The organism is Pseudonocardia sp. ICBG601, assembly GCF_020496245.1.
The window spans coordinates 1-42,488 of the sequence record NZ_JAHLJA010000226.1 but is presented as its reverse complement, the minus strand read 5'-3'; the positions used below and the strand labels follow the sequence as shown (position 1 = coordinate 42,488).

General features: G+C 73.7%; 32 protein-coding genes and 6 pseudogenes. 26 read left to right on the top strand and 12 right to left on the bottom strand.

Annotated elements, in window-relative coordinates; genetic code table 11:
* From KPL57_RS62445 to KPL57_RS71445, 5 genes are all read left to right on the top strand, one after another.
* A partial coding sequence (locus KPL57_RS62445; protein ID WP_226359132.1) for a cytochrome c biogenesis protein CcdA occupies nt 1-280 on the top strand: 280 nt, incomplete at its 5' end.
* The gene (locus KPL57_RS62440) at nt 280-1,926 is read left to right on the top strand and encodes a cytochrome c biogenesis protein ResB (RefSeq protein WP_226359131.1); all 1,647 of its coding nucleotides are present in this window, start codon (nt 280-282) and stop codon (nt 1,924-1,926) included. The genes KPL57_RS62445 and KPL57_RS62440, both read left to right, overlap by 1 nt.
* A gap of 6 nt (nt 1,927-1,932) precedes the next feature.
* Nucleotides 1,933-2,889, top strand: coding sequence for a c-type cytochrome biogenesis protein CcsB (gene ccsB, locus KPL57_RS62435; protein WP_020625495.1), 957 nt, complete (start codon nt 1,933-1,935; stop codon nt 2,887-2,889).
* Nucleotides 2,890-2,932: 43 nt separating this feature from the next.
* Nucleotides 2,933-4,144, top strand: a complete 1,212-nt coding sequence (locus tag KPL57_RS73565) for a hypothetical protein (protein WP_264200041.1) — start codon at nt 2,933-2,935, stop codon at nt 4,142-4,144.
* Nucleotides 4,145-4,173: 29 nt separating this feature from the next.
* Nucleotides 4,174-5,175 (top strand): MinD/ParA family protein, encoded by a 1,002-nt coding sequence (locus tag KPL57_RS71445; RefSeq protein WP_374203977.1) that lies wholly within the window; start codon nt 4,174-4,176, stop codon nt 5,173-5,175.
* Between the two features lie 129 nt (nt 5,176-5,304).
* Here KPL57_RS71445 and KPL57_RS62420 read toward each other — a convergent pair whose 3' ends face one another.
* Together KPL57_RS62420 and KPL57_RS62415 are read right to left on the bottom strand one after the other, a co-directional pair.
* Nucleotides 5,305-5,538, bottom strand: a complete 234-nt coding sequence (locus KPL57_RS62420; RefSeq protein WP_020622554.1) for a hypothetical protein — start codon at nt 5,536-5,538, stop codon at nt 5,305-5,307.
* Between the two features lie 85 nt (nt 5,539-5,623).
* Nucleotides 5,624-5,836 carry a BldC family transcriptional regulator gene (locus KPL57_RS62415; RefSeq protein WP_043276768.1) on the bottom strand — a complete coding sequence of 71 codons (213 nt, stop codon included), beginning with the start codon at nt 5,834-5,836 and terminating at the stop codon, nt 5,624-5,626.
* A 300-nt stretch (nt 5,837-6,136) separates the two neighbouring features.
* Between KPL57_RS62415 and KPL57_RS62410 the strand changes: the two genes are divergently transcribed.
* Nucleotides 6,137-6,673 (top strand): DUF4229 domain-containing protein, encoded by a 537-nt coding sequence (locus KPL57_RS62410; protein WP_226359129.1) that lies wholly within the window; start codon nt 6,137-6,139, stop codon nt 6,671-6,673.
* A 167-nt stretch (nt 6,674-6,840) separates the two neighbouring features.
* On the opposite strand, the gene KPL57_RS62405 is transcribed toward KPL57_RS62410, so the two are convergent.
* The 3 genes from KPL57_RS62405 to menE all read right to left on the bottom strand — a co-directional run bounded on the left by KPL57_RS62405 (nt 6,841) and on the right by menE (nt 11,095).
* The gene (locus KPL57_RS62405) at nt 6,841-7,713 is read right to left on the bottom strand and encodes a 1,4-dihydroxy-2-naphthoate polyprenyltransferase (protein WP_226359128.1); all 873 of its coding nucleotides are present in this window, start codon (nt 7,711-7,713) and stop codon (nt 6,841-6,843) included.
* Nucleotides 7,714-7,848: 135 nt separating this feature from the next.
* Entirely contained in the window at nt 7,849-9,585 is a 1,737-nt protein-coding gene (locus tag KPL57_RS62400) for a hypothetical protein (RefSeq protein WP_226359127.1), read from the bottom strand.
* Between the two features lie 226 nt (nt 9,586-9,811).
* Complete coding sequence (menE, locus tag KPL57_RS62395; protein WP_226359126.1) at nt 9,812-11,095, bottom strand: o-succinylbenzoate--CoA ligase; 1,284 nt, start codon at nt 11,093-11,095, stop codon at nt 9,812-9,814.
* A 176-nt stretch (nt 11,096-11,271) separates the two neighbouring features.
* Here menE and KPL57_RS62390 point away from each other — a divergent pair, with 176 nt between their 5' ends.
* On the top strand, nt 11,272-11,571 hold the full coding sequence (locus tag KPL57_RS62390; RefSeq protein ID WP_226359125.1) for a hypothetical protein: 300 nt from the start codon (nt 11,272-11,274) through the stop codon (nt 11,569-11,571).
* 4 nt (nt 11,572-11,575) lie between these two features.
* Here the strand turns inward: KPL57_RS62390 and KPL57_RS62385 are convergent, their stop codons facing one another.
* Entirely contained in the window at nt 11,576-12,478 is a 903-nt protein-coding gene (locus KPL57_RS62385) for a 1,4-dihydroxy-2-naphthoyl-CoA synthase (RefSeq protein WP_226359124.1), read from the bottom strand.
* Nucleotides 12,479-12,512: 34 nt separating this feature from the next.
* Here KPL57_RS62385 and KPL57_RS62380 point away from each other — a divergent pair.
* Nucleotides 12,513-13,422: pseudogene (locus KPL57_RS62380) on the top strand (IS5 family transposase); the annotation flags it as partial.
* Nucleotide 13,423: 1 nt separating this feature from the next.
* On the opposite strand, the gene KPL57_RS62375 reads toward KPL57_RS62380, so the two are convergent.
* A complete protein-coding gene (locus tag KPL57_RS62375; protein ID WP_226359122.1) occupies nt 13,424-14,317 on the bottom strand; it encodes an aminoglycoside phosphotransferase family protein in 894 nt (297 codons plus the stop codon).
* Between the two features lie 137 nt (nt 14,318-14,454).
* Between KPL57_RS62375 and KPL57_RS62370 the strand changes: the two genes are divergently transcribed.
* From KPL57_RS62370 to KPL57_RS62355, 4 genes are all read left to right on the top strand, one after another.
* Nucleotides 14,455-17,385, top strand: a complete 2,931-nt coding sequence (locus KPL57_RS62370; protein ID WP_226359121.1) for an FAD-binding and (Fe-S)-binding domain-containing protein — start codon at nt 14,455-14,457, stop codon at nt 17,383-17,385.
* Nucleotides 17,386-17,471: 86 nt separating this feature from the next.
* On the top strand, nt 17,472-18,383 hold the full coding sequence (locus KPL57_RS62365; RefSeq protein WP_226359120.1) for a patatin-like phospholipase family protein: 912 nt from the start codon (nt 17,472-17,474) through the stop codon (nt 18,381-18,383).
* A gap of 9 nt (nt 18,384-18,392) precedes the next feature.
* Nucleotides 18,393-19,217: an aldo/keto reductase gene (locus KPL57_RS62360; protein WP_226359119.1), complete on the top strand. Its 825-nt coding sequence runs from the start codon at nt 18,393-18,395 to the stop codon at nt 19,215-19,217.
* Nucleotides 19,218-19,403: 186 nt separating this feature from the next.
* Nucleotides 19,404-19,721: an adhesin gene (locus KPL57_RS62355; RefSeq protein WP_164514832.1), complete on the top strand. Its 318-nt coding sequence runs from the start codon at nt 19,404-19,406 to the stop codon at nt 19,719-19,721.
* Between the two features lie 66 nt (nt 19,722-19,787).
* Here KPL57_RS62355 and KPL57_RS62350 read toward each other — a convergent pair.
* Nucleotides 19,788-21,433: pseudogene (locus KPL57_RS62350) on the bottom strand (ABC-F family ATP-binding cassette domain-containing protein).
* A gap of 45 nt (nt 21,434-21,478) precedes the next feature.
* A pseudogene (locus tag KPL57_RS62345) lies at nt 21,479-22,189 on the bottom strand (dienelactone hydrolase family protein); the annotation flags it as partial.
* 311 nt (nt 22,190-22,500) lie between these two features.
* Here KPL57_RS62345 and menD point away from each other — a divergent pair.
* Nucleotides 22,501-24,190, top strand: a pseudogene (menD, locus tag KPL57_RS62335) (2-succinyl-5-enolpyruvyl-6-hydroxy-3-cyclohexene-1-carboxylic-acid synthase).
* A gap of 32 nt (nt 24,191-24,222) precedes the next feature.
* Here menD and KPL57_RS62330 read toward each other — a convergent pair.
* Nucleotides 24,223-25,479, bottom strand: coding sequence for an isochorismate synthase MenF (locus tag KPL57_RS62330; protein ID WP_226359118.1), 1,257 nt, complete (start codon nt 25,477-25,479; stop codon nt 24,223-24,225).
* Between the two features lie 96 nt (nt 25,480-25,575).
* On the opposite strand from KPL57_RS62330, the gene KPL57_RS62325 reads away from it, so the two are divergent.
* Entirely contained in the window at nt 25,576-26,070 is a 495-nt protein-coding gene (locus KPL57_RS62325) for a DUF3592 domain-containing protein (RefSeq protein WP_139318916.1), read from the top strand.
* Nucleotides 26,071-26,134: 64 nt separating this feature from the next.
* Here the strand turns inward: KPL57_RS62325 and KPL57_RS62320 are convergent, their stop codons facing one another.
* Complete coding sequence (locus KPL57_RS62320) at nt 26,135-26,914, bottom strand: inositol monophosphatase family protein (protein WP_226359117.1); 780 nt, start codon at nt 26,912-26,914, stop codon at nt 26,135-26,137.
* A 111-nt stretch (nt 26,915-27,025) separates the two neighbouring features.
* Here KPL57_RS62320 and KPL57_RS62315 point away from each other — a divergent pair, with 111 nt between their 5' ends.
* The 5 genes from KPL57_RS62315 to KPL57_RS62295 all read left to right on the top strand — a co-directional run bounded on the left by KPL57_RS62315 (nt 27,026) and on the right by KPL57_RS62295 (nt 33,672).
* On the top strand, nt 27,026-29,995 hold the full coding sequence (locus tag KPL57_RS62315; protein ID WP_226351132.1) for a Tn3 family transposase: 2,970 nt from the start codon (nt 27,026-27,028) through the stop codon (nt 29,993-29,995).
* 246 nt (nt 29,996-30,241) lie between these two features.
* Entirely contained in the window at nt 30,242-30,826 is a 585-nt protein-coding gene (locus KPL57_RS62310; protein WP_226351775.1) for a recombinase family protein, read from the top strand.
* 272 nt (nt 30,827-31,098) lie between these two features.
* Entirely contained in the window at nt 31,099-32,259 is a 1,161-nt protein-coding gene (locus tag KPL57_RS62305; RefSeq protein WP_226359116.1) for a glycosyltransferase family 1 protein, read from the top strand.
* A 115-nt stretch (nt 32,260-32,374) separates the two neighbouring features.
* Nucleotides 32,375-32,950: a hypothetical protein gene (locus tag KPL57_RS62300; protein ID WP_226359115.1), complete on the top strand. Its 576-nt coding sequence runs from the start codon at nt 32,375-32,377 to the stop codon at nt 32,948-32,950.
* A gap of 29 nt (nt 32,951-32,979) precedes the next feature.
* Nucleotides 32,980-33,672, top strand: a complete 693-nt coding sequence (locus tag KPL57_RS62295) for a demethylmenaquinone methyltransferase (RefSeq protein ID WP_043276411.1) — start codon at nt 32,980-32,982, stop codon at nt 33,670-33,672.
* 229 nt (nt 33,673-33,901) lie between these two features.
* Here the strand turns inward: KPL57_RS62295 and KPL57_RS62290 are convergent, their stop codons facing one another.
* Entirely contained in the window at nt 33,902-34,699 is a 798-nt protein-coding gene (locus tag KPL57_RS62290; RefSeq protein WP_226350737.1) for a transposase family protein, read from the bottom strand.
* Between the two features lie 892 nt (nt 34,700-35,591).
* Here KPL57_RS62290 and KPL57_RS62285 point away from each other — a divergent pair.
* The 7 genes and pseudogenes from KPL57_RS62285 to KPL57_RS62255 all read left to right on the top strand — a co-directional run.
* Nucleotides 35,592-35,957 carry an NADH-quinone oxidoreductase subunit A gene (locus KPL57_RS62285; protein WP_020622119.1) on the top strand — a complete coding sequence of 122 codons (366 nt, stop codon included), beginning with the start codon at nt 35,592-35,594 and terminating at the stop codon, nt 35,955-35,957.
* Between the two features lie 7 nt (nt 35,958-35,964).
* Nucleotides 35,965-36,672: an NADH-quinone oxidoreductase subunit B family protein gene (locus KPL57_RS71435; RefSeq protein WP_308187929.1), complete on the top strand. Its 708-nt coding sequence runs from the start codon at nt 35,965-35,967 to the stop codon at nt 36,670-36,672.
* A 122-nt stretch (nt 36,673-36,794) separates the two neighbouring features.
* Nucleotides 36,795-37,541 carry an NADH-quinone oxidoreductase subunit C gene (locus KPL57_RS62275; RefSeq protein ID WP_226359133.1) on the top strand — a complete coding sequence of 249 codons (747 nt, stop codon included), beginning with the start codon at nt 36,795-36,797 and terminating at the stop codon, nt 37,539-37,541.
* A 29-nt stretch (nt 37,542-37,570) separates the two neighbouring features.
* Entirely contained in the window at nt 37,571-38,917 is a 1,347-nt protein-coding gene (locus KPL57_RS62270; protein WP_075312765.1) for an NADH-quinone oxidoreductase subunit D, read from the top strand.
* A complete protein-coding gene (gene nuoE / locus KPL57_RS62265) occupies nt 38,914-39,681 on the top strand; it encodes an NADH-quinone oxidoreductase subunit NuoE (RefSeq protein ID WP_226359114.1) in 768 nt (255 codons plus the stop codon). The genes KPL57_RS62270 and nuoE overlap by 4 nt, the downstream gene beginning before the upstream one ends.
* A gap of 4 nt (nt 39,682-39,685) precedes the next feature.
* A pseudogene (gene nuoF / locus KPL57_RS62260) lies at nt 39,686-41,065 on the top strand (NADH-quinone oxidoreductase subunit NuoF).
* A pseudogene (locus tag KPL57_RS62255) lies at nt 41,062-42,488 on the top strand (NADH-quinone oxidoreductase subunit G); the annotation flags it as partial. The pseudogenes nuoF and KPL57_RS62255, both read left to right, overlap by 4 nt.

The following is a 42,488-nucleotide window of genomic DNA, read 5'->3' as shown; positions in this document are numbered from 1 at the left end:
GGTCGTCGCCGTCGCCGCGGGCACCGGGGGCGGCTCGGTGCGCGGGATCGTGCTGATCCTGGCCTACTGCGCCGGGCTCGGGATCCCGTTCGTGCTGATCGCGCTGGGCGCGACCCGGGCGGTGCGCGCGCTGGGCTGGCTGCGCCGTCACACCCGGGCGGTGCAGATCGCCGGGGGAGCGCTGCTGGTCGCGGTCGGGGCGCTGCTGGTGTCCGGTCTGTGGTCCCAGTGGCTGGTCGCGCTGCAGGTCTCGATCGCCGGATTCACCCCGCCGATCTGATGAGCTCCCCGCCGCAGGCCCCACCGCAGCCGTCCGTGTCGACACCGGACGGCGGACCGCCGCCGTCGCAGCGGCCCGGGCCGCTGGTCCGCGCGCTGGCGTTCCTGCGCAACACCTGGCGCGGGCTGACCAGCATGCGCACCGCGCTGGTGCTCCTGTTCCTGCTCGCGCTGGCGGCGATGCCGGGGGCCCTGCTGCCGCAGCGCTCGCTGAACGCGTTCCTCGTGGACGACTTCTACCGCGACAACCCGACCATCGCGCCGGTGATCGACGCGGTCGGTGGGTTCGAGGTGTTCGCGAGCCCGTGGTTCGCCGCCATCTACCTGCTGCTGATGATCTCGCTGGTCGGCTGCGTGTTCCCGCGCACCGGCGAGTACCTGCGCTCGGTCCGCCAGCCCCCGGTGATGACCCCGCGCAACCTGGCGCGGCTGCCGCACCACGCCGAGGGCGACACCACCGCCGGCGTCGACGACGAGCTGGCCAGGGCCCGGCGGCTGCTGCGTGGCTGGCGCACCGTGGAGCGCACCGAGGACGACGGCTCCCGCACGATCTCGGCGGAGAAGGGGTTCCTGCGCGAGACCGGCAACCTCGTGTTCCACCTCAGCCTGATCGGCATCCTGCTCGGCCTGGCCGGCGGGAAGATGTACGGCTACGAGGGCGACGTCATCGTGCGCGCCGACGGCAGCGAGTTCTGCAACAGCTCGATCCTCGGCTACGACAGCTTCCGCGCCGGGCTGCGCGTCGACGGCACCGACCTCAACGACTTCTGCGTGAAGGTCGACCGGTTCGACGGCACCTGGCTGCCGAACGGCCAGCCGTCGACCTTCGGTGCCTCGGTCGGGTACCAGACCGGGCAGGACGTCCGTGACGGCGTCAGCACCTGGCGTCCCGACGAGATCGCGGTCAACCACCCGCTGCGCACCGACGGCGACCGCGTCTACCTGACCGGATACGGCTACGCCCCGGAGTTCACGGTGACCTGGCCGGACGGGCAGAGCCGCACCGGCGAGGTCCAGTGGCGTCCGGTCGACCAGTCCGGCACCCAGCTGTCGGAGGGGGCGACGAAGTTCGAGCGCCCCGGCATCACCGACCCGGAGCAGCGGCGCACCACGCAGCTCGCCGTCACCGGGACGTTCGCGCCGACCGGCGCGGTCGACCCCGAGGGCAGGCTGGTGTCGGTGCACCCGGACCTGCGGTCGCCGACCGCCGACGTCGATGTGCTCCTCGGCGACCTCGGCATCGACGACGGCCGCGGCCAGTCGATCTTCAGCGTCGACCAGAGCAAGATCGACGACGGCGAGCTGCGCTCCGTCGCCACCGCGCGGCTCGGGATCGGCGACACCACCCGGCTGCCGGACGGCACGGTCGTCCGGTTCGACGGCGTCACCCCGTGGGTGAACCTGCAGGTGGGCCACGACCCCGGCCAGTCCTGGGTGCTGGCCGCGGCGGTGCTGATGGTCGGCGGCCTCGCGCTGTCGCTGTCGGTCACGCGTCGCCGGTTCTGGGTGCGGGTGACCACGCGCGACGGTGGGGGCGCGCGCATCACCCTCGGTGGTCTGGCCCGGACCGACCGGGCAGGCTACGGCGAGGAGTTCGACCGGCTCGCGACCGAGCTGCTCGACCCGACGGACAAGAAGGACGGTTAACCGGAGATGCTCGTCGACCCGATCACCGCGATGTGGAGCGACCGCCTGTTCCAGGCGACGCTCGTCGTGCTGCTGCTGGCGCTGGTGTTCGCGTCGCTGGAGTACGCGGCCCGCCGTGTCGCCAGGGCCTCCGCCCGGCAGTCGGAGCCCGCCCCGGTCGGGGCGGGGTCCACGGCGGTCGCCGCGCCCGAGGAGCCCCCGTCCGACGACGGCCGCCGCTCCCGCGCCGACCGCTACGGCCGGATCGGCATCTCGCTGATGGTGCTGGCGTTCCTGACCCACCTCGGGTCGATCGTGCTGCGCGGCTTCGCCGCCTACCGGTGGCCGCTGGGCAACATGTACGAGTTCACCTCGGCGCTGTGCCTGATGGCCGTCGGGGCGTGGCTGGTGCTCGTGCGCCGGCACCCGGGGCTGCGGCCGGCCGGGGTGTTCGTGCTGACGCCGGTCGTGCTGCTGATGTTCGTCACCGGCACCGTGCTCTACCTCGACGCGGCGCCGGTCGTCCCGGCCCTGCAGTCGTACTGGATCATCATCCACGTCACGACGATCACGCTGGCCTCCGGTCTGCTGCTCGTCCCCGGTGTGGCGAGCCTGCTGTTCCTGGTCAAGCGGAACGGGAAGCCGGCGTCGTGGGCCGCGAAGCTGCCGTCGGCGGAGTCGCTCGACCGGCTGGCGTACCGCGTGACGGTGCTCGCGTTCCCGCTCTACACCTTCGGGATCATCACCGGCGCGGTGTGGGCCGAGGCGGCCTGGGGCCGGTTCTGGGGCTGGGACCCGAAGGAGACCGTCGCCTTCGTCGCCTGGGTGCTCTACGCCGCCTACCTGCACGCCCGGGCCACCGCGGGGTGGAAGAACTCCGGCGCCGCGGCGTGGATCAACACGGCGGGCTTCGCCACGATCGTGTTCAACCTGTTCTTCATCAACATGGTGGTCGCCGGGTTGCACTCGTACGCGGGGGTGTGAGGCGCCTCGACCACCGGGTTCCGCCCGGCTACCGTCGTTTCCCGTGAGTGAGAACGGTTCCGGCGAGCAGCCCGACGGGTCGGTGGGCCGCTACGTGCGGGAGCGCTGGGCCACGACGGAGTCCCCCGGCCGGTCGTTCGGACGGCGCAGGCGGACCGGCGGTGACGACGCTGCGGAGCCGGCCGCCGAGCCCGGTGACACGCCGCCGCGGACCCCGACGGCCGCCGAGCGCGCCGCGTCGGCGCCCGCCCCGGGCCGCGCGGCCATCGGCACGCAGACCCCGCCGGCGGGCTCGGCGTGGGGCAGCGAGCTGCCCGAGATCGACGACGACCTGGTCGACGAGATCGACCCGTCCACCCCGCCGCACGGGATGGACCTGTCCGCCCTGCGCGAGACCCCGCGCCCGACCACCCCCGCCGGCACCGCGGCGGCCGCGGACGCCGAGGAGGAGGAGCCCGCCCAGGCCTCCGCGGGCGACCCCCGGCACCGGCGCGACGACGCCTCCCCGGACCCGGGCGTGCACGACCACGGCCCCGACGACACCGGCCTCTACCGGGCCGGGGGCACCGACTCCGAGCCGTGGTGGGCGGTGCCCGCCTCCGCGGTGCCCGACGACGATCCCGACGCGGACCTCATCTGGCGTGCCGACCGGTCCGGGGGCGCACGGCCGCCGGCGCCGGCGACCGCGCCCCGACGTCCGGGGACGACTCCCCGGCGGCCGCGCCCGACTCCCCGGTCCGCTCCTCGGCGGCCGACCCGGACTCCCCGGACCGCTCCTCGGCTGCTGCAGCCGACTCCCGGGACCGCTCCTCGGTCGCTGCATACGACTCCTCGGACCGCTCCGCGCCCGCCGGGTACGACGGACCGGTCGTGCCCGCCGCCGTGGCGCACCCGGATCCCACGGGTCGGTCCCACCCTGGTGCGGCGGGTCCGGCGCCCACGGATCCCGCGGGTCCGGGGCCCGCGGACCCCGCGGAGAGCCGTGGCCGCGCGGCGCGGGGCGGGTATCAGCCGTACGCCGAGCCGGCCGCACCCGGACGTGGTGCCGCGGCTCCCACCGAGGGGACACGGGAGCCCGCCGGAGCCGCCCCGACGCCCCCCGCCCGGCCCGGGACCCCACGGACGGATCGTTCCCGTGACGACCGGTCCCGTGACGACCGGTCCCGCGACGACCGCCGCCCCCGTCAGACGGACCGTCCCTGGCGCGCGGCGTGGGACGACGAGTCCGCGGAGACCGGACCCCAGCGCACCCTGACCCCGCCGCGCGGCCGCCCGCAGACGGGGGTGAAGCGGCCCCGCTGGACGGCCCCCGAGGCGATCGAGGCCCGGGCCGCGCAGCACCGCCGCAGCGACGAGCCGCACGGCGGGCTGGACCTCGCGCCGTCGCGCATGGGGCACGGTGGCGCGGGGCGTCCGCCGACGAGCGGATGGCGGCGCTGGGTCTACGTGCTCACCGGCGGCCTGGTGAACCCGGGGGAGAGCCCCGCGGAGCTGCACCGGCGCGACCTCGTGGCCCGCGCGAACCGCCCGCTGATCAGCTCGCACAAGATCGCGATGCTGAGCCTCAAGGGCGGGGTCGGGAAGACGACGGTCACCGCGACCCTCGGGGCGACGTTCGCGTCGCACCGCGGCGACCGGGTGGTGGCCGTCGACGCCAACCCCGACCGCGGGACGCTGAGCCAGAAGATCCCGTTGGAGACCACCGCGACCGTCCGCCACCTGCTGCGCGACGCCGACCGGGTCCGCCGCTACAGCGACGTCCGGGCCTACACCTCACAGGGTGTGTCCCGGCTCGAGGTGCTCGCCAGCGAGCAGGACCCGGCGGTGTCGGAGGCGTTCAGCGAGGACGACTACCGGCGCGCGGTCGACCTGCTGGAGCACTTCTACAACCTCGTCCTGACCGACTGCGGCACCGGCCTGATGCACTCCGCGATGTACGGCGTGCTGGGGATGGCCGACCAGATCGTCGTCGTGTCGTCGGGCTCGATCGACGGGGCCCGCAGCGCCTCGGCGACCCTGGACTGGCTCGACGCGCACGGCTACGGGGCGCTGGTGCGCAACGCCGTCGTCGTCATCAACACCGTCTACCGGCGGGGGACCGGTGGCGGGGTGGACCTCGACCGCGTCGCCGAGCACTTCTCCGGACGGTGCCGGGCCGTGGTCAAGGTGCCGTTCGACCCGCACCTGGAGGAGGGCGCGGAGATCGACCTGGACCGCCTGGAGGAGGCGACCCGCACGGCGTTGCTGGAGCTGGCGGCGGCCGTCGCCGACGGCTTCCCGGTCTGATCCCGGGCCACGGACGGGCCTGGCGACGCCCGATATGTGAGCGGAGACACCGAAGGGCGGTCCGCCCGGTCGGGGGGACCGCCCTTCGGTAAAGGCGTCTTGGTGGAGGTGCCGGCCGTGCGAACCCGCTCAGGGACGCTCGGGCGGGTCCTCCTGGTTGCGGACCTTCTCGTCGAGTTCACGCAGGAAGTCGGGGTCGTCGTCGGGGCCGGTCGCCCGTGGCTTCTCGGGCCGCTGGCCCGATGACCAGGGGAACTCCGCGCGCGGGATGCGGTCGGAGACCACCTGTTCGGACCGCAGGGTCCGCACGAGCAGCACCGCGACCACGGCCGCGCCGACGAGAAGGATCAGGAAGAACAACATCAGGCCACCTCCGCTGTCCAGCCTAGCGAAGGTGGCCTGACGTACGGGTGAAGTCGAGACCCTCACCCCATGTGCGTGGTCCGGATCAGCGCAGGCCGCTGTTCGCCTCGCTGGTGAGGTCGGCCAGCAGGCCACGGACCTCGGACTCGCGGAACCGGCGGTGTCCGCCCGGCGTACGGATCGAGCCGATCCGCCCGGCCGACGCCCAGCGGGTCACGGTCTTGGGGTCGACGCGGAAGAGCGTGGCCACCTCACCCGGGGTGAGAAGTCGCTCGGGTGCCTGAGTCGGAGCTGCCATGGGGATCCTCCCGAAGTGCACGTGGAGTATGTGTCACGGTGCTCGCCGGAGGCATCCGGCCGGGTACCGCTCTCTCTTTCCGGGCCATCGTGACACCACAGACCCCGGGTACTCGAACGGTGTTGTGTGGGTAAAGGGTTCTTAAAGGGCAAAGCCGGTGAACGAGTCGAACCGGACAGCCGGGGGCATCCGGGGAGGGACCGCCACCCGGTGGGGTGGCGGCGATCCGGACGTCCGTGCCGAGCCCGGGCGGAACCGGGCAGCCGCGGCCCGGCCGGTCCGGCCCGTACCCTGGTGGCCATGACGTCTCCGACCCCGCCGCAGGCCGCGGCGCCGGAGCGTGCCGGTGAGCCCGGGCTGGCCACCACGGTGGCGCTCTACACGCTCGCGCGGCTCGGTCTGCTCGCCGTGATGACGGTCGTCCTCGCGCTGATCGGTGTGCCGTGGCTCGTCGCGCTGCTCGTGGCGCTCGTCGTGGCACTGCCGCTGTCGATGGTGCTGTTCCGCGGGCTGCGGGAGCGGCTGGACCGGGCGATCGCCGCGTCGACGGCCCGCCGGTCGTCCGAGCGGGCGTCGCTGCGTGCCCAGCTGCGCGGCGACGTCGGCCCGCCGCCGACCCCTGTCACACCCGCCGAGCCGGCCTCCCCGTCGGCCGACACGTCCCCGTCGGCGACCGGAGCACCGTCCACCGCGTCTCCGTCCGGCGCGTCTCCGTCGGGCGCTTCCCCGTCTGCCGCGTCGCAGTCGATCGCTGACGGCGCTGACGGCGCTGACGGCGCTGAGGCGTCCGCCGGGTCCGACCCGGCCCCGTCGGCGGCCGACGGCCCGGCCCGCTGACGGTCGGACGGCCCCGGCCCGCCGGCCGGTCGCGCTCCGACGTGTGGGCCCGCGGGCCCCTTCCCGGGACGGATCGCCCCGGTACGGCCGACCGCCGTACTCCGACGTGCGGATGGCGCGCCTCGGTCCGGGGACGGATCGATCCGCCGGCGGTGTCGGGACCGGTCTCAGCCGAACGCGAGCCCGACCGCCACGGCCACGCCCCAGGCCAGCAGGAGCAGGCCGGTGTCCTTGAGGACGGGGATGAGCGCGGGGCCCTGTGCCCCGCCGAGCACGATCCGCACCGGCCGCACGGCCGCGGGCAGTGCGAGGAGCGCCAGCAGCACGCCGGGCCGGTCGAAGGCGGCACCGACCGCGACGACGAACGGCACCAGCACCAGCGCGAGGTAGAGCAGCCGGGTGCCGCGGTCCCCGAGCCGCACCGCGAGGGTGCGCTTGCCGACGACCCGGTCGCCCGGGATGTCCCGCAGGTTGTTCGCGACGAGCACGGCGCAGGTCAGCAGCCCGGCACCGACCGCGGCCCCGACGGCGGCGGCGTCGACGCGCCCGGCCTGGGTCACCATGGTTCCCAGCACCGCGACCGGGCCGAAGAACACGACCACCGCGACCTCGCCGAGCCCGGCGTAGCCGTAGGGCCGCGATCCGCCGGTGTAGTACCAGGCCCCGACGATGCACAGGGCCCCGACGAGCAGCAGCCACCACTGGCCCGAGACCGCCGTGAGCACCAGCCCGGCGACGGCCGCGATCCCGAAGCAGGCGAACGCCGCGGTCTTCACGATGGCCGGTTCGGCGGCCCGGGAGCCGACCAGGCGCTGGGGGCCGACGCGCTCGTCGTCGGTGCCGCGGATGCCGTCGGAGTAGTCGTTGGCGAAGTTCACCCCGATCACCAGCGCGACCGCCACCAGGAGGGCGAGCAGTGCGGAGCCGGGAGCGACGGCGCCCGCGCCGAGCGCGGCGCCGGTCCCGACGAGGACGGGGGAGATCGCGGTGGGAAGGGTGCGCGGCCGCGCACCCTCGACCCACTCTGCCGTGGTGGCCACCCCGGAAACCTATCCCGCCGCAGGGCCGTCCCGCCGGAACCGTCCCACCTCACAGCCACACCCCTGGGCCGGTCGCCACACCCGCTGCAACGGGTGTGAGGACTGGCCCAGGGGTGTGGCTGCGGACCCGGGAGGTCAGGGGGTGCCGGAGGGTGCGCGTTGGGCCGAGCCGGGCATCACGCGGGCGGCCTGGCTGGCGCCGTCGGGGACGTCGCTCGTGGGTGCTGGCGTGGGGGTGGATCCGCCGGCGGCCGGAGCCCCGGTGCCCGGCCGGTCCGCCCCGGAGGGTGACGGTGCGGGGGCGGCCGGAGCGACGCCTGCCGGGGCGGAGGGGGTGGCCGGAGCCGGTGAGCCGGCCGCCCCGGCGGACCCGCCGGGTGCCGGAGAGATCGCGGACCCGCCGGGTCCCGGAGAGGTCGCGGACCCGCCGGGCGCGGGGGAAGCCGCGGGCCCGGCGGGCGCCGCCGGAGCAGCGGAGCCGGCGGCCGCCTGAGCAGCGGTGCCGCCGGACGCGGCGGGAGCAGTGGAACCACCGGACGCGGCGGGCGCAGCAGACCCACCAGGCGCAGCGGAGGCGCCGGGCGCGGACGGCGCAGCGGGCGTGGGCCCGGCGGCAGAGGCGTCGGACGGAGTGGGCGCGGCGGGCGCGGCCGGGGCGTCGCAGGCCGGGACGTCGCCCGGCAGCCCGGCGAACGCCGTCGTCGGGAGGTACTGGCCGTCGCCGATCCGGACGAACGCGCCCGAGGTGCACTGCACCGGCACCTCGGTGGCGTCGACGGCGATCCCGACCGACTCCGCGCCGGCCTCGGGACGGGCGAGGATCTGCACGTCCGGGGCACCCTCGGTGCGGATCGCGGACAGCCGCTGCGACCCGGTCCACAGGTAGTCGACCTGGACCTGCGAGTTGTCCTTCAGTCCCAGGACGTCCCAGAAGATGCCGTCGCCCAGGTCGATGCCCGCCGGGTTGGCGACCTTGCGGCCGAACTGGTCCTTGCCGCCGTTGTGCCCGTTGCGCGCGGCCGCGGCCTGCGGCACGCCCTGGGGCAGGTCCTTCCACATCTGGCGCTGGTTCGACGGGTTCCAGTAGTCGTCCTTGGTGTTCCACGGACCGATGTCCCACACCGGGGCGATCGCGCAGCGGCCGTTGGGGGCGCAGACCTTCACCGAGTAGTCGGTCTTGCCGTTGGCCGAGAGCGCCCGACGCGACGGCAGCGCGACGAAGCGGTCCCGGTTGACGATCTTGTGGCCGTTCGCGGTGGTGCCGCCGACGAGCCCCTCGCGGGTCGCGAACACCGAGTAGCTGCGCGGAGCGGCCTCGGTGAGCGGCTCGCCCTCGGCGCCTGCGCTCGGCGTCGCGGTGAGGGTGACCTCCCGGACGGTCGGACCGGCCGACCCGGTGGCGGTGAGGACCAGGCGTCCCTGCACCTCGGTGACGGCCTCCGGCAGCTCGGTGCGGGAGCCCTCGGCGGGGATCCACTCGGTCCAGCCACCGCCTGCCCGCTTGCCCCGGACGTCGACCGACGCCGTCGAACCGGGAGGGGTGTCCGCGACCAGCCGGGAGTCGACCTCGCGGGTCGGGGTGTCCAGGGTGCGCGGAGCGAGGGTCAGCAGCCCGGTCGGGACGACCTCGGCCGGGTCCGCGGAGGACTCCGTGTCCCCCTCGTCCGCCGGGGCCCCGAAGGCCGTCGAACGGTCGAACCGGGCCCCGTCGGACGAGACGACGACACCGTTGCCGGTGCCCTCGCTCAGCTCCGGCTGCCACGTCGTGCCCGGCTCGCCGGCCCTCGCCGGGACCGTGGCGGCGGCACAGAGCGCGCCGGTCGCGGCGAGCAGACCGATGGCCCGCAGCCCGGCCCGCGTGATGCTGCGCATGGACAACCCCCGCTGATAGCTGTGACTCGTGTGACGACGGGGAACCCTGTGATGGGTGTGGGTTCTGAGTCGCCAGTGGTCGTAGCACACTCGATTTCAGGGGCGCGCGCAACGCACTCTGTGTGAACCAACTCCAAGGTGTGTACGCGGATCGGGTGGTGGAGACCGTGACGCAACGGTGCGATCCCACTGCTGAACGTGACCGACAACTCCGCTGGGTGAGCGGTCAGGCGGAGCGTGCCCTCGTCAGGAGCTCCGCGACGGCGGTGCGGTCGGGCTTGCCGATCCCGCGCTCGGGCACGGTGTCGGCCCGCAGCAGCAACCGCGGCACGGCGGCCCGACCGCAGGCCGCGCGGACCGCGGCGCACAGAGCGTGATCGTCCGGGGCGGCCGCGGCGGGCACCACGAGCGCGGCCACGATCTGACCCCACTCGTCGTCGGGAAGGCCGACGACACACGCCGCGCGGACGCCGTCGACCGCCAGGAGAGCCCGTTCCACCGCGGCCGGCGCGACCTTCTCGCCCCCGGTGTTGACGACGTCGTCGGCCCGGCCCAGGACGGTCAGCGTCCCGTCCGGCGCGAGGGTGCCGAGGTCCCCCGTCCGGAACCGGCGGACGCCCCCGTCGGACACGAAGGCCTCCGCGGTCGCCTCCGGTGCCCCCAGGTACCCGCCGGCGACGACCGGCCCGCCCAGCACCACCCGACCGTCGGCCGGGTCGAGGGTGACCTCGACGCCGTCGAGCGGGACGCCGTCGTAGACGCAGCCGCCGCAGGTCTCGCTCATCCCGTAGGTGGTGACCACCCGCACCCCCGCGGCGAGCGCGCGCTCGCGCAGCCGCGGGTCCAGCGCCGCCCCGCCGACGAGCACGGCGTCGTACCCGGCCAGGGCGTACAGCGGGGCGGCGCCGTGGTCGAGGACCCGTGCCAGCTGGGTCGGGACGAGGCTGGTGTAGCGACGGGTGCCGTGCGCCATCCGCCCGGTCGCACGGGCCAGGCCGTCGGGCCGGAAGCCGTCGCGGACGTCCTGGACCACACAGGCCGTGTCCGCGAGCAGGGCCCGCAGCACCACCTGGACCCCGGCGACGTGCTCGGCGGGCAGCGTGAGCAGCCACGACCCCGGGCCGCCGAGACGGGCGTGCGTCGCCGCGGCGGAGGCCCGCAGCGCGTCCGCGGTGAGCGCGACGTACTTGGGCTCCCCGGTCGATCCCGACGTGGCGACGACGGCGACCAGCCCGTCGGGCAGCTCCCCGGCGGCTGCCGCCCGCGCCACCGGCCCCGGCAGCGCGGCGGTCTGCCCGGTGTCGGCCTGCCCTGCGCCGGGCTGCCTGGTGTCGGCCTGGCCTGTGCCGGGCCGGTTCGGGTCGGCCTGCCCGGCGCCCGCGTCCGGACCGGGCCCGGATCGCACGGGCAGCACCGCGGGCCCCGCGCCGTCGAGGGCGGCCCGCAGCGCGGCGGCCAGCCGGATCACCGACTCCGCGGAGCCGTCCACCGGAAGTGCACGCACAGTCATGCTGTCAACCCTGTCTGCCGTGACGCACGCAACCGGAAGCAGCGTCCGAACGGCCTCTTTCATCAGATTCGGGGAACGGTGTAGGGCACGTGCAACGCGGACGGCCTCCCGCCCGACTCAGGGGGTGAGAGCGGCGGCGCACCCGCCCGCCGGTCACGGGTTCGAAGGAGCTCACCATGCCGTACACCGCCTCCGCCGACGCGTCCCCGACCGGGAGCCCGCGCTCGCTGCGCTGCCGTCGGCCCGCCGGCTCCGGGCACCGTGCGGACGCCGGTGAACTCGCGGCACTGGCCTTCGAGCTGCCGTCCGGCCCGGTCGGCGCTCCGGCCCCGGTGCCGACCCCCGCCCCGGCCCCGGTGCCGGTCCGGGTCCCGGTGCCGCAGCGCCCGGCGGTCGCGGTCCCGCAGCAGAGCGGCCCGCGGGGCGCCGCGGCGCGGCCGGTCCCCGTGCCCCGGCCGCGCCCGACCGCGGAGTGAGGACCTAGTAGTGCCAGGGGAAGGGCGACCAGTCCGGGTCGCGCTTCTCCAGGAACGAGTCCCGGCCCTCCACCGCCTCGTCGGTCATGTAGGCCAGCCGGGTCGCCTCGCCGGCGAAGAGCTGCTGGCCGACCAGGCCGTCGTCGGCGAGGTTGAAGGCGTACTTCAGCATTCGTTGTGCCTGGGGTGACTTGCCGTTGATCTCGGCGGCCCAGAGCAGGGCCTCGGTTTCGATGTCAGCGTGGTCGATGACGGCGTTGACCGCGCCCATGTGGTGCATCTGTTCGGCGGTGTAGGTGCGGCCGAGGAAGAAGATCTCCCGGGCGAACTTCTGGCCGACCTGGCGGGCGAGGTAGGCCGAGCCGTAGCCGCCGTCGAAGGAGCCGACGTCGGCGTCGGTCTGCTTGAAGCGGGCGTGTTCGCGGGAGGCGATCGTGAGGTCGGCGACGGCGTGCAGCGAGTGCCCGCCTCCGGCGGCCCAGCCGTTGACCACGGCGATGACGACCTTGGGCATGAAGCGGATCAGGCGCTGGCACTCCAGGATGTGGAGCCGCCCGGCCCGCCCGGTCTGCACGGTGTCGGCGGTGTCGCCGTCGGCGTACTGGTAGCCGGTGCGGCCGCGGATGCGCTGGTCGCCGCCGGAGCAGAAGGCGCGCTTGCCGTCCTTGGGGGAGGGCCCGTTGCCGGTCAGCAGGACGGCGCCGACGTCGGCGCTGGTCCGGGCGTGCTCCAGGGCGCGGTACAGCTCGTCGACGGTGCCCGGCCGGAAGGCGTTGAGGACCTCGGGGCGGTCGAACGCGATCCGGACCGCGCCGGTGTCGCGGGCGCGGTGGTAGGTGATGTCGCGGAAGTCGAACCCGTCGACCGGTGTCCACGCGTCCGGATCGAAGGTCTCGGAGACGGTCATGGCCGCACTGTAAGGACTCAGAGCGTGTTTGGAAATGGTGGGTGTGTCGGGATGGTCGACACGGCTGGGGTGCTCCATCGTGGTCGGCATGCAGGAACGACCGCGCCGGTACCCCTCGGACACCAGTGATGCCCAGTGGGTGGTGATCGAGCCGTTGTTACCGCCGCTCGCGCGGCGGGGGCGGCCTGTTGCTCATGCTCGTCGGGACGTGCTGGACGCGATCTTGTATGTCGTGCGGACCGGGTGTGCCTGGCGGGCGTTGCCGGTGGACTTCCCGCCCTGGCAGACCGTCTACTGGTACTTCAACCAGTGGGAACAGCAGAAGGTCACCGAGAAGATCCTCCCGGTCGTGCGGGGGCAGTTACGTATCGCCGAGGGCCGTGATCCGGAGCCGAGTGCGGGGATCATCGATTCCCAGTCGGTCAAGGGCGCCGACACCGTCGGCCAGGACTCCCGCGGCTACGACGCCGGGAAGAAGACAGGCGGACGGAAACGGTTCATCGTGACCGACACCCTCGGTCTGCTGCTGACCACGATGGTGTGCTCGGCCTCGGTACAGGACCGCGACGGCGCCAAGTCGATCCTGCTCAACCTCTACCTGCGCACCAGGGTGCGGTTCGTCTACGCCGACGCCGGCTTCGCCGGGCGACTGCTCGACTGGGCCGCCACGATCCTGCAGACAACGATCGAGATCATCCGCAAGCCACCCGAGCAGCGCGGATTCACCGTCCTCCCACGAAGGTGGGTGGTCGAACGGACCCTGGCCTGGCTCACCGCACACCGACGCCTGGCCCGAGACTACGAACGCCACCCCACCACATCCGAAGCCATGATCCGCTGGGCCGCGATCAACACCATCACCCGCCGCATCGCCCGTGGATACCCCGCCACCCGCCAGCAGAAACACACGACACCCTCAACCCACTAGAATTTCCAAACACGCTCTCAGTCCGCGACGAGCGGCGCCAGCCGCTGTGCGACGGCGAGCGCGGGGCCGGGGCCGGTCCACCCGGCGTCGCCGTCGGCGTCCCAGACCTCCGACAGCACGCACACCGCGAACCCCCACGCCACCGCGCGGTCCCACCCGATCCCGACGGCGTCGGCGAGCCGTTCCAGCCGACCCGGGGCGCGGCGGGCCAGCTCGGCCGGGTCGGCGTCCAGGGGGTTGTACAGCAGCTGCCCGCAGTCGTAGCCGGGGTCGCCGACCCGGCCGTGCGGGTCGATCGCCAGCCACGGCTCGCGGGTCGCGGCGAGGACGTTGTGCTGGTGCAGGTCCCCGTGCAGCAGCACCTCGCGCTCCGCGGAGCCGCACAGCTGCGTCCACACCGCCGCCGCCCGTTCCACCAGCGGCCGGGGCAGGACAGCGTCGGGGCGGGCCAGGTGCGCGTCGAACGCCGCCCGCTCGACCGCGACGTGGTCGAGCCCCGCCGGGACGGGCGCGCGGTGCAGCCGGGCGAGCAGCCCCCCGATCACCTCGACGGCCCGGTCGTCGGGCACGGCCGTGAGCTCGGTGCCGGGCTCGGCGCGCTCCAGCAGCAGCGCGCCGCGGGCCGGGTCGGCCCACAGCAGCCGGACCGCGCCGTCGCCGTCCCAGGCGCGCAGCGCGGCGGTCTCGGCGTCGAGGTGGCCGTCGGGCACGCCGGCCTTCAGCACGGCCGGGGTGCCGTCCGCGCAGGTCACCGCGCGCACCGCGTGGAAGGTCTGCGGCAGCGCCGCGCCGAGCTCCAGGCCCAGCTCGCCCGCGAGGTCGCCGAGCAGCCGGTCCCGGGTCGCCAGCCAGGTCGCGCCCGCCGGGCCCCAGGTACGCACCACGGTGTCGGCGAGCTCGTCACGGGGCATCGGCGCAGCGTGCCGAGGCGATCCGGATCACCGCAACCGGGTTCCCGTCGACGGGAGCGACCCGGGGACCGCGGGGTAGCGTCGGCTCCCAGTCCCGACCCGTCGCACGGGCCGGAGTCTGCGCCGAGAGGAGCCCCGTGACCACCGACAGCGCCGCGCGTCCCACCACCGCGAGGAGCGAAGGCGGATCGCGTTCGACCACCGCGTACCGCGCCCTGGAGAACGACCTGCGTGCCGCCATCGGCGGGGAGGTCCGGTTCGACGCGGGCAGCCGTGCGATGTGGTCGGCGGACGCCTCGAACTACCGGGGCGTCCCGATCGGCGTGATCGCCCCGCGCGACGCCGCCGACGTCGAGGCCGCCATGGCCGTGTGCCGCGCGCACGACGTCCCGGTCATGCCGGTCGGGTCCCGCACCTCCATCGCGGGCCAGGCCGTCAACACCGCGGTCGCGATGGACTTCCGCACGCACATGGACGCGATCCTGTCCGTGGACCCCGACGCCCGCACCGCGACCGTGCAGCCCGGCGCCGTCTGCGACGCCGTGCGCGACGCCGGCAAGCCGCACGGGCTGACGTTCGGCCCGGACCCGTCGACGCACAACCGCTGCTCGATCGGCGGCATGATCGGCAACAACGCCTGCGGCTCGCACTCGGTGGCCTGGGGCAAGACCGTCGACAACGTCCGCGAGCTGGAGGTCCTCACCTACCGCGGCGAGCGGATCGTCCTCGGCGGCGAGGGCACCGAGACCGGCGCGATCCCGGACGCGCTGCGCGCCCTGGGCACGAGGGTCGCCGGCGACGTCGAGAGGCACGTGCCCGAGCTGACCCGGCGGGTGTCGGGCTACAACCTCGACCAGCTCGTGCCGGGGAACGTGAACCTGGCGAAGGCACTGGTCGGCACCGAGGGGACCTGCGCGACGATCCTGTCCGCGACCGTCGACCTGGTCGAGTCCCCGCCCGCCCGCGCGCTGGCCGTGCTCGGCTTCCCGGACGCCTACCACGCCGCGGACAACGTGATGATCGTCCGCGAGCAGAAGCCGCTGACCATCGAGGGCATGGACGCCGGGCTGATCGCCTCGCTGCGGGCGCTGCGCCCCGACGAGACGACCAGCCGGATGCTGCCCGAGGGCAACGGCTGGCTCTACGTCGAGACCGGCGGCGCCACCCGCGCCGAGGCCGAGGCCGCCGCGCAGGCCGTCGTCGACGCGATGAAGGCCTACACGACCGGCGCCGTCGTCGTCGGTGAGCCGAAGCGGATGGTCGCGCTGTGGAAGGTGCGCGAGGAGGGCGCCGGGCTGCTGACCCGCTCGCCCGAGGGCGGCGAGGCCTGGCCCGGCTGGGAGGACGCCGCCGTCCCGCCGGAGCGCTTCGGCGCCTACCTGCGCGAGTTCGACAAGGTCCTGGAGTCCCACGGCCGCAAGGGCATCTACTACGGCCACTTCGGCGACGGCTGCCTGCACGTGCGGATCGACTTCGACCTGCTCACCAAGCCCGGTGTGCAGAACTTCCGAGACTTCATGATCGCGGCCGCGGACCTCGTCGTCGCGCACGGCGGGTCGCTGTCCGGCGAGCACGGCGACGGCCAGGCCCGCGCCGAGCTGCTCCCGCGGATGTACCCGCCGCAGATCATCACCGCGTTCGAGGAATTCAAGGGGATCTGGGACCCGGACGACCGGATGAACCCGGGTCGCGTCGTGCGCCCGGCGACGATGGACGAGAACCTGCGCGTCCAGCTCGGCATGCCGACCATGCCGGACGAGCCGAAGCTGGCCTTCGGCCGCGACCGCGGCAGCTTCCACCGGGCGACCCGGCGCTGCCTGGGCGTCGGCAAGTGCGCCGTCGACACCGGCTCCGGGGTGATGTGCCCCAGCTGGAACGTGACCAAGGAGGAGAAGCACTCCACCCGCGGCCGCGCCCGGCTGCTGTTCGAGATGGCGAACGGCGAGATCATCACCGACGGCTGGCAGTCCGACGAGGTCGCCGAGTCGCTCGACCTGTGCCTGTCCTGCAAGGGCTGCAAGTCCGACTGCCCGGTCGGGGTCGACATGGCCTCGTACAAGACCGAGTTCCTCGCGAACCGCTACCACCGCAAGCTGCGCCCGCGCACGCACTATTCGATGGGTGCCCTCCCGCGCTGGCTGCGCGCGGTCGGGGTGCTGCCGGCCGCGGCCGTCGACGGGCTGAACCGGCTCGCGCAGGTCCCGTTCCTGGCGAAGGTCGCGAAGAAGGCAGGCGGCATCGACGCCCGCCGCGCCATCCCGCCGATCGCCCGGGAGACCTACACCGCCCAGGCCGCCAGCGGGCTGCCCATGTCGACGGTGCCGGACCTCGGTGTTCCGCCCGGCAGCCGCGGCCCGCTGCTGTTGTGGACCGACACCTTCACCGACCACTTCGACCCGGAGATCGCCGCCGACGCCGTCGCGGTGCTGACCGGGCTCGGGTACCGGGTGGAGCTGCCCCCGCGCAACGTCTGCTGCGGCCTGACCTGGACCTCCACCGGCCAGGTCACCGCGGCCCGCCGGGTGCTGGCGCGCAGCCTGCGCGCGATCGGCCCGGCGCTCGACGCCGGGATCCCGGTCGTCGGGCTGGAGCCGTCCTGCACCGCGGCGCTGCGCAGCGACGCCGCCGAGCTCCTGCCCGACGAGCCCCGGGTGAAGGCCCTGAAGAACCAGGTGTCGACCTTCGCCGAGCTGCTGGCCCGGCACGCCGACGAGCTGTCCGCCGTCGCGGGCGAGGGCAACGGCGCGGCGCTGGTGCAGATCCACTGCCACCAGCACGCCGAGCTGGGCTCCGAGCCCGACCGCGCGGTGCTCGCGGCACTCGGCGTCGACGCCACCGTGCTCGACTCCGGCTGCTGCGGTCTGGCCGGCAACTTCGGCTTCGAGGACGGCCACTACGACGTCTCGATGGCGTGTGCCGAGCGGGCCCTGCTGCCCGCGGTCCGGGCCGCCGACGAGTCCGTGGCCCTGCTGGCCGACGGCTACTCCTGCCGCACCCAGGTCCGCCAGGCCGGCGAACGGGAGCCGGTGCACCTGGCCCAGATCGCGTACCGCGCCCTGCGAGGGTGATCGTCGGGAGTGAGGGGCCCGGTGCCGGATCCGGCACCGGACCCCTCACCCGTGGTGATCATGCAGGGCGCCGACGAGGAGGACCCATGTCCGACGACCGACGGGCGCTGGTGCTGGGCGGCGGCGGGCTGACCGGCGTCGCCTGGATGTACGGGCTGCTGGCCGGGCTCCTCGCCGACGGCGTCGACCTGCGGGACGCCGACCTCGTCGTCGGGACCTCGGCGGGGTCGGTGGTGGGCGCCAACCTGGCGGTCGGGCGTGACCCGGCCGCGCTCGCCCGGACCCAGCTCGCCGCGCCGTCCGGGGAGATCGCCGCGGCCCTCGGGCTGCGGCTCGCGGTCCGCTACGGCCTCGCCGCGCTCGCCGGCCCGCGCGACGCGACCCGGGTGCGGGCCCGGATCGGCCGCCTCGCCCTCGAGGCCGAGACGGTGCCGGAGGCGGATCGGATCGCGGTGATCCGGTCCCGGCTCGACGGCGCCGACTGGCCTGCCGACCGGGACCTGCGGGTGACCGCCGTCGACGCCCACACCGGCGCGTTCCGGGCCTTCGGCCGCGACGACGGCGTCGAGCTCGCCACCGCGGTCGCTGCCAGCTGCGCGGTGCCCGGCGTCTGGCCGCCGGTCACGGCCACGGGCACCCGCTGGATCGACGGCGGGGCCCGCTCGGCGGCCAACGCCGACCTCGCCGCCGGTACGGCCGCGTCGTCGTCATCGCGCCGCTCTCCCTGGGGCTCGGCGGGGCCGGGCCGCCGCGGGTGCAGGCCGAGGCGCTCGGCGCGCTGGCCCGGGTCGCCGTCGTCGAGCCGGACCGGCGTTCGCGCCGGGCGTTCGGCCGCAACCCGCTCGACCCGGCCCGCCGTCCCGCGTCGGCGCGGGCCGGCCGGGCGCAGGCGGCGGACGTCGCCGCCGAGGTCGCACGGGTCTGGCGCTGAGCCGGGCCCGCATTCCCGCCCGAGACGGATCCCACGGGCCGGTATGAGCGCGCGCCGGTGCGGGTAGCCGACGGACATGACTGTTCCCACGATCAAGCTGAACGACGGCCGGCAGATCCCGCAGCTCGGTTTCGGTGTCTTCCAGATCGAGCCCGGTGACACCGCGGACAAGGTCAAGGCGGCCCTGGACCTCGGCTACCGCCACATCGACACCGCGCAGATGTACGGCAACGAGGAGGGCGTCGGCAAGGCCGTCGCTGACTCCGGCATCCCGCGCGACGAGCTGTGGATCACCACCAAGCTGAACAACGACGGGCACAGCCGCGAGGCCGCGGTCCGCAAGCTCGACGAGAGCCTCACCAAGCTCGGCCTCGACCACGTGGACCTCTACCTGATCCACTGGCCGCAGCCGAAGCAGGACCGCTACGTCGAGACCTGGCAGGGCCTCGAGGACGCGCAGAAGGCGGGCAAGGCGCTGTCCATCGGCGTCTCGAACTTCCAGACCGACCACCTCGACCGGCTGGCGAAGGAGACCTCCACGGTCCCGGCGGTCAACCAGATCGAGTTCCACCCGCGCCTGGTGCAGCGCGAGCTGCGCGAGTACCTCCAGCAGCACGACATCGCGCTGGAGGCGTGGAGCCCGATCGGCCAGGGCAAGGGACTGCTCGAGGCGCCCGAGCTGACGGAGATCGCCCAGCGGGTCGGCAAGTCGGCCGCGCAGGTCGTGCTCCGCTGGCACATCCAGCTCGGGAACATCGTGTTCCCGGAGTCGAACAACCCGGAGCGCATCAAGGAGAACTTCGAGATCTTCGACTTCGCGCTGAGCGAGGACGACATCGCCGCGGTGGAGAAGCTCCACACCGGCAAGCGCATCGGCCCGGACCCCGACGACTTCGGCTGATCCGCGCCCCGCGACACCACGGCCCGGCACCCTCGCGCAGGGGCGCCGGGCCGTCGTCGTGACGGGGAGGGTGACGCGTGTCACTCCGACTGTTTCCGGTGGGCACGGCGCCGGTCGTCACCCGACGGGGGCCCGGCACGGGGCGACCCGGTGGACGTGGGCGCACACGTCCGTACGGTGGGGACGATGTTGGCGATCACCGAGAACGCCGCCGAGGCGATCAAGACCCTGAGCACCGACGCCGAGCTGCCCGAGGACGGGGGCCTGCGCATCTCCGCGCCGGACCCGGCGCAGGGGCTGGAGCTGGCCCTCGCGCAGGCGGGCGACGCGCAGGACACCGTGCTGCGAGGGGAGGGCATCACCGTCTTCCTCGAGCCGGCCGCGGCCCAGCTGCTGGACGACAAGGTCCTCGACGTCCAGCCCGTGGCGACCGAGCAGGGCGAGCAGGAGCTGCGCTTCGCGATCGTCGAGCAGCCCGAGGCCCCGGACGCCCCGCAGGCCTGACCCCACGCCGACCGCGCGTCGTGGCCCCGCCGGACACCGGTGGGGCCACGGTCGTCCCGGAGCGACTCAGAGTTCGGTGACGGTCCCGTCGCGCACGTCCCAGCGGCGGGTGGCGCGCACCGTGTCGAGCATCCGCCGGTCGTGGGTCACCAGCAGGACGGTCCCGTCGAACTCCTCGACCGCCCGTTCCAGCTGCTCGATGGCGGGCAGGTCGAGGTGGTTGGTCGGCTCGTCGAGCACCAGCAGGTTCACCCCGCGTGCCTGGAGCAGCGCCAGCGCGGCGCGGGTCCGCTCACCGGGCGACAGCGACGACGCCGTCCGCAGCACCTGGTCGGCGCCCAGGGAGAACTTCGCGAGCAGCGTCCGCACCTCGGACTCCGGCCAGTCCGGCACCTGCTCGCCGAAGGCGCGCAGCAGCGTCGCCTCCCCGAGGAACGCCCCGCGGGCCTGGTCGATCTCGCCGACCAGCACCCCCGAGCCGAGACCGGCCGAACCCGAGTCCGGGGTGATCCGCCCCAGCAGCAGCCCGAGCAGCGTCGACTTGCCCGCCCCGTTCGCACCGGTGACGACGACCCGGTCCGCCCAGCCCACCTGCACGGTGGCTGGGCCGAACACGAAGTCACCGCGGCGCACTGCGGCGGCGTCGGCCCGCGCGACGACCGACCCGGACCGGGGCGCGGAGGCGATCTCCATCCGCAGCTCCCACTCCTTGCGGGGCTCCTCCACGACCTCCAGCCGCTCGATCGCCCGCTCGGTCTGCCGGGCCTTCGCGGCCTGCTTCTCGCTGGACTCCTGGCGCTGCGCGCGGACGTTCTTGTCCGGGTCCTTCGTCTTGCGCCGGGCGTTGCGCACGCCCTGGGCCATCCAGTTGCGCTGCATGGCGGCGCGCTGCTGGAGGGACCCGAGCTTCCCCGCGTACTCCTCGTAGTCCTCGCGGGCGTGCCGCCGGGCCACCTCGCGCTCGGCGAGGTAGGACTCGTAACCGCCGTCGTAGACGTCGATCCGCTGCTGGACCAGGTCCAGCTCGACGATCCGATTCACCGTGCGTGCCAGGAACTCCGGTCGTGGCTGACCAGCACGGTCGGCGTGCCCTGCCGGGCGAGGCCGCCCACGAACCGCTCCAGCCGCTCCAGGCCGTCGAGGTCGAGGTCGTTGGTGGGCTCGTCGAGGAGCAGCAGGTCGTAGCGGGACAGCAGCAGCGCGGCGAGGTTCGCCCGCGCCGCCTGCCCACCGGACAGCCCGGTCATCGGGGCGTCCGGACCGACGGCCAGGCCCACCTCGCGCAGCACCTCCCCGGAGCGCTCGTCGAGGTCGGCGCCACCGAGGGCCAGCCAGCGGTCCAGCGCGGCGGCGTAGCGGTCGTCGGCGCCGGGAGTGCCCGACGCCAGCCCCTCCGCCTCGGCGTCCATCGTCGCCTGCGCGTCGGCGACGCCGGTCCGGCGCGCCAGGAACCCGGCGACCGTCTCCCCGGGACGCCGGTCGGGCTCCTGCGGCAGGTGCCCGACGGTCGCGTCGGGCGGGGCCAGGGTCAGCGACCCGTCGTCCGCGGGCCGCGAGCCGGCCAGCACCGTCAGCAGGGTGGACTTGCCGGCGCCGTTGGCACCGACCAGCCCGATGACGTCGCCGGGTGCGACGACGAGGTCCAGCCCGGAGAACAGGGGGCGGTCGCCGTGGCCCGCGGCCAGGCCCGTCACGTGAAGGGTCGCGCTCATGTCGAGCGCAGACGCTACCCCTAAAGGTTTCGCCCCGAAGAGGCGGTGCAGGGCCTCCCAGTGCCGCTGCTCGGCGTCGTCGTCGTGGGTGGGGGCGTCCGGCACCGCGAAACCGTGCGCGGCCGGGTAGGTCTCCAGGGTCGCCGACACCCCGGCGGCGGAGAACGCGTCGGCGAGGCGCTGCTTCTGCTCGTCGGGGAAGGAGGAGTCGTCGGTCGCGCCGGCCACGTACACCTCGGCCCGGATGCGGTCGGCGAGTCGGTGCACGCTGGTCGGGTCGTCGGTGGCGAGGTTGCCGCCGTGGAACGACGCCGCGGCCGCGACCCGCTCCGGCTGGGTCGCCGCGGTGCGCAGGCTCATCACCCCGCCCATGCAGTAGCCGGTGGTGCCGACCGCCGTGCCGTGGACCTCGGGGCGCGCCAGCAGCGCGGTCACCCAGGCCTCGGCGTCGACCGCCACGAGCTCGGGCGTCAGCGACCGCACCATGCCCATCAGCCGTTCCCGCTCGGGCTGGTCGGAGAACACGGTGGCGAAGTCGAACGGGGCCCAGTCGCCGTGCCGGTGGTAGACGTCGGGCAGCAGCACCGCGTAGCCCAGCGACGCCAGGTGCGCGGCCATGTCGTGGATGGCCGGCCGGACACCCGCCGGCGTCGGGTAGAGGAGCACGCCCGGCCACGGGCCGTCGCCGTCGGGGGTGTGCAGCCAGGCGGCGGCGTCGCCGTCGGGGGTGCTGATCGTGAAGTCGGTGCGTGGCACGTCTCCGGCCTCCCGGGGTGAGCGACGGGTCGACCCCGTTCTACGCCCCCGAACCGCGTCCCGCCGGAGCGCGACGCGGTTCGGGCGGTACGTACCGGATCAGGTCCTGGGTGGCGCGGTCCTGGTCGCCCGGGACCCGCGGTGTTCCGGCCTGCCGGGCTCGGACACGGTCCCTCCCCATCGACGGACTTCTGCGCCTTCGTCACGGTAGGGCCCTCGTGGGGTGATTTCACCGGTTCCGGCCGGATCGGTACCGGCCTGGTGCGGACCGCGGTCACCGCGCCGGTACCGTCGTCGCGAGGGGTGATGGGGTGAACGGCTCGACCGCGCAGGCGCGCGTCCTCGTCGACGAGCTGGCGCGAGCCGGTGTCACCGACGCGGTCCTGTGCCCCGGATCCCGCAACGCGCCGCCCGCGTTCGCGCTGGCCCGGCCCGACGCGTGCGGCACGGTCCGGCTGCACGTGCGCATCGACGAGCGCGCCGCGGGCTTCCTCGCGCTCGGCCTGTCGCTGGCGTCGGGCCGCCCGGTCCCGGTCGTCGTCACGTCCGGGACGGCGGCGGCGAACCTGCACCCTGCGGTGCTGGAGGCGTCGCACTCGGGGGTCCCGCTGCTGGTCCTGACCGCGGACCGGCCGCCGGAGCTGGTCGGCACCGGCGCCAGCCAGACCGTGGACCAGTCCGGCCTGTACGGCGGCGCGGTGCGCTGGGCCGGCGCGCTGCCGGTGCCGCTGGGCAGCACCGAGCCGAGGCGCGGCGCTGGCGGGCGGTCGTCGCGCGGATGCTCGCCGCGGCCACCGGTGCCGGTGCGGGTGCCCCCGGCCCGGTGCACCTCGACCTGCCCTACACCGCGACCCGCTCGTGCCCGACGACGACCCGGCCGGGCCGGGCACCGGGCAGCACGACGCCGGTCCGCCGGGCACGGACCTGCCCGCCGGGCGCCCCGGTGGCGCGCCCTGGACCGCGGTGTCCCGCCCGGTCCACACGCTGCCGCCGCTGGAGCTGGACCCGGGGGCGCGCACGCTCGTCGTCGCCGGGGCGGGCGGGCCCGCGCCGGACCCCGCGCTGCTCGGCGGGGCCCCGCTGGTCGCGGAGCCGTCCTCGCGCTGGTGGCCGCACGCGCTGCGCACCGGCCCGTGGCTGCTCGGCCGCCCCGGGCTGCGCCCCGCCCAGGTCGTCGTGCTCGGCAGGCCCACCCTGCACCGGGGGGTCGCCGCGCTGCTGGCCGACCCGTCGGTGGCGGTGTTCGCCGACCCCGGCCCGGACGGCGCTCCCTGGACCGACGTCGCCGGTACGGTCCGGGCCGTCGGCGCGCTGCCTGCGCTGTCCCCGCCCGAGGACTGGGTGCGGTCCTGGCGCGACGCGGACCGGGTCGCGGCCACGTCCCTCGACACCGCGCTCGACGACGGCACCGCCGCGGGTGCGCCCGGCCTGCGGCTGGCCCGTGACCTGGTCGCCGCCCAGCCCGACGGCGGGCAGCTCGTCCTCGGCTCGTCGAACCCGGTGCGCGACGTCGCGTTGGCCGCCGTACCCCGCCCCGGGCTCACCGTGCGGTCCAACCGCGGCGTCGCGGGCATCGACGGGACGGTGTCGACGGCCCTCGGCGCCGCGCTCGCGCACCCGGGCCCGACGGCGCTGCTGCTCGGCGACCTCACGCTGCTGCACGACACCACCGGGCTGGTCGTCGGACCGGGGGAGCCGTCCCCGGACCTGACCGTCACCGTCCTCGACGACGACGGCGGCGGCATCTTCCACCTGCTCGAACAGGGCGGCCCGGCGCACGCCCACGCCTTCGAGCGCGTCTTCGGCACGCCGACCGGGGTGGACGTCGTCGCGCTGGCCCGGGCGGCGGGCTGGGCGGCGACCGACTGGGGCGGCGACGCATGCGAGCTCGCGGCCCGGCCCGGTTCGGGACGGCGGCTGGTCCGGGTCGCGGCGCGCCGCGACGGGCTGCGCGACGCGCACGCCGGGCTCCGCCGGACGCTCGCCGCGGCGCTCGACTGAGCCCCCGGGCCCGCGTCGCGGCCGGTCGGGGCTCAGCCCTCCAGGGACTCGCGGACCGCGCGCATCTTGGCGTCGGCCTCGCGCACCTCGCCGTCGGGATCGGAGTCGGCGACGATCCCGCACCCGGCGAACAGCCGTGCCGTGCGTCCCTGCAGCTCCGCGCAGCGCAGCGCGATGCCCATCTCGCCGGCGCCCTCGGCGTCGACCCAGCCGACCGGGCCCGCGTAGCGGCCGCGGTCGAGACCCTCGATCTCGGAGATCAGCGCCGTCGCGTCCGGGGTCGGGGTGCCGCCGACGGCGGCGGTCGGGTGCACGGCGCCGACCAGCGTCAGCAGCGACGCGGGCCGGGACGGGTCGAGGCGGGCGTGCACGTCGCTGGACAGGTGCGAGACGTTCGGGAGGGTGAGCACCGTCGGCGCGTCCGGCACGTGCAGCTCGGCCACCAGCGGGCGCAGCGACTCGGCGAGGGAGTCCACGGCGTAGGTGTGCTCGCGGCGGTCCTTCGACGAGCCGATCAGCGCGCCCGCGGTGTCGGCGTCCGGTCCGGACCCGGGCCACATCGTGCCGGCCAGCACCCGCGATTCCACGGTGCGCCCGCGCAGCCGCAGCAGCAGCTCGGGGGTGGCGCCGACCAGGCCGTCGACCGCGTAGCTCCAGCAGGTCGGGTAGCGCCGGGCCAGCCCGCGGAGCAGGAACCGTGGATCCAGCGGGCGGTCGGCGACGGCGAGCAGGTCGTGCGCGAGCACCACCTTCTCCAGCTCCCCGTCGCGCATCCGCCCGACCGCCGAGGCGACGGCGGCCCGGTACCGGTGCGCGGAGACCTGGCCGTCGGCGTAGCGCAGCCGTCCGCTGGGACGCACCGGCGACGGGACCGGCAGCCTGCCGGGAGTCTCCGGGGCGTCGGCGGTGGTGATCTCGGTGATCCAGGCTCGGTGCCCGCGCCGTCCCACGATCACCCGCGGGACGACGAGCACCGAGCCCGGGCAGCCGTCGGCGAAGGTGAACGAGGCGAACGCGAGGGCGCCGGTGCCGGGGAGGTGGACATCGTCGTAGCCGGCGCCGGCGTCGAGCCGGTCGACCACTCGGCGCCACCAACGGTCGGCCTCGGCGAAGCGCTCGGGCCCCGACGCGGTGAACCGGGCGACCTCGCCCCAGCCGACCACGCCCTCGCCGTCGCGCACCCAGGACAGCGCCCCGGCGTCGGCGGGCAGCACGTCCAGCAGCCGCCCGTCGAGTCGCAGGGGGCGTGTCCGGACGCGCAACGCGGTGCTGGCCGGTGCGACGGTCACCCTTCGAGAGTAGGCAACCTCCGCCGGGGAGGCTGGCGTGAGGGGGCGAGGCACCGGACACACCCGGGTGCCGGGGCGCTCCTAGAATCGGGCCCCGTGACCAGTCCGAGCGGCCGTCCCACCGGCGATGTGCTGACCGAGACCTCGGCCGTCGCGGCCCGGCTGCTCCGCCGGACGCGGTACCACCTGCCCGAGATCGTCCTGGTCGTCGCGCTGGTGTGGACGCTGGTCGCGCTGGTGGCGCTGGGTGGCGCGTTCCTGGAGGACGCGGCGATCGACGGCAACCGCGGCACCACCGCCGCGACCGTCCTGCCGGGCTCGGACTACTGGCGCACCCTGGTCAGCTTCGTCGACGACGAGGGCCGGCTGCAGACCCCGGCCGCGGGCATCTCCTACCCGGTCGGGCTCACCCCGGGCGAGAACATCTACGTGGAGTACGACACCGCCGACCCGACGCACGTGCGTGTCGCGGGTCGCACCGCCGTCGACGGGATCCTCCCGATCGCCGGGCTGATCGCGGGCGGCTGGGTCCTCCTCGGTCCGCTGTACGTGTGGCTGCGTCGCCGCCGGGCCCGCACCGGCACCGTCTGAGGCCGCCGGCCCGACCCGCCCGCGCCGCCCGGCCGTGTCGGGCGGTGGGCAGCGATGTCGTGCTTCAGCCCCGCCAGAGCGCCCCGACCTCGGCGACTACCTGCGGCGCCACGACGAGCAGCCCGCCCTCGGGCAGCGGCGTCGACCGGCCGTCGCGGCCCAGCACCAGCGCGCCGGCCTCGGCGTCCAGGCAGAGCGCCCCGGCGATGTCCCACTCGTGGTAGCGGGTCAGCACCGCGGCGACGGCGTTGCCGAGCGCGACCTGGGTGATCGCCAGCGCGGCGGAGCCGAGCACCCGCACGCCGACGTGCGCGGCGCGGGCGCGCTCGACGAACCCGGGCTCGGGATCCTCGGCGCAGATGAGCGACCCGGCGACCCGGGCGGTGCGCCGCTCCGGCACCGGCACGCCGTTGGCCCGGAAGCCGCGCCCGCGGGCGGCGGCGTAGATCTGCCCGCGCCCAGGGTCGGCGACGACGCCCACGGCCGGGCCGTCGCCGTCGACCAGGGCCAGGCTGTAGGCGCACCAGGGCAGGCCCGCGACGTAGTTCGCGGTCCCGTCGACCGGGTCGACGACCCAGCGCAGCGGCGCGGTGTCGGCACCGGTGTCGGCGCCGAACTCCTCGCCGACGACCGGGCAGCCGGGGAACTCCGCGGCCAGCACCCGGCGGGTGTGCCGCTCCAGGGTGCGGTCCGTGTCGGTGACCCAGTCGAAGGGGTTGGCCTTGGCGGAGGCGTCGAGGGAACCGGTGTGCTCGCGACCCAGCGTCGCGGTGATCACCTCGGCGGCGTCGTTGGCCAGCCTGCCCGCGGTCTCGAGGGCACGGGAGAGCAGTGCCGGGTCCACCGGCCGGGGGTGCCGGTAAGGATCGTGTCATCAGCCGCAAACGAGCGCTGGGGGCTTGACCCTGAATCTCTGGTCGCGGCGGTGTCCGGGGGGTGGGAGTAGCGTCCGTGCGTGGCGCGTGAGCTGGGTCAGGACGAACTGATCGATCGGTGGACGCTGGTCGAGGCCGAGCTGGCGATGGTGGCCGGCAAGCGTGGCGCGACGCGGCTCGGGTTCGCGGTGTTGCTGCGCTTTTACACCGAGCACGGCCGGTTTCCCCGCAGCCGGAGCGAGATCCCCGACGCCGCTGTGGACTACGTGGCCCGGCAGGTCGGTGTGCCGGTGACCGAGCTGGCGTTCTACGACTGGTCCGGCCGCACGATCGAGTTCCATCGCAGCCAGATTCGCCGGACACTGGGGTTCCGGGAGTGCAGCGTCGCCGACGCCGACAAGCTCACCGAGTGGCTGGTCACCACCGTCACCCAGACCGAGCGCGGCGCTGAACGTGTCCGTGACCAGCTGCTGGACCGGTGCCGGGAGGAACGTATCGAGCCGCCCACCGGCGGCCGCGTCGACCGGATCGTGCGCTCGGCGCTGCACCGCGGCGAGGAGCTGCTGTTCGCACGGGTGGCGATCCGCTTATCCGAGGCGGTGCGCGTTCGGCTGTTCGCCTTGGTCGCGGCCGGTGCCGATGACGACGGCCAACCCGGCGGGGACGGTGACGGGCCGGCGGTGCTGGCCTCGATCCGGTCCGATCCGGGCAACGTCAGCCTGAACACGATGTTGACCGAGATCGCCAAGCTGGAAGCGGTACGGGCGGTCGGCCTGTCAGCCGGCGTGTTCGCCGACATCGCCCCGAAGGTGGTCGCCGCCTGGCGTGCGCGGGCGGCGGTCGAGGCGCCCAGCCACCTGCGCGGACACGCGCCTGAGGTGACGCTGGCCCTGCTGGCGGCGTTGTTGCACTGCCGGGAACGGGAGATCACCGACACGCTGGTCGAGCTGCTGATCTCCACCGTGCACCGGATCAACGCCCGCGCCGAGGTCCGGGTGACCAAGGAGCTGATCAAGGAGTTCAAGCGGGTCACCGGCAAGGAGAACTTGCTGTTCCGGGTCGCCGAGGCGACCGTGAACGCCGGCGACCAGCTCGTGCGCGACACCGTGTTCCCGGTCGCGCCGCAGGCCGTGCTGGCCGACCTGATCGCGGAGTTCAAGTCCTCCGGGCCGACCTACCAGCGCACCGTGAAGGCCACGCTGAAGGGCTCCTACACCAACCACTACCGGACTGGGCTGATCAAGCTGCTGGACGTGCTGGAGTTCCGCAGCAACAACACCACCCACCGGCCGGTGCTCGACGCGCTGGAGCTGATCACCCGCTACGCCAGCGCCGGGAACCTGCACTACTACCCGGCCGGCGAGCACATCCCGGTCCATCGCGGCCTGAGCGAGGACTGGGAGGCGCTGGTTTACAAGGACGACAAGCGCCGCCGGCAACGGGTCGTGCGCATGGTCTACGAGGTGTGCACCTTCCAGGCGCTACGCGAGCAGTTGCGGTGCAAGGAAATCTGGGTCGTCGGCGCGGACACCTGGCGCAACCCGGCCGAAGACCTTCCGACCGATTTCGAGGACCATCGCGTCGAGCACTACCAGGCGCTGCGCAAGCCGCTGGACCCCAGCCAGTTCATCGCCGACCTGCAAGCCGAGATGCGCGCCGAGCTGGAGGCCCTGCACACCGCCCTGCCGGGCTGCGATTGGTTGTCGATTAGCGACCGCGCGGCTGGCGCGGTCAAGCTGGCCCCGCTGGAGGCCTCGCCGGAGCCGCGCAACCTGCGCCGGCTCAAGCAGGCTGTGCAGGCCCGGTGGGGCACGGTGCCGCTGATCGACATGCTCAAGGAGGCGGTGCTGCGCACCGGCTGCCTGTCGGCGGTGACCTCGGTCGCCGACCGCGGCACCTTGCCCGAGCACGTGCTGGCCGAGCGGTTGCTGCTGGCTATCTACGGGTACGGCACCAACACCGGCATCCGTGCGGTCGCCGGCGGCGAGCACGGGCATTCCGAGGACGAGATTCGCTACGCCCGGCGCCGCTACCTGAGCACCGAGGCCGCGCGGCAGATCGCGATCGAGATCGCCAACGCCACCTTCGCCGCCCGCCAGCAGACACTGTGGGGCGACGGATCCACCGCCGTGGCCAGCGACTCGACTCACTTCGGCGCGTTCGACCAGAACATCTTCACCGAGTGGCACTCCCGCTACGGCGGCCGAGGGGTGCTGATCTACTGGCACGTCGAGCGCGGCTCCGTGGTGATCCACTCGCAGCGGCTGAACTGCTCGGCCTCCGAGGTGCACGCGATGGTCGACGGCGCGATCCGGCATGGCACCGACATGCAGGTCGAGGCCAATTACGTGGACACGCATGGTCAGTCCGAGATCGGGTTCGGCATCACGAAGCTGCTCGGGTTCGACCTGCTGCCGAGGATCAAGCGGATCAACAAGGTCAAGCTGTACCGCCCGGCTGCTGGCGAGCCAGACGCCTGGCCGGGTCTGGCACCGGCGATGACCCGCCCGGTCCGGTGGGACCGCATCGCTGAGCAGTACGACCAGATGCTCAAGTACGCCACCGCGATCCGCGTGGGCACCGCCTCGACCGAGGCGATCCTGCGGCGATTCATGAAGGCCAACGCAGCGCACCCGACCTACCAGGCGATGATCGAGCTGGGCCGGGCGCAAAAGACCATCTTCTTGGCCCGTTACCTGCACAGCCGGGCACTCCAGCGAGAGATCCACGAGGGCCTGAACGTGGTCGAGTCGTGGAATCGGGCCAACGCGGTCATCTTCTACGGCAAGGGCGGGGACCTGGCCACCAACCGGCGCGACGAGCAGGAGATGAGCGTGCTGTGCCTGCGGATCTTGCAGGCCGCCCTGGTGTACGTGAACACCCTGATGATCCAGGACCTGCTCGCTGGCTCCGAGTGGGACGACGCGCTCACCGCTGAGGATCGGCGCGGGCTGACGCCGCTGTTCTGGGCGCACGTGCTGCCCTACGGCGAGGTGCGGCTGAACATGGACGCCCGTCTTCGCCTGGCCGCCGCCGCCTCCAGCGGCTGACTGGCCGGTCTCGAAACCAAGGTTCCGCGACAGCGTGCAGGCGAGTTCGGACATCGACATCACCCCAGGTCACGCTGTCTCACAATCTAACGTCGAAACACCGCCTCGAAACACGGCCACATGGTAAACTTATGAGACAGTTGCGGGAGGAAACGAGACGATCATGACCGGCGAGTCCGCCATTACCGACCCGCGGATCGCCGCCGCCCTGGATGCCGACCGGGACCAGGCCAGGACGGTGACGTGATGGAACTGGGCTACGCCCGCGTCTCGACCACACACCAGGACCTCGAACGACAGCTCGACGCCCTGGGCCACCACGGCATACCCGACGAGCGGATCTACACCGACAAGAAGACCGGCGCCACCATCGACCGGCCCGGCTTCACCGAGCTGCGCCGCTACGCCCGCTCCGGCGACACGATCATCGCGACCAACCTCGACCGACTCGGCCGCAATCTGCGCGAATGCCTCAACGTCGTGCACGAGCTGCGCGAGCAGGGCATCGGGATCAAGACCCTGAAGGACCCGATCCCGATCGACACCACCGACGACTCGCCGATGGCCGAACTCGCCGTCGCGCTACTGGCGCTGTTCGCACACATGGAACGAGTGTTCATGCGCGAACGCGCCGCCCACGCCCGCGAGGCCACCGCAGCCACGGGCAAACTGCCCGGCCGACCCCGCAAACTCGACCCCAACCAGCTCGCCGCGGCCCAGGCCGCCCTCGACACCGGCCAGACCGCCGACCAGATCGCAGCCGCGTTCGGCGTCAGCCGCGCCACCCTCTACCGCAACCTCACCGAAAATAAACCCGCTGACCAGCAATGATCGACTCGTTTGCGGCTGGTGACAACTCCCTTACCGGCGCCCCGGCCGGGGGGACGGCACCAGGGGTGGCACCGTGTGTGGCGGGGTGTGGGGCACGGCCGTCATGCGACCCGAGTGTCCGGGCGGGTGATGTCCTGGCGACGACGCGCGGGTGTCCACCTTGTGCCGGACGCGCCAACTCGTGACCCGCCCACCCGATGTTCGCCCAGGGTTGGGTGGTTGATCACGCCAGGGACCCGACCCGCTGTCCCGACCCCGTCACCGTTCCGGCCGTGCGCGTCGCAATCGTCTCGGAATGCTTCCTGCCGGTGGTCAACGGCGTCACCAACTCGGTGCTGCGGGTGTGCGAGCACCTGCGGGCAGGGGGTCACGACGTCGTGGTGATCGCGCCGGGCACCGGTGAGCCGGACTCCCACGAGGGGATCCCGGTCGTGCGGATCCCGGCCGTCGAGCTGCCGGTGGTGAACTCGATGCCGGTCGGGGTGCCCAGCAGGCGGATCCTGACCGCGCTGCGCCGGTTCCGGCCCGACGTGGTGCACCTGGCGGCGCCGTTCGTCGTCGGGGCACGGGGGCTGGCGGCGGCGCGGCGCCTCGGCGTGCCGACGGTCGCGATCTACCAGACCGACGTCGCCGGGTTCGCCTCCGCCTACGGGCTCGGGCTGACCGCGCGGGCGGCGTGGCGCTGGACCTGCCGGCTGCACGGCATGGCCGACCGGACCCTCGCGCCGTCGAGCTGGGCGACCGGGGCGCTGCGCGAGCGCGGTGTCCCGCGGGTGCACCAGTGGGCGCGCGGCGTCGACACCCGCCGGTTCACCCCGTCGCGGCGCAGCGACGCACTGCGCGGCCGGCTGGCCCCGAACGGCGAGCGGCTCATCGGGTTCGTCGGCCGCCTCGCCCCGGAGAAGCAGGTCGAGCGGCTCGCCGTGCTGGGTGAGCTGCCCGGGACGCGGCTGGTCGTCGTCGGTGACGGCCCCAGCGCCGACGGGTTGCGCGAGCGGCTGCCGTCGGCGGCGTTCCTCGGGCACCGCGGCGGCGACGAGCTCGCGCAGATCTACGCGAGCCTCGACGTGTTCGTCCACACCGGACAGGCCGAGACGTTCTGCCAGGCCGTGCAGGAGGCGCTCGCCTCGGGCGTCCCGGTCGTGGCGCCCGACGCGGGCGGCTTGCGCGACCTCGTGCTGCCCGACCGCACCGGCTACCTCGTGGCACCCCGTCCGGACGGCGGAGCGCCCGGCGACCCGGCCACCGACTCCGCCGACCGTGAGCTGGTCGCCGCGGTCGCGGCGCTGTGCGAGCCGCAGCGCAACCGGGAGTTCGGCCTGGCCGCCCGCCAGTCGGTGCTGCGCCGCACCTGGACCGCGGTCGGCGACGAGCTGCTCGCCCACTACGGCGAGGTGCTCCGCGCCGCGGCGCCGGAGCGCGTCGCGGCCTGATCGTCGCGGCCTGATCGTTCTCAGCCGGATCGTCAGGCTGATCGTCGCGGCCCGATCGGGCCGGCTCCGTAGTCGTGCGGATCCGGGGCCGCGGCAGGTCGGCGACGGTGGGCCCATGAGCCGCACCGTCGTCGTCGCGCCCCGTGGCGAGCTCGCCACGGTCGACACCTCCGCCGCCGTCCGCCTGATGTCCCATCTGCTCGACCCCGCGCCCACGGTCCGGTCCGCCGCCCGCGCCGACGTCCTCGACGCCCCGCACCGGCAGATGCCGCCGGTGCTGTTCGCCCTGTCGGAGAACCTCGGCGCCGACGGCGAGATGGCCGAGGCCGCCCGCTGGTTCTACGCGGGCCAGCTGCGGGCCCGCTACGACGCCTGCCGCTGTACCGACACCACCGCTGCCCAGGCGCTGGCGGTGTTGCGCGACCGGTTCGGGGAGCCGGTGAACCGGTGGGCCTTCGCCGACCCGGCCCGGGTCCGCCGCGCGGCGATCCGCGCCGTCGCCTGGGACCGGGCGGCGCCCCACGACTACGACCACCGCTGGATCGCCCTGCACGGCATGGGCGCCCTCACCGGCGACGGCACCGGGGTGGCCACGCCGTCGGCCGAGTGGGCCGGCGTCGCCGCCCGGGTGCGCGCGGAGTACCTGAGGGGCCTGCGCGAGGTGCTGCGCGAGCAGTTCGGTCAGCGGTGAGGGCCGGCCGGGTCGCCTAAGCTGTGTCCGTGTCCCGCGCCGAGCTCGACAAGAACCCGACCGACGTCGCCCGCATGTTCGACGGCGTCGCCCGGCGCTACGACCTGACCAACACCGCGCTGTCGGGCGGCCAGGACCGCTACTGGCGGATCCAGACCCGCCGTGCCCTCGGGCTCCGCCCGGGAGAGAAGGTCCTCGACCTCGCCGCGGGCACCGCGGTCTCGACCGTCGAGCTGGCGAAGGACGGCGCCTGGTGCGTCGCCGCGGACTTCTCCCTCGGCATGCTGCGGGCCGGTGCCCGCCGGGACGTACCGAAGGCCGCCGCCGACGCGCTGCACCTGCCCTTCGCCGACGGCAGCTTCGACGCCGTCACCATCTCCTTCGGCCTGCGCAACGTGAACGACACCGTCGCCGGCCTGCGCGAGATGGCCCGCGTGACCCGCCCCGGCGGCCGCCTGGTCGTCTGCGAGTTCTCGACGCCGACCTGGGCCCCCTTCCGCGTGCTCTACCAGAACGCGGTCCTCGGCCACGCCCTCCCGGCGATCGCCCGGACGGTCTCGTCGAACCCCGAGGCCTACCTGTACCTGGCCGAGTCGATCCGGGACTGGCCCGACCAGCCCTCGCTCGCCGCCAAGATCGCCGACGCAGGCTGGGAGCGCCCAGCCTGGCGGAACCTGACCTTCGGAGCCGTCGCGCTGCACCGGGCGTACAAGCCGGCCTGACTCCGCCGGTCCTGCCCGCCGGGTCGCCTCGCCCCGCCGGGGTGTCGCACCCCGCCGCGCTCGCCCCGCCCCGCCGTTCCCACCCCGCTCTGCCGCGCCCGCCCCGCTGTTCCCGCCCCGCCGTCTCGCCCGCTGCCGGCCGGCCCCTGGAGCCGGCATCTCCCCGGGACCAGGTCCTGAGGACCGGAACCCACGGATTGAGCCTTTTTCAACCTGACGTTTGTGCTGGTCAGGTAGCTGTGATCATGAGGGTCTGGACCGCGGCGACGAGCTGGGTGGCCTGGTTGGGGCTGGAGCGGATCTTGCGGAGGATCTTCCAGTTCTTCAGCTCGGCGTTGACCCGTTCACCGGGTGCCCGTCGTCGGGCGTGGGCGGCGTTGACCGCTTTCTGATTCGCTGACAGGGGCCGGTACCGGCCGGTGTCGAGGTCGCGGCGGCGGCGTCGGTGGGGGACGGTGATCGCGGGCCCGCCGCCTTGGTAGGCGGTGTCAGCGATCGCCCGCACCCCGGCGGTGTTGACCGCGTCGATGATCCCGTGGGCGCGGGCGGCACCCATGTCGTGCCGGGCTCCGGGTAGCGGTGGGGAGATCCACACCAGCCTGCCGACGGGGTCGGCGATGACCTGCACGTTCAGGCCGTGGCACTTGTGTTTGCCGGAGTAGAACGCCCGGTCGTAGCCGGATGTCATGCCGACCCGGTCGATACGCAGCAGCGTGCCGTCCAGGATCACGAACGCCTTCCCAGCGGCGACGGTGATGGCCTGTTCCAGGGTCGGGGCGAGCGCGGCGAGCAGACCGATCGCCTCGGTCAGGTACCGGTACACCGTCGCGGTGCTCACCGCGAACCCGCAGGCCAGGGCAGCGTAGGTCTCGCCCTTACGCAGGTAGGCGAGCACCAGCAAGGCCTGCCGACCGGCTGAGAGCCGGCGCCAGCGTGTTCCACGCTGACGCCGATGCCCCCGGAGAAGATCAGCAAGATCACGGACGCTACGGCTGGACACGTTCATCCCGGATGGGTAGGACAGCACACGGGGCTCCTGGCAGACGACGGTTCGACACCCATCCGTCTACCAGGAGCCCCACCCCGGCCGGCCTTCACGCCCCTGACCAGCACAAACGTCAGGTTGAAAAAGGCTCATTCGCTTACCCGGTAAGCGAGTTCTCCCGACACTCCCCTCGGCCCCAGGGCCCGGTCCGACGCAGGCCGACTCCCGACCGCGTCACGTCACGGAATCGCGACCCCGGGCCCACCTGGACCTCGTGCGACGGTCGTGCTCGGCCCGGCCTCCCGACGAGGAATCGCGACGAGGAACCCGGCAGGGAAGGGGATCGGTATTCGCTTACCGGGTAAGCGAATACCGCGGTAGTAGGGCGCCGGGTCCGGGCCAGGGCCCCGGCAAAGTCGCGATAGGCGGCGGTAGTCGCCCCACGCGGCCTTCTGATTGCCGCGCTGCACCTGCCCGGGACCAGCTATAGCGCCGAGCGGCGGCGCAGCTGCGCCGCTTGTCACGGCTCGCCACAAGATCATCTAACGACTTTGCCGGGGCCCTGGGGTCCGGGCTGCGGCGGGCGCCCCGGGGTTCGTCGGGCCGGGCGGACCGATCGTCACCACCCGGTGACACCGCGTCGAGCCCCGTTGCGCCGCAAGGACTCCCCGAGCATCGCCCGATCCGCCCACGCGATCACCGCGGCACCGTCCTACACTGCTCGCGCAGTTCGTGAACTTTTTCACAAGGGTGGTGGGGGTCACGCGGCCCGCAGCGCGCCGACCTGCACGGATGCGGATCACATGTGACCTGCACCCGTGCCAGGTAAGGCTCGCCTGGGTTCTTGGTCACAGGGGACCGGACATAGGGTCGCCGCGACCGGCTCGTCGATCACCACCAACGACGGTGGCGCCGCGACAACGAAGGTGTAGGAATGCTCGATCCCTATCTCCCGCTCGTCCTGCTGTTCGTGTTGGCGGCGGGCTTCGCGCTGTTCTCGGTCGCGTCCGCGCCGCTGATCGGTCCGCGCCGGTTCAACCGGGCCAAGCTGGACTCCTACGAGTGCGGTATCGAGCCCTCGCCGCAGCCGGTCGTCGGTGGCGGTCGGGTGCCGGTCGCCTACTACCTCACGGCGATGCTGTTCATCCTGTTCGACATCGAGCTGGTGTTCATGTACCCGTACGCCGTCGTCGCCGATGCGGTCGGCGTCTTCGGGTTCGTGGCCATCACGCTCTACATCGCCACGATCGCCTTCGCGTACGCCTATGAGTGGCGTCGCGGCGGGCTCGAGTGGAGCTGAGGCCGTCATGGGACTCGAGGAGAACCTGCCCAGCGGCGTCCTGCTGACCAATGTCGAGAAGCTGGTCAACTGGACCCGGAAGTCGTCGCTCTGGCCCGCCACGTTCGGCCTGGCCTGCTGCGCCATCGAGATGATGACCACCGGCGCCCCGCGCTACGACCTCGCCCGCTTCGGCATGGAGGTCTTCCGGGCCTCGCCGCGCCAGGCGGACGTGATGATCGTCGCGGGCCGGGTGAGCAACAAGATGGCGCCGGTCCTGCGCCAGATCTACGACCAGATGCCCGAGCCGCGCTGGGTCCTGGCCATGGGCGTCTGCGCCAGCTCCGGCGGCATGTTCAACAACTACGCGATCGTCCAGGGCGTGGACCACGTCGTGCCGGTGGACATGTACCTGCCCGGCTGTCCGCCGCGGCCGGAGATGCTGATCGACGCGATCCTCAAGATCCACGCCAAGATCATGGACGAGCCGCTCGGCCCGAAGCGGGCCGCCGAGCTCGCCGAGTCCGGGTACCGGACGCCGATGGTGCCGTCGTCGGTCAAGTACGCGCCGAAGCACAAGCGGCTCGGCGCGCTGAAGACCACGCACACCCCCGACGTCCCGAACTACCTGGAGCCGGGCTCGCAGCCCAAGCCGGCCCCGAACGCGCTCGCGCCGGGGGAGACCATGGAGCTGCCGTCGCTGGCCGACGCCGCCCGCGGAGGTGACGCGACGTGACCGAGCCGACCGGCACCTCCAAGGACGGGACCGAGCCCACCGGCGGCGCGCACTCGTCGTCGCAGGAGAGCGGCGCCGCGGCCGAGGAACAGCGGGCGGCGGGCGGCGAGGCCCCCGGCGACCTGGCCGGCCCCGAGGACGCGGCCACCCCGTCCGACGCGCTGGGCGGCGCCCGCCCCGCCCAGAAGATGACCGAGACCCGCACGCGCTCGGGCATGTTCGGCGTCCGCGGCTCCGGCGACACCTCCGGCTACGGCGGACTGCGCCTGCCCGGCTGGGCCCCGGCACCGGCCGAGCGGCCCTTCGGCGGCTGGTTCGACGAGTTCGCCGACGAGCTCGGCGCGGCCCTCGACGAGCGCGGCATCCCGCGTTCGGCGATCGAGCAGGTCACGATCGACCGCGACGAGATGACCCTCTACGTCGAGCCCGCCCGGCTGCACGAGGTCGCCCGCACCCTGCGCGACGACCCGGGCCTGCGCTTCGAGTTCTGCTCCGGGGTGTCCGGTGTGGACTACTCGGCGCCGGACGGTGCGCCGGTCGACCGGCCGCTGCACGTCGTCTACCACCTGCTGTCGATGACCTACCGGCGCCGGGTGCGCCTGGAGGTCGCCCTCGACATCGGAGACGCTGCGAACCCGCCCACCGTGTCCAGCGTCGTCGACGTCTACCCGACGGCCGACTGGCACGAGCGCGAGACCTGGGACATGTACGGCGTCGTCTTCGACGGCCACCCGGCGCTGACCCGGATTCTCATGCCGGACGACTGGGACGGCCACCCCCAGCGCAAGAGCTACCCGCTGGGTGGCATCCCCGTGGAGTACAAGGGCGCGGAGATCCCCCCGCCCGACGAGCGGAGGGCCTACTCGTGACCACCGAGAGCAGCGCACGCGGAACGAGCATCGGCACCGACGCGGACCCCACCACGGGCACCGACCCGTACGCCGCGCCCGGCCGGGAGACCACCGAGGGCACGGTCTACACCGTCACCGGCGGCGACTGGGACGACCTGCTCGAGGTCGAGCACGACGACCGGATCGTCATCAACATGGGCCCGCAGCACCCGTCGACGCACGGGGTGCTGCGCCTGGTCCTGGAGCTGGAGGGCGAGACCGTCACCCAGGGCCGCGCGGTCATCGGCTACCTGCACACCGGTATCGAGAAGAACTGCGAGTACCGGACCTGGACCCAGGGCGTCACCTTCGTGACCCGCGCGGACTACCTGTCCCCGCTGTTCAACGAGGGCGCCTACTGCATGGCCGTCGAGAAGCTGCTCGGCGTCGAGGTCCCGCAGCGGGCCGAGCACCTGCGGGTGCTGCTCTGGGAGCTGAACCGGATCGGCTCGCACCTCGTCGCGCTGGCCACCGGCGGCATGGAGCTGGGCGCGCTGACCGGTATGACCTCGGGCTTCCGGGAGCGCGAGGAGGTGCTCCACCTGCTGGAGTTCCTCACCGGCCTGCGGATGAACCACGCGTTCATCCGGCCCGGCGGGCTCGCCCAGGATATGCCCGAGGGCTGGCAGGACAAGGTCCGCGACTTCCTGAAGGTCATGAACTCCCGGCTGCCCGACTACGACCGGCTGCTCACCGGGCAGCCGATCTGGCGCCAGCGCCTGGAGGGCGTGGGCTACCTGCCCGTCGACGGCTGCCTGGCGCTCGGCGCGTCCGGCCCGATCCTGCGTTCGGCGGGGCTCGCCTGGGACCTGCGCAAGCACATGCCGTACTCGGTGTACGACCAGTACGACTTCGAGGTCCCGACGGCCACCGAGGCCGACTGCTTCGCCCGCTACCGGATGCGCGTCGCCGAGATCCACGAGTCGCTCAAGATCATGGAGCAGGCGGTGACCAAGCTCGACGAGCTGGGGCCGGGTCGCGTCATGGTCGACGACCCGAAGGTCGCCTGGCCCGCGCAGCTGTCGATCGGCAGCGACGGCATGGGCAACACCCTCGAGCACGTCCGCAAGATCATGGGGCAGTCGATGGAGTCGCTGATCCACCACTTCAAGCTGGTCACCGAGGGGTTCCACGTCCCGCCGGGGCAGGCCTACGCGGCCGTCGAGTCCCCGCGCGGCGAGCTCGCGGTGCACGCCGTGTCCGACGGCGGCACCCGCCCGGTCCGCATCCACGTCCGCGACCCCAGCTTCGTGAACCTGCAGACGATGCCCGCGATGAGCGAGGGCGGCCAGGTCGCCGACGTCATCGCGGCCGTCGCCTCGATCGACCCCGTGATGGGAGGTTGCGACCGATGACGGTCCCCCCGCAGGAGAAGAGCCCGGTCTCGCCGATCTTCGACGAGCTGACCCGGCAGCGCACGGCGGAGATCATCTCCCTCTACCCGGAGTCCCGGTCGGCGCTGCTACCGCTGCTGCACCTGGTGCAGTCGGTCGAGGGCTACGTCAGCCCGGACGGCGTCCGCTACTGCGCCGAGGCCCTCGGGCTCACCACGGCCGAGGTATCCGCGGTCGCGACGTTCTACACGATGTACAAGCGCTCCCCCTGCGGCGAGCACCTGGTGAGCGTCTGCACCAACACCCTGTGCGCGGCGCTGGGCGGCGACGACATCTACGCCCGCCTGCGCACGCAGCTGGGCACCGAGGACCGCCCGCTGGGTCACGAGGAGACCGCGGGGGAGCCCGGCACCACCGGATCGATCACCCTCGAGCACGCCGAGTGCCTCGCGGCCTGCGACCTCGCCCCGGTGCTGCAGGTCAACTACGAGTACTTCGACAACCAGACCGTCGAGTCCGCTGTGGAGCTCGTCGAGGCACTGCGTCGCGGTGAGCGCCCGCAGCCCACCCGCGGCGCGCCGCTGACCGACCTACGGACCGTCGAGCTGGAGCTGGCCGGGTTCACCGACGACGCCGGAGGCGTCGACACGACGGCCCGTGTCGAGGGTCCGTCCGGCGCGATCGAGTCGGTGCGCGGGGCCCGGATGGCCCAGGAGAACGGCTGGACCGCTCCGGCGCTGCCCGACGAGCCGCCGGCGATGCCCGCGCTACCGGAGAAGAAGTGATCGCATGAGCACCACCGAGCCCGTGCGCAAGCCGGACCCGATCACGCCCGTCCTGACCAGGCGCTGGCTGTCGCCGCGGTCCTGGTCGATCGACACCTACGAGCAGCTGGAGGGCTACACCTCCCTGCGGACCGCGTTCGCCGCCCACCCCGACCAGCTCATCCAGCTGGTCAAGGACTCCGGGCTGCGCGGACGCGGCGGTGCCGGGTTCCCCACCGGCATGAAGTGGGGGTTCATCCCGCAGGACGACGGCAGCGGATCCGGACCCGGCGCGAAGCCGAAGTACCTGGTCATCAACGCCGACGAGGCGAGCCGGGTACCTGCAAGGACATCCCGACGATGATGGCCGACCCGCACGCCCTCATCGAGGGCTGCATCGTCACCAGCTACGCGATCCGCGCGAACTTCTGCGCGATCTACGTCCGCGGCGAGGCGCTGCACTGCATCCGCAGGCTGCGCGCCGCCGTCCGCGAGGCGAAGGCGAAGGGCTACCTCGGACGCGACATCCTCGGCTCCGGCTTCGACCTGGAGATCGTGGTGCACGCCGGTGCGGGTGCCTACATCTGCGGCGAGGAGACGGCGCTGCTCGACTCGCTCGAGGGTCGTCGCGGACAGCCCGGCTCAAGCCGCCGTTCCCGGCGACCGCCGGGCTCTACGCCTGCCCGACCGTCGTCAACAACGTCGAGACCATCGCCAGCGTCCCCGCCATCGTCAACGGCGGCGCGGCCTGGTTCCGCTCGATGGGCGGGAGAAGTCGCCCGGCCCGAAGATCTACTCGGTCTCCGGGCACGTCGAGCGGCCCGGCCAGTACGAGGCGCCGCTCGGCATCACGCTGCGGAGCTCCTGGAGCTCGCCGGCGGGATGAAGGACGGGGTCCCGCTGAAGTTCTGGACCCCGGGCGGCTCGTCGACACCGCTGTTCACCGCAGAGCACCTCGACGTCCCGCTGGACTTCGAGGGCGCCGCCGAGGCCGGCTCCATGCTGGGGACGACCGCGGTGCAGGTCTTCAACGAGACCGTCTCGGTGCCGTGGGCGGTCATGAAGTGGACCGAGTTCTACAAGCACGAGAGCTGCGGCAAGTGCACCCCCGTGCCGCGAGGGCACCTACTGGCTGGTCCAGGTGCTGCAGCGGATGGTGCGTGGCGAGGGCACCTCGACCGACATCGACACCCTGCTCGACGTCTGCGACAACATCCTCGGCCGCTCCTTCTGTGCCCTCGGCGACGGCGCGACGAGCCCCATCACCAGCGCCATCAAGTACTTCCGCCAGGAGTTCCTGGACCTCATCGCGGAGCAGCCCGATGTGGACCGCCCGGAGCAGCTGGCGGACGTGGAGCTCGCGGAACGGACCAACGGAACAGCACTGACCGGAGCCCCCGCATGACGCTGACACCGGAGCGGAACGCCACCGAGGAGACACCCGTCCCCGAGGGCCACGTCCGCCTCACCATCGACGGCCAGGTCGTCGACGCCCCCAAGGGCGAGCTGCTGATCCGCACCTGCGAGCGCCTCGGCATCGTGATCCCGCGGTTCTGCGACCACCCGCTCCTCGACCCGGCCGGCGCCTGCCGCCAGTGCCTGGTCGAGGTGGAGATGGCGGCCGGCCGATGCCGAAGCCGCAGGCCAGCTGCACCATGACCGTCGCCGACGGGGATGGTGGTGAAGACGCAGCACACCTCCGAGCGGGCCGACAAGGCGCAGCAGGGTGTGATGGAGCTGCTGCTCATCAACCACCCGCTGGACTGCCCGATCTGCGACAAGGGCGGCGAGTGCCCGCTGCAGAACCAGGCGATGGCGCACGGCCGGGCGGACTCGCGGTTCGTGGAGAAGAAGCGGACCTTCCCGAAGCCGCTGCCGATCTCCAGCCAGGTACTGCTCGAACCGCGAGCGCTGCGTGCTCTGCCAGCGCTGCACGCGCTTCTCCGAGGAGATCGCCGGCGACCCGTTCATCGACCTGCTCGAGCGCGGGGCGAAGCAGCAGATCGGGATCGCCGAGGACCAGCCGTTCCAGTCCTACTTCTCGGGCAACACCATCCAGATCTGCCCGGTCGGCGCGCTGACCAGTGCCGCCTACCGTTCCGGTCGCGCCCGTTCGACCTGCGCTCGAACCGCGGGGACCTGCGAGCACTGCAGCTCCGGCTGCTCGATGCGCACCGACTCCCGGCGCGGGACCGGTGCTGCGCCGCCTCGCCGGCAACGACCCGGAGGTCAACGAGGAGTGGCTCTGCGACAAGGGCCGGTTTCGCCTTCCGCTACACCGGTAGCCAGGGCCGCATCACCCGGCCGCTGGTCCGGCGCGCGGACGGCACCCTGACCGAGGCCTCCTGGACCGAGGCGCTGGCCGTCGCCGCGGAGGGGCTGCTCGCGGCCCGCTCGGCGGCGGGATCGGCGTCCTGCCCGGGGGGCGGCTGACCGTCGAGGACGCCTACGCCTACGCCAAGTTCGCCCGCGTCGTCGCCGGCACCAACGACATCGACTTCCGTGCCCGGCCGCACTCGGACGAGGAGCTGGAGTTCCTCGCCGCGCACGTCGTCGGCGGGACGCCCGAGGACTCGGTCACGTTCACCGCGATCGAGACGCCCCGGCCGTGCTCACCGTCGGCACCGACCCGGAGGAGGAGTCGGGCATCGTCTTCCTCCGCCTGCGCAAGGCGTACCGGAAGAAGGGCCTGCGTCACTTCCAGGTCGGTCCGTTCACCAGCTACGGCGCGGAGAAGACCGGCGCCACCGTGCTGCATGCGGTGCCCGGCGCGGAGGCCGCGGTCGTCGCCGACCCGGGCGCCGACGTCGTCGCCGCGCTGGAGCAGC

Bases quoted from the DNA above. Each gene is read 5' to 3' on its own strand.
- KPL57_RS62440 (WP_226359131.1), top strand. From the start codon at position 280: ATGAGCTCCCCGCCGCAGGCCCCACCGCAGCCGTCCGTGTCGACACCG.
- KPL57_RS62385 (WP_226359124.1), bottom strand. From the start codon at position 12,478: ATGACCGTCTCCGAGACCTTCGATCCGGACGCGTGGACACCGGTCGAC.
- KPL57_RS62365 (WP_226359120.1), top strand. From the start codon at position 17,472: ATGTCCGACGACCGACGGGCGCTGGTGCTGGGCGGCGGCGGGCTGACC.
- menE (WP_226359126.1), bottom strand. From the start codon at position 11,095: ATGACTGTGCGTGCACTTCCGGTGGACGGCTCCGCGGAGTCGGTGATC.
- nuoE (WP_226359114.1), top strand. From the start codon at position 38,914: ATGACGGTCCCCCCGCAGGAGAAGAGCCCGGTCTCGCCGATCTTCGAC.
- KPL57_RS62390 (WP_226359125.1), top strand. From the start codon at position 11,272: ATGCCGTACACCGCCTCCGCCGACGCGTCCCCGACCGGGAGCCCGCGC.
- KPL57_RS62420 (WP_020622554.1), bottom strand. From the start codon at position 5,538: ATGTTGTTCTTCCTGATCCTTCTCGTCGGCGCGGCCGTGGTCGCGGTG.
- KPL57_RS62300 (WP_226359115.1), top strand. From the start codon at position 32,375: ATGAGCCGCACCGTCGTCGTCGCGCCCCGTGGCGAGCTCGCCACGGTC.
- KPL57_RS62355 (WP_164514832.1), top strand. From the start codon at position 19,404: ATGTTGGCGATCACCGAGAACGCCGCCGAGGCGATCAAGACCCTGAGC.
- KPL57_RS62310 (WP_226351775.1), top strand. From the start codon at position 30,242: ATGGAACTGGGCTACGCCCGCGTCTCGACCACACACCAGGACCTCGAA.
- KPL57_RS62375 (WP_226359122.1), bottom strand. From the start codon at position 14,317: ATGCCCCGTGACGAGCTCGCCGACACCGTGGTGCGTACCTGGGGCCCG.
- KPL57_RS71435 (WP_308187929.1), top strand. From the start codon at position 35,965: ATGGGACTCGAGGAGAACCTGCCCAGCGGCGTCCTGCTGACCAATGTC.
- KPL57_RS62415 (WP_043276768.1), bottom strand. From the start codon at position 5,836: ATGGCAGCTCCGACTCAGGCACCCGAGCGACTTCTCACCCCGGGTGAG.
- KPL57_RS62360 (WP_226359119.1), top strand. From the start codon at position 18,393: ATGACTGTTCCCACGATCAAGCTGAACGACGGCCGGCAGATCCCGCAG.
- KPL57_RS62285 (WP_020622119.1), top strand. From the start codon at position 35,592: ATGCTCGATCCCTATCTCCCGCTCGTCCTGCTGTTCGTGTTGGCGGCG.
- ccsB (WP_020625495.1), top strand. From the start codon at position 1,933: ATGCTCGTCGACCCGATCACCGCGATGTGGAGCGACCGCCTGTTCCAG.
- KPL57_RS62400 (WP_226359127.1), bottom strand. From the start codon at position 9,585: ATGCGCAGCATCACGCGGGCCGGGCTGCGGGCCATCGGTCTGCTCGCC.
- KPL57_RS62410 (WP_226359129.1), top strand. From the start codon at position 6,137: ATGACGTCTCCGACCCCGCCGCAGGCCGCGGCGCCGGAGCGTGCCGGT.